The 51,418-nt window shown below is 41.9% G+C and carries 57 protein-coding genes and 1 tRNA gene (1 of these 58 running past the window's edge); 23 read left to right on the plus strand and 35 right to left on the minus strand.

All coding sequences use genetic code 11. The annotated features are described in order from the left end of the window. The 3 genes in view from AAC052_RS22920 to AAC052_RS22930 are tightly spaced (at most 8 nt apart) and all read left to right on the plus strand, a layout consistent with a single transcriptional unit that may run on beyond the window. A protein-coding gene (locus AAC052_RS22920) for a PASTA domain-containing protein (RefSeq protein ID WP_317489981.1) crosses the window boundary here: on the plus strand, positions 1–331 show its 3' end. The gene continues 500 nt to the left of window position 1, outside the view; 331 of the gene's 831 nt are visible here — the last part of the coding sequence; its start codon lies beyond the left edge, outside the window; the stop codon is at positions 329–331. Further along, positions 331–2,235 (plus strand): T9SS type A sorting domain-containing protein, encoded by a 1,905-nt coding sequence (locus tag AAC052_RS22925; protein WP_339815633.1) that lies wholly within the window; start codon positions 331–333, stop codon positions 2,233–2,235. The genes AAC052_RS22920 and AAC052_RS22925 overlap by 1 nt, the downstream gene beginning before the upstream one ends. Before the next feature lie 8 nt (positions 2,236–2,243). After that, entirely contained in the window at positions 2,244–2,558 is a 315-nt protein-coding gene (locus AAC052_RS22930; protein WP_317489979.1) for a rhodanese-like domain-containing protein, read from the plus strand. Here the strand turns inward: AAC052_RS22930 and AAC052_RS22935 are convergent. Next, on the minus strand, positions 2,555–3,778 hold the full coding sequence (locus AAC052_RS22935) for a site-2 protease family protein (protein ID WP_339815634.1): 1,224 nt from the start codon (positions 3,776–3,778) through the stop codon (positions 2,555–2,557). The two genes, AAC052_RS22930 and AAC052_RS22935, sit on opposite strands and share 4 nt — an antisense overlap. Before the next feature lie 3 nt (positions 3,779–3,781). Continuing rightward, on the minus strand, positions 3,782–4,399 hold the full coding sequence (locus AAC052_RS22940; RefSeq protein WP_339815635.1) for an HAD family phosphatase: 618 nt from the start codon (positions 4,397–4,399) through the stop codon (positions 3,782–3,784). A gap of 146 nt (positions 4,400–4,545) precedes the next feature. On the opposite strand from AAC052_RS22940, the gene AAC052_RS22945 reads away from it, so the two are divergent. The 4 genes from AAC052_RS22945 (at position 4,546) to AAC052_RS22960 (ending at position 8,975) form a co-directional block, all read left to right on the plus strand. Further along, a tRNA-Ile gene (locus AAC052_RS22945) sits at positions 4,546–4,619 on the plus strand. Between the two features lie 1,052 nt (positions 4,620–5,671). Next, the gene (locus tag AAC052_RS22950) at positions 5,672–7,141 is read left to right on the plus strand and encodes a hypothetical protein (protein ID WP_339790855.1); all 1,470 of its coding nucleotides are present in this window, start codon (positions 5,672–5,674) and stop codon (positions 7,139–7,141) included. 2 nt (positions 7,142–7,143) lie between these two features. After that, complete coding sequence (locus AAC052_RS22955) at positions 7,144–7,752, plus strand: hypothetical protein (protein WP_339790857.1); 609 nt, start codon at positions 7,144–7,146, stop codon at positions 7,750–7,752. A 716-nt stretch (positions 7,753–8,468) separates the two neighbouring features. Continuing rightward, the gene (locus AAC052_RS22960) at positions 8,469–8,975 is read left to right on the plus strand and encodes a hypothetical protein (RefSeq protein ID WP_339790859.1); all 507 of its coding nucleotides are present in this window, start codon (positions 8,469–8,471) and stop codon (positions 8,973–8,975) included. 52 nt (positions 8,976–9,027) lie between these two features. On the opposite strand, the gene AAC052_RS22965 is transcribed toward AAC052_RS22960, so the two are convergent. Both AAC052_RS22965 and AAC052_RS22970 read right to left on the minus strand, forming a co-directional pair. Continuing rightward, the gene (locus tag AAC052_RS22965; RefSeq protein WP_339790861.1) at positions 9,028–9,720 is read right to left on the minus strand and encodes a hypothetical protein; all 693 of its coding nucleotides are present in this window, start codon (positions 9,718–9,720) and stop codon (positions 9,028–9,030) included. Between the two features lie 1,286 nt (positions 9,721–11,006). Further along, positions 11,007–11,222 (minus strand): helix-turn-helix transcriptional regulator, encoded by a 216-nt coding sequence (locus AAC052_RS22970; protein ID WP_339790863.1) that lies wholly within the window; start codon positions 11,220–11,222, stop codon positions 11,007–11,009. Between the two features lie 105 nt (positions 11,223–11,327). Here AAC052_RS22970 and AAC052_RS22975 point away from each other — a divergent pair, with 105 nt between their 5' ends. From AAC052_RS22975 to AAC052_RS22990, 4 genes are all read left to right on the plus strand, one after another. Continuing rightward, positions 11,328–11,600, plus strand: coding sequence for a hypothetical protein (locus tag AAC052_RS22975; RefSeq protein ID WP_339790865.1), 273 nt, complete (start codon positions 11,328–11,330; stop codon positions 11,598–11,600). Positions 11,601–11,639: 39 nt separating this feature from the next. Next, a complete protein-coding gene (locus AAC052_RS22980; protein ID WP_339790867.1) occupies positions 11,640–11,912 on the plus strand; it encodes a hypothetical protein in 273 nt (90 codons plus the stop codon). 168 nt (positions 11,913–12,080) lie between these two features. Then, the gene (locus AAC052_RS22985) at positions 12,081–12,839 is read left to right on the plus strand and encodes a metallophosphoesterase (RefSeq protein WP_339790869.1); all 759 of its coding nucleotides are present in this window, start codon (positions 12,081–12,083) and stop codon (positions 12,837–12,839) included. 90 nt (positions 12,840–12,929) lie between these two features. Then, positions 12,930–13,394, plus strand: coding sequence for a hypothetical protein (locus AAC052_RS22990; RefSeq protein ID WP_339790871.1), 465 nt, complete (start codon positions 12,930–12,932; stop codon positions 13,392–13,394). A gap of 442 nt (positions 13,395–13,836) precedes the next feature. Here the strand turns inward: AAC052_RS22990 and AAC052_RS22995 are convergent, their stop codons facing one another. Then, a complete protein-coding gene (locus tag AAC052_RS22995) occupies positions 13,837–14,343 on the minus strand; it encodes a hypothetical protein (RefSeq protein WP_339790873.1) in 507 nt (168 codons plus the stop codon). Positions 14,344–14,457: 114 nt separating this feature from the next. On the opposite strand from AAC052_RS22995, the gene AAC052_RS23000 reads away from it, so the two are divergent. Then, positions 14,458–14,769 carry a helix-turn-helix transcriptional regulator gene (locus AAC052_RS23000; RefSeq protein WP_339790875.1) on the plus strand — a complete coding sequence of 104 codons (312 nt, stop codon included), beginning with the start codon at positions 14,458–14,460 and terminating at the stop codon, positions 14,767–14,769. After that, positions 14,753–16,069 (plus strand): type II toxin-antitoxin system HipA family toxin, encoded by a 1,317-nt coding sequence (locus AAC052_RS23005; protein WP_339790877.1) that lies wholly within the window; start codon positions 14,753–14,755, stop codon positions 16,067–16,069. The genes AAC052_RS23000 and AAC052_RS23005 overlap by 17 nt, the downstream gene beginning before the upstream one ends. A 46-nt stretch (positions 16,070–16,115) precedes the next feature. Here AAC052_RS23005 and AAC052_RS23010 read toward each other — a convergent pair whose 3' ends face one another. Together AAC052_RS23010 and AAC052_RS23015 are read right to left on the minus strand one after the other, a co-directional pair. Beyond that, positions 16,116–16,673: a hypothetical protein gene (locus tag AAC052_RS23010; protein WP_339790879.1), complete on the minus strand. Its 558-nt coding sequence runs from the start codon at positions 16,671–16,673 to the stop codon at positions 16,116–16,118. A 10-nt stretch (positions 16,674–16,683) separates the two neighbouring features. Further along, positions 16,684–18,510: a M12 family metallo-peptidase gene (locus AAC052_RS23015; protein ID WP_339790881.1), complete on the minus strand. Its 1,827-nt coding sequence runs from the start codon at positions 18,508–18,510 to the stop codon at positions 16,684–16,686. A 653-nt stretch (positions 18,511–19,163) separates the two neighbouring features. On the opposite strand from AAC052_RS23015, the gene AAC052_RS23020 reads away from it, so the two are divergent. From AAC052_RS23020 to AAC052_RS23040, 5 genes are all read left to right on the plus strand, one after another. Beyond that, positions 19,164–19,634, plus strand: a complete 471-nt coding sequence (locus AAC052_RS23020; RefSeq protein WP_339790883.1) for a hypothetical protein — start codon at positions 19,164–19,166, stop codon at positions 19,632–19,634. Positions 19,635–19,732: 98 nt separating this feature from the next. Continuing rightward, positions 19,733–20,320 (plus strand): hypothetical protein, encoded by a 588-nt coding sequence (locus AAC052_RS23025; RefSeq protein WP_339790885.1) that lies wholly within the window; start codon positions 19,733–19,735, stop codon positions 20,318–20,320. Between the two features lie 534 nt (positions 20,321–20,854). After that, positions 20,855–21,421: a hypothetical protein gene (locus tag AAC052_RS23030; protein ID WP_339790887.1), complete on the plus strand. Its 567-nt coding sequence runs from the start codon at positions 20,855–20,857 to the stop codon at positions 21,419–21,421. Positions 21,422–21,438: 17 nt separating this feature from the next. After that, complete coding sequence (locus AAC052_RS23035) at positions 21,439–23,586, plus strand: T9SS type A sorting domain-containing protein (protein ID WP_339790889.1); 2,148 nt, start codon at positions 21,439–21,441, stop codon at positions 23,584–23,586. A 274-nt stretch (positions 23,587–23,860) separates the two neighbouring features. Then, entirely contained in the window at positions 23,861–24,736 is an 876-nt protein-coding gene (locus AAC052_RS23040; RefSeq protein WP_339790891.1) for an NmrA family NAD(P)-binding protein, read from the plus strand. Here AAC052_RS23040 and AAC052_RS23045 read toward each other — a convergent pair. Both AAC052_RS23045 and AAC052_RS23050 read right to left on the minus strand, forming a co-directional pair. Then, positions 24,733–25,638 (minus strand): polysaccharide deacetylase family protein, encoded by a 906-nt coding sequence (locus tag AAC052_RS23045; protein ID WP_339790893.1) that lies wholly within the window; start codon positions 25,636–25,638, stop codon positions 24,733–24,735. The genes AAC052_RS23040 and AAC052_RS23045 overlap by 4 nt on opposite strands. A 25-nt stretch (positions 25,639–25,663) precedes the next feature. Continuing rightward, entirely contained in the window at positions 25,664–26,374 is a 711-nt protein-coding gene (locus tag AAC052_RS23050; protein ID WP_339790895.1) for a DUF1080 domain-containing protein, read from the minus strand. A gap of 599 nt (positions 26,375–26,973) precedes the next feature. On the opposite strand from AAC052_RS23050, the gene AAC052_RS23055 reads away from it, so the two are divergent. The 4 genes from AAC052_RS23055 to AAC052_RS23070 all read left to right on the plus strand — a co-directional run bounded on the left by AAC052_RS23055 (position 26,974) and on the right by AAC052_RS23070 (position 29,603). Then, positions 26,974–27,732: a metallophosphoesterase gene (locus AAC052_RS23055; RefSeq protein WP_339790897.1), complete on the plus strand. Its 759-nt coding sequence runs from the start codon at positions 26,974–26,976 to the stop codon at positions 27,730–27,732. A gap of 151 nt (positions 27,733–27,883) precedes the next feature. Further along, positions 27,884–28,558, plus strand: coding sequence for a PAS domain-containing protein (locus AAC052_RS23060; RefSeq protein WP_339790899.1), 675 nt, complete (start codon positions 27,884–27,886; stop codon positions 28,556–28,558). A 72-nt stretch (positions 28,559–28,630) separates the two neighbouring features. Then, the gene (locus tag AAC052_RS23065; RefSeq protein ID WP_339790901.1) at positions 28,631–28,969 is read left to right on the plus strand and encodes a sensor histidine kinase; all 339 of its coding nucleotides are present in this window, start codon (positions 28,631–28,633) and stop codon (positions 28,967–28,969) included. A gap of 349 nt (positions 28,970–29,318) precedes the next feature. Then, positions 29,319–29,603 (plus strand): helix-turn-helix transcriptional regulator, encoded by a 285-nt coding sequence (locus AAC052_RS23070; protein ID WP_339790968.1) that lies wholly within the window; start codon positions 29,319–29,321, stop codon positions 29,601–29,603. 314 nt (positions 29,604–29,917) lie between these two features. Here the strand turns inward: AAC052_RS23070 and AAC052_RS23075 are convergent, their stop codons facing one another. From AAC052_RS23075 to AAC052_RS23085, 3 genes are all read right to left on the minus strand, one after another. Then, positions 29,918–30,664 carry a nucleotidyl transferase AbiEii/AbiGii toxin family protein gene (locus AAC052_RS23075; protein WP_339790903.1) on the minus strand — a complete coding sequence of 249 codons (747 nt, stop codon included), beginning with the start codon at positions 30,662–30,664 and terminating at the stop codon, positions 29,918–29,920. Next, the gene (locus AAC052_RS23080; protein WP_339815636.1) at positions 30,642–31,010 is read right to left on the minus strand and encodes a hypothetical protein; all 369 of its coding nucleotides are present in this window, start codon (positions 31,008–31,010) and stop codon (positions 30,642–30,644) included. The genes AAC052_RS23075 and AAC052_RS23080 overlap by 23 nt, the downstream gene beginning before the upstream one ends. 557 nt (positions 31,011–31,567) lie before the next feature. After that, positions 31,568–31,933: a hypothetical protein gene (locus AAC052_RS23085; protein WP_339790907.1), complete on the minus strand. Its 366-nt coding sequence runs from the start codon at positions 31,931–31,933 to the stop codon at positions 31,568–31,570. Positions 31,934–32,427: 494 nt separating this feature from the next. Here AAC052_RS23085 and AAC052_RS23090 point away from each other — a divergent pair, with 494 nt between their 5' ends. Next, positions 32,428–32,919, plus strand: coding sequence for a hypothetical protein (locus AAC052_RS23090; RefSeq protein WP_339790910.1), 492 nt, complete (start codon positions 32,428–32,430; stop codon positions 32,917–32,919). Between the two features lie 169 nt (positions 32,920–33,088). On the opposite strand, the gene AAC052_RS23095 is transcribed toward AAC052_RS23090, so the two are convergent. From AAC052_RS23095 to AAC052_RS23205, 23 genes are all read right to left on the minus strand, one after another. Beyond that, complete coding sequence (locus AAC052_RS23095) at positions 33,089–34,138, minus strand: DUF5677 domain-containing protein (RefSeq protein ID WP_339790912.1); 1,050 nt, start codon at positions 34,136–34,138, stop codon at positions 33,089–33,091. A gap of 266 nt (positions 34,139–34,404) precedes the next feature. After that, positions 34,405–34,641: a hypothetical protein gene (locus AAC052_RS23100; protein WP_339790914.1), complete on the minus strand. Its 237-nt coding sequence runs from the start codon at positions 34,639–34,641 to the stop codon at positions 34,405–34,407. Further along, positions 34,638–34,913 carry a hypothetical protein gene (locus tag AAC052_RS23105; RefSeq protein WP_339790916.1) on the minus strand — a complete coding sequence of 92 codons (276 nt, stop codon included), beginning with the start codon at positions 34,911–34,913 and terminating at the stop codon, positions 34,638–34,640. The genes AAC052_RS23100 and AAC052_RS23105 overlap by 4 nt, the downstream gene beginning before the upstream one ends. 188 nt (positions 34,914–35,101) lie before the next feature. Continuing rightward, positions 35,102–36,082 (minus strand): nucleotidyl transferase AbiEii/AbiGii toxin family protein, encoded by a 981-nt coding sequence (locus tag AAC052_RS23110; RefSeq protein ID WP_339790918.1) that lies wholly within the window; start codon positions 36,080–36,082, stop codon positions 35,102–35,104. Continuing rightward, entirely contained in the window at positions 36,079–36,807 is a 729-nt protein-coding gene (locus AAC052_RS23115) for a DUF6088 family protein (RefSeq protein ID WP_339790920.1), read from the minus strand. The genes AAC052_RS23110 and AAC052_RS23115 overlap by 4 nt, the downstream gene beginning before the upstream one ends. Positions 36,808–37,254: 447 nt before the next feature. After that, a complete protein-coding gene (locus tag AAC052_RS23120) occupies positions 37,255–37,593 on the minus strand; it encodes a hypothetical protein (RefSeq protein WP_339790922.1) in 339 nt (112 codons plus the stop codon). Further along, positions 37,590–38,408, minus strand: coding sequence for a ParA family protein (locus AAC052_RS23125; protein ID WP_339790924.1), 819 nt, complete (start codon positions 38,406–38,408; stop codon positions 37,590–37,592). Before AAC052_RS23125 ends, AAC052_RS23120 begins: the two co-directional genes overlap by 4 nt. Before the next feature lie 158 nt (positions 38,409–38,566). Continuing rightward, positions 38,567–39,394: a DUF5712 family protein gene (locus tag AAC052_RS23130; protein WP_339790927.1), complete on the minus strand. Its 828-nt coding sequence runs from the start codon at positions 39,392–39,394 to the stop codon at positions 38,567–38,569. Continuing rightward, the gene (locus tag AAC052_RS23135; protein WP_339790929.1) at positions 39,391–39,957 is read right to left on the minus strand and encodes a BfmA/BtgA family mobilization protein; all 567 of its coding nucleotides are present in this window, start codon (positions 39,955–39,957) and stop codon (positions 39,391–39,393) included. Before AAC052_RS23135 ends, AAC052_RS23130 begins: the two co-directional genes overlap by 4 nt. Positions 39,958–40,183: 226 nt before the next feature. Then, positions 40,184–40,375 (minus strand): hypothetical protein, encoded by a 192-nt coding sequence (locus AAC052_RS23140; protein ID WP_339790931.1) that lies wholly within the window; start codon positions 40,373–40,375, stop codon positions 40,184–40,186. A gap of 2 nt (positions 40,376–40,377) precedes the next feature. After that, the gene (locus tag AAC052_RS23145) at positions 40,378–40,650 is read right to left on the minus strand and encodes a helix-turn-helix domain-containing protein (protein ID WP_339790933.1); all 273 of its coding nucleotides are present in this window, start codon (positions 40,648–40,650) and stop codon (positions 40,378–40,380) included. A gap of 1,849 nt (positions 40,651–42,499) precedes the next feature. Continuing rightward, positions 42,500–42,985, minus strand: a complete 486-nt coding sequence (locus tag AAC052_RS23150) for a heavy metal-associated domain-containing protein (protein WP_339790935.1) — start codon at positions 42,983–42,985, stop codon at positions 42,500–42,502. Positions 42,986–43,003: 18 nt separating this feature from the next. After that, positions 43,004–43,840 (minus strand): hypothetical protein, encoded by an 837-nt coding sequence (locus tag AAC052_RS23155; protein WP_339790937.1) that lies wholly within the window; start codon positions 43,838–43,840, stop codon positions 43,004–43,006. A gap of 10 nt (positions 43,841–43,850) precedes the next feature. After that, positions 43,851–44,255, minus strand: a complete 405-nt coding sequence (locus AAC052_RS23160) for a hypothetical protein (RefSeq protein ID WP_339790939.1) — start codon at positions 44,253–44,255, stop codon at positions 43,851–43,853. Positions 44,256–44,266: 11 nt separating this feature from the next. After that, a complete protein-coding gene (locus AAC052_RS23165; protein WP_339790941.1) occupies positions 44,267–44,620 on the minus strand; it encodes a heavy metal-associated domain-containing protein in 354 nt (117 codons plus the stop codon). Between the two features lie 460 nt (positions 44,621–45,080). Then, positions 45,081–45,263 carry a hypothetical protein gene (locus AAC052_RS23170; protein ID WP_339790943.1) on the minus strand — a complete coding sequence of 61 codons (183 nt, stop codon included), beginning with the start codon at positions 45,261–45,263 and terminating at the stop codon, positions 45,081–45,083. 80 nt (positions 45,264–45,343) lie between these two features. After that, positions 45,344–45,616, minus strand: a complete 273-nt coding sequence (locus tag AAC052_RS23175) for a thioredoxin family protein (RefSeq protein WP_339815637.1) — start codon at positions 45,614–45,616, stop codon at positions 45,344–45,346. Positions 45,617–45,682: 66 nt separating this feature from the next. Further along, positions 45,683–46,063 (minus strand): metal-sensitive transcriptional regulator, encoded by a 381-nt coding sequence (locus AAC052_RS23180; protein ID WP_339790947.1) that lies wholly within the window; start codon positions 46,061–46,063, stop codon positions 45,683–45,685. Positions 46,064–46,355: 292 nt separating this feature from the next. Next, positions 46,356–48,026, minus strand: a complete 1,671-nt coding sequence (gene merA, locus AAC052_RS23185; RefSeq protein WP_339815638.1) for a mercury(II) reductase — start codon at positions 48,024–48,026, stop codon at positions 46,356–46,358. Between the two features lie 3 nt (positions 48,027–48,029). Continuing rightward, positions 48,030–48,236 carry a cation transporter gene (locus AAC052_RS23190; RefSeq protein ID WP_339790951.1) on the minus strand — a complete coding sequence of 69 codons (207 nt, stop codon included), beginning with the start codon at positions 48,234–48,236 and terminating at the stop codon, positions 48,030–48,032. Positions 48,237–48,369: 133 nt separating this feature from the next. Beyond that, entirely contained in the window at positions 48,370–49,008 is a 639-nt protein-coding gene (merTP, locus tag AAC052_RS23195; protein WP_339790953.1) for a mercuric transport protein MerTP, read from the minus strand. Positions 49,009–49,085: 77 nt separating this feature from the next. Further along, complete coding sequence (locus AAC052_RS23200; RefSeq protein ID WP_339790955.1) at positions 49,086–49,460, minus strand: metalloregulator ArsR/SmtB family transcription factor; 375 nt, start codon at positions 49,458–49,460, stop codon at positions 49,086–49,088. 406 nt (positions 49,461–49,866) lie between these two features. Continuing rightward, positions 49,867–51,418: heavy metal translocating P-type ATPase (locus AAC052_RS23205; protein ID WP_339815640.1), on the minus strand; the 1,552-nt coding region annotated here is incomplete at its 5' end.

Here is a 51,418-nt window from a genome sequence, read left to right on the forward strand (position 1 = left end):
CTCAGTGCCAAAAGGAGCCAAAATTGACCTAATTGTAGGCGACGGGCTCGGCAACCAGGTGTTTAATGCCCCAACTTTAATTGGCCTTACATATGAAGATGCTGAATTTTCCGTTATTGGACAGGGCCTGAAGGTAGGCGACGTTCACTACGAAGAAGATGGCAAAGCGACGATAGAAGTAAAAAGTGCTGACGGCACAGTCACCTACCAGGAACAGTCAATGCCGCTGGGCACCGTTTTTAAACAATCTCCTTCGGCTGACAAAAAGATCAAAATAGGCGACTACATAGACCTCTGGATAGTAGGCACGGAGCCAGAACGATTCAATTAATGACAAAAAAAGGGCGATGGCTACAAGGCATTCTCTTCCTGGCAGCATTTGTAGCTGGAAGCCACGGCGCTATTGCCCAGCTCATCCAAAAACCAATTGCCTTCCCCACCGGTAGCAAGTACTCAGCTTCAGGAAGAACGCTTGACGCCAACGACACCATTCAGCTCCCCTTTTGGGATGATTTTTCGAACTATAGCGGCCAGCCCAGCAGCGAGTGGTGGGTGAGCAGCAACGACGTATGGGTAAATGCCACGCTGGGGCTACACCCTCCTACCCTTGGCGTAGCCACATTTGACGGGCTCAACAGCAATGGCATCCCCCACAACCCAACTTCTAATTTTGTCGGGCCTGCAGATAGCCTCACCTCCAAAGCCATTGACCTCTCGGTTATTCCTGCCAATTTACGTAGTACAGTTTACCTGAGCTTCTTCTGGCAAATAAAGGGCCTGGGCGAAATCCCTAACACTGAAGACTCACTGCGCCTCCAGTTTTTAAGCCGAGATAGCGTTTGGGTAACAAAATGGGTACTCAAAGGTGGCGAGGAAAACCTGAGGGAAGACTTTACGCAGCAATTTATTCCCATTCTACAGCCGGAATTCTACCATGAAGGCTTCAGGTTCAGGTTTGAAAGCTTTAATAAGCAAACAGGCCCTTTTGATCATTGGCACCTCGACTACATTTACCTCAACCAGAACCGAAACCCTTCCAATAACACCTACTTCGACAGGGCCCTCTCTGCTGCCCCATTATCACCATTGAAGGGCATTTACGCCTTACCTCCAAGCCAATTTCAGTCAGCTGCCGACCTGTTATCAGGCACAAGCTCATTTGAGTTTTTCAACCTCGATGCTTTGCTGCAACCTGTGGAGTACAATATTCAGATTGTGGAAGCCAGCACCGGGCAATTGATTTCTTCAGTTGATAAAAACCAGGTAGTAGATCCAATACCCCAGGGCCTTGAAAGGCGAACAATAACAAGTTCGCCCATCGACACCGATGCAATCAAAGCATTTTTGCAGGACAACGATTCGGTCGTTCTAAACATGGATTTATTTCTCAAAACAGGAGACAAATACCTTATAAGCAGGGTTGATCCCCTGACAGCGGACACCACCTACTTTGAAAACATCAACTATAGAAACAACGACACCACAAGTATTAGTCTTTCATTTTCAGACTATACCGCCTGGGACGATGGCACTGCGGAATATGCCGCTGGCATTAACCAAAGCCGGGGGCAATTGGCGTACAAAGTGGTGGCTCTGTCCCAAGACACGCTCACAGCGATTGACATCCACTTCCCCAGGATAGCACCGTTTGCCGATGGCCAGCCGCTGGACATCATTGCCTGGAAAACGCTCACCAATATCAACCCCACCCTGCTGGCACTTCAGCGGGTGAGTGTGGAGTTCAAAGAGGAGCTTGATCAGTTTGTGCGTTACAAGTTTGAAATACCTGTGGTGGTGAGTGACACCTTCTACATTGGCTACCGGCAGTACACCGACAACTTTGTGGGCATTGGGCTGGATAAGAACAACAACACTGGCAACAGAATTTACTTCAACGTAGGCAACGGCTGGGTGCAAAACGACCGAACGGATGGAAGCCTGATGATCAGGCCGGTATTCGAAAATGTGCCTTTCAGGTCGGTGACAGGCCTTGATGAAAAGCCCATCGAAGAGCTAGCCATTTATCCCAACCCAAGTGAGGGCATAGTATACTTCTCAGAAAAGCCAGAAGCTGTTTTCATAGCGGATGTTTCAGGAAAAGCTTTTCCAGTGCAATTATCCGATACCCAGCGTCCGTGGTCAATCGATTTGACTCACTTACCAAAAGGTCTTTATTTTGTGCAGTACATTTTTCAAAACAGAAAAAGTACATTTAAACTGATACTGACCAACTGACCCAACCAATGACAATCCTCCCCCAGGAGTTGAAGACCTTAATTGACTCCAAAGCAGACTTCCTGCTTTTGGACGTAAGAGAAGAATGGGAGTACGAAGAATACCACATAGGCGGCCTCAATATCCCATTGAACAGTCTCCCTTTCAGGCTACAGGAAATTGCCTCGTGGAAAAGCAAAATGATTGTGATCCACTGCAAAGCAGGCACCAGAGGCCGAACGGGTACAAAGTATCTACTGAAGCATGGGTTTTTGGCTGTGAAGAACCTTGAGGGTGGGGTTCAGGCGTTTATTGAAACCTTTCCACAAGCTATCCTCAACTAGGTTGTAAACGGGTTAGGGCTCCAGCAAATCACAAAAATAATCAGGGCAATCCACCCCAGCACCTTGCGGTTGAAATCAAGCGGCTCGTCTTGCGCTACTGGCGGGTGATAGATGCCAATAAACCGGCCCAGGATGATCCCGTAAAGCAGCCAGCCACTGTAGCCTTCCACTGTTGGGAAAATGAATGAAACCACAAACTGAGCCGTAAAGATGCCTACGGCCACCATCCAGCGATTCATATCGTTGTCGGTCAGGCTTTGCATGACCCACTTCAAAAAATAGATATACACCGGAATGGCGAAGAGGTTAGGAACCGGCATCATGAAAAAAGTGGTTGTTGCAGTCCAGTCCATAAAAGGCGTAACTATGCCCAACCCTGCATAGAAGATAAAAACAATGTAGAGGCCGGCTGATACCAGTCTTGAATTTTTGAGCCCAAGCAGGCCGTAAACAATGTGCCCTCCGTCGAGTTGGCCAATGGGCAGCAGGTTAAGCGCTGTAAAAAACAGCGCCAGGTAGCCGGCGAGTATCCATGGATAGTGAATGATCTCGTTAGGATGAGGCAGCAGCTCTGGTTGTGTGGTCACATGCTCCTTAAAGAAATCGAACAAGATGGTGTTGCCCAGGCCAATAGATGCAGTAGAATCGCTATAGACATGGTTAGGATAGTCGAGGCCATATTGGGCGTACTCAGGGTGAATCTGGAAAATATCCTCTTGAGGTGGCAGGTGAGTGAACCCATACCAAAGCACAAAAAGTGCTACAACGAAACCTGCCAGTGGCCCTGCAATACCAATATCAAAGTATTGCTGCCTGGTTTTAATTTTACCTTTGATGTTGATGAAGGCGCCCATAGTGCCTATGCTGGGCGACCCCAGAAACCCCAGCCAAAGCGGCAGGTAGTAAGGCAGGGTAACTTTGATTTTATAGTACTTGGCGGTGAGATAATGCCCGAATTCGTGAAAGGTGAGGATGGTCAGAAACGGTATGGAAAACTCCATGCCAGCCACAAAATCAGCCCAGGTATATCCTTCGCTGAAAAGCAGGAACTTGTTTCTACTCCACTCAGCGCCGGCCAGGGTGGTACAAATAAACGTGGCAATAAAAAGACCAATATGAATAAAAAGCCGCTTCTGCTCCTTCTTTTTCTCCGCTATTTCCAGCTCTTTAATTTGCTCCTGAAGTGACCGCTCCGGGCTGCTTCCCTCTATTTCTTCCATGCACTAAAACAGTTCTAACCAGCTATCGGGCGAAGGTACTAGAAACGTTTGTATTTTAAGCTTCTCAGCCCCTCTAAGGTTCTCTGGCTTGTCATCCAGAAAGAGCACCTCCCTGGGGTTTAAATTATTTTCTTCTAACACTGTCTGGTAGATTTCCGTTTCCGGCTTTCGCATTTTCATCACGTGTGAGAAGTACACTTTGTGGAAAAAATGGTCGAGGGTTGGATTGCCTGATGAATCGAGCAGAATTTGGTTAAAGGCCCGTTCGTGAATGCCATTGGTATTGCTTAGCACAAAGGTCCGGTATGTCTTACCAAGTTCAATGACCTTATTGATTCTGTGCATGGGTATGGCGCCGAGCATAGCATTCCATGCCTTATCGAGCACCTCGTCAGTCAATTCCACCCCACAAAGATCCCGTAGCCCGTCACGGAATTCCGCATCGCCAACTAGGCCTTGTTCATAATCAAGAAAGAGCTGGCTTTCATGCACTCCTTTTACCCACTCGACCATGGGTGTCCCGGAAATTTTTTCAAAAGCTTTGAAAGTTGCCTGTGTGTCGAGGTCGATGATGACGCCACCAAGATCAAATACGAGATGCTTAATTCCTGAAAGATTCACTGGATTCCTGTTTGTGTTATTAAAAGCAAATATCTAATATTGCAGTCCTTTTCGGAGAAGGAAGGTGAGAAGTTAGTGGTTATTCGTTAATTATTATCGAAATATTTCAACTACCCTTTCACCGACAACGAACAACCTCCGTCAGAGGGCCTATAGCTCAGTTGGTTAGAGCACCTGACTCATAATCAGGTGGTCCCTGGTTCGAGCCCAGGTGGGCCCACAACTGATAATCAAGCACTTACGACATTATGTTGTAAGTGCTTTTTTTTGTCGCCAACATTTCGCCAACAAATTGGTTTGTTTCGAGGCCTTTGCTCTCAAAACAAGATTGACCGTCTAGTTCTTTGCTATATTGAGAGGAACAAATAGATCACTGGAAGAGCGTTAGATGAATCAGGGTGGAGGCTTACTAAGACTAGTTAACCTGAGTTCTATATAAGAATGTAACAAAACATTACCGGGGGCGTCATTGTGGAAATTTTCTTCAGATATTTTTCCCATCTGAAGAAAATTTCCACAATCTCCGCTGCAAGACATATGAGATTCCGGATTAATATTGGCCCATTTTGATTTTAGGCCAATATTTTCCAGAATGACGACATTCTTATGTCGAACTCACGTTAGTTAAGATATTGCTATTCTAATGCACCCAAGTGAAGAGATCTGCTTGTGCGACCTTGAATCTTTAGCCTCCAATGCGAGTGTGCATCCTCCAAGGTGTAGGTGTTGTCCGTAGGGGGCTATGTTATCGATTGATTATCAATCCTTTAATAATTTTTAAGAAAACATATAGTAAATTTTTTTGCCCCTTTTTAACCTCAGCTTCAGGCTTTTGTATTCAAAGAAAACGGGAGAGGTTGAATGGAGTCACCTAGAATTTTCTGAATTTTTTGCAAGCTCATGAGTTTAAAATATCCTTTGTCAGCTGCAAAAAACCTAAGTAATTGAGATTTTCACCATAGTGGTTGAGACTAAATTTTCTTATGTACGCCAATCTGACTCCCATCGTTGGAACTGCCCTTTTCGCCCACAAAGGCCGCTACTGGTTGGCCTATCTGAAATTAACCAGAAGGATTTTCTGCTACTTCCCGAACACTTTCAATTCCCAATATAGGCATCCTTAACTACCCCCCTATTAAGCCGTTTCCTTTTTGGGGCCTTCATTCATTACACAGGAACTTCGCAGAATAAAAAAACTAAAATCTCACGTTGCTAATATGAATAAAAAAATTTACCTTTTCTTTAAATATTAAATTATTAAATATTACAGCTATGAAAAAATTGCTTATCAATTTCTCTATTTTAATTATTTTAATGTCCTGTTCTGATATATCGAATGAAATTAATATCTCAGACATTAAAACAACTGTAGATGAGTCTTACACCTTTCGAAAGGTAAATTATCACGGAGTAACTCATAATCTTGGCTATAAATTTGCCTCTGATTCTACCTTACTCTTTGTCGACCTAGAATCAGAAAAAGCTTATAAACTAATTTCGAAAGCGGTGGATCAACACGATGAATTTGTTTTTTCGTATTCGATGCAGGATACGACTACTTATCTATTTGACGATAAGGAATCCAATGAAGTCTTTTTGAGAGAGAGATTTGGATTCGGAAAGAACAAGCCTAAACAATCAAAAGTGCTAACTAAAGACAGCACTGGTAGAATCAATGAAGCCATTTCTGGTATTTATAAGAAAGATTCTGCTGGGTTTGTGGGCCAAGTCCAAAGCTTTCAAGACTCCTTAATCATTTTTGATGAATCATATTTTCTAGGGATTAATCCTGGTGCATCCAGCGATAATTCTTACAGTAGCGCTCGACGTGTAAGCGGGGTTGTTAGGGTACCAGGTTCGGAACTTATTTTTTATGAACATCCTAATTACGGTGGGAGTAGCTATTCCATACTAAATTCTAGTCAAACCTACCAAGAATCTTTGGGTTATACCGTTAATCTTACGTCTTTCAATGACAAAGCGAGTTCCATGAGGATGACCAACGAATCGACAAGATACATGCTTGTGAGTGTCTATCAAGATTATAATAGAGGTGGGAAGACGCACCAATTTATAATTAACCCAAGAAATGGGAGTAACTATTATGGGTTTATCCCACATAATCTCGGAGACTGGAAGTTGTGTGGAGATATTTTTTGCACGAATATGGACGACAAAATTAGCTCAGTAAATTTCTACTGGACAACATACAATGACGCAAGTCCCGCCATAACCGTCAACAATCTGGTAAATACACAATTTTCTACTACAACTGAGGGCCAGGGTCAGCCCCTAACTTCCTTGCAAAAGACAATTGGAACATATAACTGGGATTCAGGCGCCTCATCCTACACCTACATTCACGGTGCTGATAATTTATTTTCTGGAACTGGTTTCTATGAGTTTGAGATTACTAGCAAGACCACAAATATTATGGTTGGCGCATCAAGCGGCCCTCCAAATAATAATGCTAGCTGGGATACTATTGAATATAATTTATACGTATCACACTATAATGGAGATGTGTTGCAACTTTATAACAACGGAAGCCTGGTCATGACATATCCAGGAACTTATGATGTCGGCGACATTATCACTATTTATCGCCAGGGTTCCTATGTCAATTTTTACAAGAATGCAAGCTACATTGGCAGAATACCAAGTGATCCAACAACTGATTTATACTTTGACTGTTCTATTTGGAGCCCGTATGCATATATTTCGAAAGTAACCGACTATTAAAAATGAGGGTTACTTCTCAGATAATATTTTCAGTATGTTTTTTTTGTGTAGTGACGTTTACTTATGAGGTCAGGCCACAAGGAATTTCTATAGTTCCATCCTTTGGAATTAACACAGAAAATGATACGCTGGCACCAATCAATTCGTCGCAATTTGTTGTGAAACGCGAGATCTTAGGTGTTTCTACATTTGGTCTTGATTTGGAGGCTCCAGTCGGAAAACCACTCAAAATTGGTATATCATACATGTATATGAAGGCTTTATTGCTTCCGATCACCGCAACTGGTATTACGACAATCAATAGAATATACTTTAATACCTTTGGGCTATACGGGAAATATATTTTTTGCAGTGACTGCAAACTCCAGCCTTTTATTTATGTATCAACCGGCTTTAAAGTTGGTTACCCGGAAAGGGCAGACTTAAATTCCTACGTTAAGTCAACAAGTCAATATTTAGATCTTAATGTTGGGGCAAACTATAAAATTAAGGAAAGATTTCTGTTATTACTTCAGGGGGGTATTGGTAGGACTCAGGCTAGAGTTGGGATATGTTACTTGTTAATAAAAGCTAGGGATGGCAAAAGTGAGAATAGTCTGCCGAATGATTAGACGGCAGTCAGAATGGCGATGACCATAGTGTCAAATTACATTTGCGACCTTGGTTCTGAACTCTGAACCAAGGTTGCATTTGAAAAAAACAGATGCGTTCTTTTTCGAGCAAAAACTTGGTCTAGTCTAGATTGACTCACTAGGTTTGCCGCCGAGGGGGTCTAACCAGGCTAGCGAACAATCGAGAGCTTCGGCTGCTTCCGTGAATGGTCACACTATCGTCACAACGTTTTTGAAATTTCAACAATAAAATACGCTGGATTCACTGCAAGAATTTCGGCAAGTCTGAATATCGTGGTAAGCGTGGGCTGCTTTTGGCCATTTTCAAGTCTGGAGATGTGAGTAGGATGGGATCCAACTTCAAAAGCCAGTTTCTCCTGGGAAAGACCTCTCTACTCTCGGAGTCGTTTTTAAGACCGGCCAAGGTGATTTTTTGTTCGTTGATTATCAACGCTTTCTAAAAACTAACAAAGAAATCTATAATTATATCCTATGTTTTGTTATCAATTTATTGCCTGGAGCCCGACAGATCACCCCGGCTCCGGAGGATCAGCATTAATAAATGGCTGACCTTGTAGAAGTTCTCGTGACGTTTCAAAAAGTCTAAAATCGGACTATATCGTTTAAAATATAACCCGGAGTAGTGATGAATTCAGCGACTAAGAGAATTTTTTTATATTGTTAGGCTTTCTTGAATTGTATACAACTTTAAAAGTATGAAAACCCAACTTTTTGTCTATCTAACTTTAGTTTTATTATCCTATTTATCCTCGTGTAACACTATACCGGAATGTGGTGATGCAGAAATTAAGATCGCAGCTCAAGAAATCTTGATTAGAGAAATTACTGTTGGTGATGCCGCTCTTAAACTTCTACAAGACCTTCGATATGATTCAAAAGCTAATTATGACGCCGAAAGAATTGGTGCCAATAACTATTATGAAAACGTGAAAGTAGAATTCAGAAAAAAATATGCCGATTTGAATTCATTAGATTCCACCCTGAGCGAGAATAAGCATATTCTGGATTCTTACAAAGTCTTTAAGGGGCTTAAGGAGGCTAAGTTGGCAAATGCTAGAACCACCGCCGTCTACGAAGAACTGTCCAAATGTGAATGCCTGGCAGAGGTTGTTGCCAAATCTGGAAAGAAAATAGATATCACATTTGCAGCGCAAATGAATGAAGACGGAGAAATTTATGTAGAGGTGGCTTTCGCAAACTAAGCATGTAAAAGCTGGCTAGGAAAGCGGCAAACTATGATGATTAGGCTGCCAGCTATTCATCTAGAAGGTTAAAGAATTTAAGAAAGTAATAGGACGGCGTTGGTTTTCCGTCAAGCCCTACTACCCTGTTTACCCAAAATACTTTTATTTCGCTCAAGGCTTTGTAATTGTTTGATTCAAGCTCAAAATCAACACCATTAACCTTCATATGAACTATATTATTAAAGCTTGTCTGGATGAACCCGTACCGGTTCATAGAATTATTCGAATAGAACTGGATCCAATCTCCTTTTTTATCAATTAATCGAACCACGTTTCGGAAGCCGATTATCTCATTATCAAGGGCGTAACCGTCCTTAGCAGCACTTATTTTTATTTGGGCAAGAACCGAAAATAGGTCTTCAATTAGTAAAACACTGACTCCTCCATCACCATAAACTTGGGTGCTCCTTTGGTGTTGTTTATACTTACTCTGTAACAATGCTGAGTCAGCATCGAAGTCCACAATGAATCTTATAAAGTTAATTTGCGAGTCTTGGTAGATGACTTGCAATTTCACGGATTTGGTAGCGGAAGTAATCCCAAGTTTATTTAGGGCATCAGGTATTTGTTCTGATGCACTTCTAAATTTCTGTTCGTATTCCTCACTAAGCCCCTCTACATAAATTTCAATGTCATCAGAGGTGATCTGGCCGAAAGCGGCATTTAAACCAAAAAACAAGACAGCAGAAATAATTACTTTCATTTGTTTGGGAACTGCTATTAGAAAATGAATTTATGTGTTGGTTCCGGCTTATGCAATACCGTCCCAACCTCGATCCCAGATTCTCAACGTGCTGTCACGGAGATTCGTCAGATTCGAATGTTTTGTTATCAATTTTTTTCCTGCAGCCAGGCAGATCACCCCGACTCTGGAGGATCAGCACTCCTTTTTTGATAACCATGGCCGGGTATTTCCTGTTTTTGTTGCCAATCTCATGTTTTCGGACACAATCGCTTGTTATCTGGTAATTGCCCATATGCTTGGACGTATTTTTTTGCCAAGCTTACTGTTAGTGCTAGCTAAGCTTACAATTACTGTCAGCTTGAAAAAAGCTGTCCTAACGATACCGAAAAAAATAAATCACTCATGACGACATAGTGAAAACTTCCACTCATGGAATTACCTATACTTCTACAGCAAGGTGAAGAAAATTGTGTCCTCTGAAAATTTGAAGAGAATTATTACCCTTGAAGATAAAAGATTCCTGTACCTATGCTTTTGTGAAAAATGAAACTATTTATCAAAAACGGAAAGGAGGTGATATGATCCCAAAAACAGAAAATGGGAGCCAAAGAGATGGCCCCCATCAACCAAATGTCAAGGTAACCTTAGAGGTTGATACCAAGACAATCATTAGCGTAATTTTCATTGTGGGAGTACTATTAAAGGTTCTTTTCCTTTAATAGCCTATAGACCCTCCTGGTGGAACAGGAGGGTTTTCTTTTGCAATCTTACGAATTTCCCCAAGTTATACCATCGTATCAATAATACCTTTCATCACAGATACCAACCAACGCTGCTATGTTTTAGGAAGGAACACAAAAATTAACCTTGCTGCCGGATTCTCCACCTTTAGTCTCCGTGAGTCCGATTCGCCTGGACTCCTTCGGGCCTTCCAGATATCGAGACCACAGATAAGTTTCTCTATTTCTTTCTGGGTAATGCGCACATTGACTATGGTTTCCTTGGTGGAATGTGCCCCAGCATTTGACTGACTGTAATTCCTCTCTGCGCCTTATCCTTTGTATAGAGCCAGATTTGGCCGTTCAGTGGGTCGATCTTGCTGAAATTGATTTCCAGATTTTGATCACCATGCCATTGAAATTGATCTTTTGTTTAGTTCATATTTGAATAGGAACACATCGGTTTCATACCTTTCGAATAGCGAATACCGAATGGTCTAAAAAGATTTTGCCTTTTTTTCATTCGTTACAGGACTGCTCTTCCCAAACATTTCGACAAAGCCTGTGGAAAGGATTCAATCATGGTTAGCCATCAATCAAATCACTCACCTTCACCTCCAATGCCCTGGCAATCTTTTCAAGGGTAAGCATGGTTACATTCTCCTCGCCTCTTTCAATAGATCCAATGTAGGCACGATGAATACCTGACCGGAAGGCTAGTTCTTCCTGACTGTACTTTTTCAACGCCCGTTGCTCCCGGATTTTACCGCCAAGCCTTTCTAGAATTGTTGGTGTCGGCATAGGCCGCAAAATCCTAGGCTTTTAAGCGCCTAACAACTAGTTATATCTAGCAATTTTGCAGTGGAATAACTAGATTTGTTTAAGTCCAAAAGTCAAATTCTTCTTATGTCAAAAATTGAAATAGTCACCAGTAAAGAGCTTGCGCCCTTTTTCATCGATGTAGTCACAAAAAATGTTGCCATATGGCTAGCCAAATCTCATAAGATTTCAAAGGAAAAGATTGAGGAATACGATGCGGAACTAGAGGAAAGCCGAGAAAGGCTGATGGCAGCGATCTCTGCTTTGTATTTAGATGATCAAAAATCAGTAGACCTGTTAAATTTTGGAGTGAACCTCTTCCACCTTCAAATACAGCTTACGGGGCAGTCAAAAAACTAGTGCAATAGCCAGTAATGACAATAATTAAAGAAACAATGTATGGACGAAGCCGAATTCTTTAAGGTCGTCAATGACGAAAAATATGCGCACCTGTTCCTTGACCTGGCCATGACAAGGATGGCCTTGCGGTTAGCCAAGGAAAGGAAATTAAAACGAATCGGCTTCTTTGAGTGGGAGCATATCAGAAGTCAGGGAAGGTTAATCGAACAGCTTGAAAAGTTAGACCTATCGGACGAAGCTCATTTATTTATTCGCACCTACGGGCCTGATGCCTATCTTTTGTCACCGATTGAACCAGCCAATGGAGAGTGAAATCAGGCTCAAAAAAGCACCTATTTCCTGCCAAACTCAGAATGCCGAAAATTGCATTTTGGTTAATTCGTGTTAGAGATATAATATTATTTTAACCAAAATAGCAGCATTATTCTTAGGCCCCCGTTTACTATTTCAATTACTATCTACCACACCAAAACGCTATCATTGAAAATCCAATTCGCCTCAGATCTTCACCTGGAAATGGCTCCCAACTCTATATGGATGGAGGAAAATTCGCTCATACCGTCAGCCGACATTCTGATCCTGGCGGGTGACATTACCCACTTGCATGAAGACTGGTTTAGAGAGCCATATTTTGATACGCTTTCAAGCCAATTTAAGAAGGTGTACATGATAGCTGGCAACCACGAATTCTACAGATACTCCTTTGACATTGAGGGCTTGTTTCCATCAATGAAGATTCAGGTAAGGAAGAATATCGTCTATCTAAATAACCAGGTAATAAAACAAGGCAACGTACGGTTGCTTTTCACCACGTTGTTCACCCACATTACTAATCACAAGTTCATCGATCCCAGGATGAATGACTTCAGGGTCAGTAAATACAAGGACGAAAGGTTCAGTACGCATGAGTACAATGAATGCCATGCACTGTGTCTGGCATTTTTGAAAACGGCGTTGGCCAAGCCATTTGAGGGAAAAACGGTCGTAGTCAGTCACCATGCCCCCTACCCTCCATACTATTGTGACTACCCTGACTCAATGTCTCTGAACGAGGCCTTCCATACAGACTTGCTGTGGCTGACCGAGAAGAACAAAATTGATCACTGGATCCACGGTCACACTCACCATAACCAGGTGCCTTTAACGATAGGGAAGACAACATTTCACACTAACCAGCTTGGTTATACAGTGGCCAATGAGCATGGTGCCTTTCGAAGAGATATGGTTTTGGAGATTTGAGGTGAGTAAAACAAACCACATTACCATGGAGAAATGAACATCCTGTCAATCAAGCCTTTAATTATTTGGTTGGATTAAATAAATTGAAGCGTGAAAACTCAGATTATCATCAAAAACACCTCAGCATGGGCGGTGCGGATTATTACCAACTACCAGCGGTCGCAAGGCTTTAATTCGCCTTTAACACAGAGGGCTGAAACATTAAAAATGAAACGGTTGGTTGCTGCGGAAATTAGTCAAAGCAGGGCGGATGAGAATGACTCAACGGTTGAACCCCCGGCAATAAGACTAAAACAACTCCGTTCCTGGAAGCTTTATTTGAAAACTAAAAAAGCGATAGATATTGATCACACCACTAAAGACTCGCTTGACGACTACACTAATGAAGAAAAAGCGCTCCTGGATGAGATGCAAATTGTATTAACCGAGTTCAACAATCTCATTCCAGAAGAATACGAAGGTGAAATCGAATTGCCAAAATACACTAAAGCGCAAATATGCGCCCATAGTCATTATTGCCAGTTACGGATTGCAGAACGGATAAGAGGTATCTAAATTAAATTGACCAAGTGCTTTCACTAAAGGCTTTGCTTTGGGCACTTCATCGATCTATCGGGAGACTTTTTTGATACGGTACATTTTCCCCCATCGCTAAAAGAATATCCGTTTAAGGGACGAGGGGTGTATCTGATGGAAGGCAAAGTCGTTGAAGAATTTGGTGTCTATGCGCTCGATGTGCAGCGCATGGCCAAGGTGCCGTTTATTGCCGATCTGAGGTATTAGAAGTCATAACCCGAATTTATTTCTTCCTTTTAGTGGCTCTCAACTCCTTCAATTTAGCATGGTCAGCCAATACCAATTGGGTAACGTGTTGGGTAATCCTGGTAAAGGTTTCACCAGATACCTCAGCTGCAGTGTGGTAACCTTGTTTCTTAAAAATCTCGGATTGCTCTTTCGTTCCTATAAGATAAATATAGCCAATTCGCCTTACAAACAGCTATTTTTGTTCGGGTGGTGTTCCCAAGAATTCTAGAAGTGTTGCCCAATCGTTCAAATAAGGCATAACCTGTTCGGAGTATATCATATTACTTTGTACCTTTTTCAATCTAGAAAACACCAATTTGTAGACCAACTTTTTGTTGTTGTTAGTCTTCGTTAATTCCGATGTTGGCACGATAAAAAAATCATTGTAGTCAATCCAGTAACCGATTAGAAAATTTGAATGATTCCACTCGTTCTCTGTTAATGTAAAGTGACAAGTATTCTTACTCTTTTCAGCGGTGGTCGTAACCAAATGTTGTCTTGTTTTGACTTCAATTTTGACTTTTTTGTTTAAATGAGTATTTCTTATGCCAATGTCATACCCAGGCTCTGAATAGTTCTTAAATATTTCCAAACCGCTGTTATCGTGAATGATCGAGTAAAGCTTGAATAAGACCATTCTTTCACCGATTTCACTGACTAATGCGTTTATATTTTGAGGGGTTTTATTTGAATCTTCCATACTTGTAGGTTAACTACGATATTGGCTGGTTGCTCCCGAAGGGGAAAGTCGATTTGTATTAAATATCAAACATAATAGCCTAAATTTACGTATAATGTATTAAAAGTGATACACATGGATTATCTTTTTGCCTCAGATACCGATATCCTTCAGGAATTAGGCCAGCGCCTGAAGGTGGCTCGTATTCAAGCTGGCTTCACCCAGGAAGAGTTGGCCCAGCATTCCGGAGTCAGCAGGCCTACTGTGGCCAGGCTTGAAGGGGGTAAGAATATCTCCCTTGTCAACTTCATCACCCTACTTCGCTATGTCGACGAGCTTACCACTTTTTCACAAGTGCTCAAGCGGGATCTTCGCCTCGATCCCAAGCTAATTTACGAAATGGAACAGAAACAACCACAACGGGTAAAGCATGGCACTAAAGGTTAAAATATGGGGCCAGGATGTGGGCTTCCTGGTTTGGGATCAAACCACAAATTCAGCCAGGTTTAGGTACGAAGATAATTTCAGGATGATGGGGGTTGAAATATCCCCAATTCACCTGAAATCCAGTCCTGCGGTTTTTTCGTTTCCCGGCCTACCCTTTGCTTCCTTCAAGGGCCTTCCCGGTGTTTTTGCAGATTCCCTGCCCGACCGGTTCGGTGAAGGACTCATGAATTCTTATTTCAAAAATAAGGACGTCAGCTTTTCTGACCTCACCCCCCTTGACCGACTTGCCTACATTGGTAGTCGTGGCATGGGCGCTATTGAGTATCACCCGGCAAGGGAAGTACAGGAAAAGCGTTCCCGAATTTCCATCGATGAATTGGAGCAGCTTGCAGCCTTTGGAGTCAAGCAAGCGGGAAAGCTGACTACTCACCTGGAGCCAGACAGGGCAGAAGGCTTTCAAGACATCCTGAGCATAGGCACCTCAGCAGGCGGTGCCAGGGCAAAAGCGGTGATCGCCTGGAATGAGGCTTCCGGAGAAATACGGTCTGGCCAGCTGGACCATGGCCCAGAATTTAAACAATGGCTCATAAAGCTCGATGTTGGCGCCGGCACCAATCACCTGGGCGATTCGGCCGGCTTTGGCCGCATCGAGTACGCTTATTCTCAAATGGCTAAAGATGCCGGTGTTAAGATGCAGGACTGCCGGTTGATGGAAGAAAACGGCCGGGGCCACTTTATGACGGCCCGCTTTGATCGGCAACATGGCAGCAAGCAGCACATTCACACCTTGTGTGGAATTCGTCATTTTGACTACGAAGATGTAAGCAGCCACACCTACGCTCATTTGTTTGAAACCGCCAGGTACCTAAAGCTACCCTACCCTGACAGGGAACAGCTCTACCGCCAAATGGTTTTCAACGTGCTCGGCGTTAACTGCGACGACCACACCAAAAACTTTAGCTTTCTTCTTGATCATAACAAAGACTGGAGAGCAGCACCCGCCTATGACGTTTGCTACAGCTATGATCCGGGCAATCCCTGGGTAAACAGCAATATGGCAGTGAATGGAAAGAAAACCGCCATTACCAGAAAGGATCTGACTTCTGAAGGAAAGAAGAATTCAATCATGCGTCCGGAAAGGATCATCGACCAGGTAGCTGAAGTCGTTTCCCGCTGGCCAGACTATGCCAGGGCAAGCCAGGTTAACCAGGACTTTGTCGGGCTGATCCAATCCAGAATTGAAGAAAGGCTAAAGACGATGGCCACAGGCCAGTCAAAAGGCCGAGAGCTGGGCATCTAGCCGTTCTTTCCCCCATTGATTTCTCAACCATTTTCATAAATGAAAATCAATCAAGAGTCAAATTAAAACTACCATTCGTGATTCGGATAGTATCCGGAATAGCATTCTCTTCGTGCCCCCAATTCATAATGAAGCTCAAACTAAACCGTCCTGAAACCGTTTTAGTGTCCTCATCGATTTCATCGATGGCAATCCAATTATTCTCCAGTTCTTCTTGACTAATATCATAAGTTGCAGCTAGAAGATCGTCAGAAAACTTTGAAAAAAAAGATACTCCTGGGTTTAGAGATTTATTGCAACCGACTATTCCAAGTACTCTTTTACCAGGCTCAAGGGTCAATTTATCAAAGTAGAAACTTTCATATGTAGGAATATTATCGTTGACTTTACGCTCATAATTATCTATTCGAAAAAGGTAACTATCAAAGTCGCAGAATTTGGAGTCTGGGGAGCTGTTCAACTCGAAATAGACATTAGCGGTTTTCTGATTTACACCGTTTAGATTATACTCAACTTCTCCAGAAGAATTCGGTGAAATTGCGTCGTCGCTCTGTCCACATGCCACCAAGATCAAAGCAAATAAAGAAATAGAAATATTTTTCATAGCTGTAATTTTATTTTGAAACAATCAATTTCCTTGTGAGTCGTGATTCTCCGTTATTGAATATCAACAAATATATGCCGTTATTTAATTCCCTTGTGCTAACCCTCACTTTATGATTTCCGGACAGATAAGAACCATCTCCGACTTTTTTGATTGTCTTGCCGCTTAAGTCTGACAATACTATTTCAACAACCGCCTCCTTACTAAGGCTAAATACTAAATCGCTAAAGTCGCCAGCGGGATTTGGGAATAATTCAATATCTCTAGTACCGGAGCTTTCACTTGATGTTCTATAGTATCCACCAATATTAGCATATACTGTTTGTATACTAATAGATTCTGTGCCATCGCTTGAGCCTACCCTAAGGCGTAAATAGAAATTTTCCGAATAATTCACGGGCCTTGTGTAGATGGCAGAAGTACTCAATACGGCGCCAAAAGTAGTCCCGTTAGTGCTATATCGCCACTCGTAGGTATAGGGGGATTGCCCGCAACTCACCACGGCCTCCCATGAGTAGTTGCCAGGACTGTAAATGTTTGTAGGGCCATCAACATAGCATGCGACGTCCTGACCAAGCCGAAAAGACGCGACGGTTAAAGCCTGTTCATCAATTTGTCTTGCATTGTCTTCATGAGCTGAAGTTCCAGTGGCATTTCCATTCCATTGAATATCTGGATTTGAATATCTTCCAATTCTTGTATACCCTTCATAATATTCATGCATTACAGTCCGTCTTTTGTAGGTGTTAAACAGTCCATATTGAAAGTTGTATCCATGCCGATAGCCGCTGATAGTGTTGACACAATTAGTTGTATTGGCTATGTCGCACCTCTGATGCCTTGCCCCGAAGAGATGTCCCATCTCGTGAGTAAATACATAATCAGTAGTTGCTTCAGGGATTTCCACTACAGCATAAGCTTGTGCAGCATCAGGACCTTCGTAAGAAATTCCTGTAACTCCTGTATAGTTACCATTGACAAATAGTACAACAATATCCGCATTTCGTTGATTCCGTAGTGTTGCAATTGCAGCATCATTTCTAAGGTTTATCAAATTGTTGTCTATTTGAGGTGTTTCTACAACATTATATTGAACGATATTGCTCGCTTTGAGGGTGGGAATGGCAAGTGAGGACATTCCGCTTGAATAGACCACATTAGAATATTGGCTCATAGCGGAAATAATGGTTTGTACGATTGACGGATCGGCGGCAAGAGCAGCGGGGGTATACAATGCTAACAATTGTATTCGTAAATTACAGGATACAATCCTTCCGTCTTCTGAACCACCGCCCGGTAACTCGGGTTTATCATTGCTGGGCGAACCTTCCCCAGCTTCTAGTGTGCTACAAAATTTTCCTTCAAGAGTAGACTGGTCAAATTCTGCAATAGCCTGGATATTCTCATCCAATGTGTAAATCTCAAATACTCGGCTATCGGTGAAGATTTGCCCCCGATAAACACCATCATATAAAATCAAGTTGATTTCGCTAAATCCTACCTCGCTGTGGCCGTGCCAGATAATTTCGCCACTTTCCCCAAATTCTACCCTGTCAGGAGTGAACATAATAGCTTCATTCGTGCCTGGAAGCCTAAACTCCATTTTTTCCGTCCTTTTGGACATATCAATGTGACGGATCTTAACTAGGTCATAGCTATTGAAGCCGAGTCTAGTTTTGATTTTCGCAAGGGCGTTTTGCTGTTTGGTATTTAGATTTGTGTTTTTAGAGAGGGCGTCGTAGAGTTTTCTCGTCGATTCCTGAGATTTGGCATCTAAAACGATAGAAAATAAGAAGCCAAATGCAATAATTTTCAAGGTAATGTCTTTGTTCCACATAGCTGAAATTTTTTTTGTAATCTATACTAAATATAGCTTATCTTATGATAAAAGCAAATACTTCAGCCCATCAATTGACCTCATTTAGTACCATGAAAGGTCTTTCAAATGGTTTAGAGAGAGAAAAAATGCCCGGAAATTCGCTGCCAGCTGTGTTATATTCAATTAAAGCACCCATGTTGCTCTCATCCAATCCAGAATTGAAGAGAGGCGGAGGACGCTTGCCACAGGCAAGTCAAAAGATAAAGCCATGAGCTTCTAACCTTTCTTTTCCCATTACTTTTACTAACTTAAATTCAAAGCTTCACCGATCATGGAACCTCACACGCCCAAGAAAAAGATTACAACTACCTGCCTTCTACCCAACGGCATGAAATCTACTTTGTCCTGGGATCATTTTAAGAAAAAAGGTAAAAAACGATAGGTGAGTTGCTCCAAGCCACCAGCATTCTTGTAATTTGAAAGCGTCATTGGATCGGGAATACCAAAACAACCTACCGGTTTTGATCTTAGTTTTACAAAACGAAAATCAACTTAGGATGGCAAAACGCACTGCTGTTTCTTCCATCTAATCAAGGATATCGTTGAAATCACTTCAAAAATGACTAAAAAAAGCACCAGTATATCACTTTAAAGGCTCGAAATACGTCGTCTTGGATGAGGTTGATAACCCCATGGGTTTTTCTAGGTGGCTTGACAGGCAAGCCTTAGAAAAGTGTGGACAGTCTCCCTACTACGACGAGTGGAGAGCAAGTTCTGATGGCGTCAATTTCGGTTCTGTGCTTAGCACTTCTTCAACTTACAATCGAGCCATTACAAGTTCAGGCACGATCTATCTGAGGCTTAAAGTAACCTCTAGCGAGACATCGCCAGCTCTCCCCACCCAAAGTGTATACACCCATCAAGTGACTGCAAATATTAGTGGCGGATATTATCGGACAATAGAAACTGTAAATAACGATATAGAATTGGTGGTCTTTCCAAATCCTTCCAATATGTCAACTACTGTAAAGTTTAAACTGGATAAAAACTCAATTGTGAGCTTAATCTTAACCGATCTGTCAGGAAAAATTATATGGTCGGACGAAGATCAACATTACATCAAAGGATCTCATGCATTTTAGCTCATAAATAACGAAATTGATGAGGGCATGTACCTTTTAGGCCTTCAAATCGGGAAGAAGCGGTACACACAAAAACTTGTAATTAAACATTAACAGCTATGAGAACGATTTTTACCACCCTAATACTCTGCTCGCTCTTCTCATGTGGAAGTGAAGAGGATCAAACGCCTGGTGCAAGTTTTGGATCAGTCACAGCAGTATTCAATGACTCCGGAAACTGGGTATCAGACGAAGTTTACACCGCTACACCCAGGCCAGCATTTGGAGAAGAACCTTGTTCCCCGAATCTGATTGATGTGGGTATTCGCAAATGGAATGAGAAAAGCCCGGAGTATGTGAACATCAGTAATCCGGAGTATGTCAACATCCATGAAAAATTGGTCATCTCTTCGATTCAGCTCGAGCCAGGCACTCAGGACTTGAATAAAACCATTGGTTGTAATGGTCGAACAAGGTTCTACACCAATGTCGGTGGTGATATGCTTGCTGATATTTACGAAATTGATACCTTGGAGGCCAACTGGATAAGAATTGAGGATATCGACGAAGTAAACGGGGAGGTCACCGGTAGGTTTGAACTGCACTTTCAAATCAGCTCCATGAGGAATCGGCAGCTCCCTGAGTGGCCTGATAAAGTAACTTTGAGCAGTGGCGTATTCTCCTTTAAATTGCCCTCGAATATGTGAAGCTTCGGGTTTCTCAATAACCACCCTGTAAGCTGACGTGATGGCTTCAAGGTGGGCTGTCTGGCACTCGGTGGGGGGGTAGCTAAAACTTTACCCCTCCCTTTTTTTCGGCTTGCCTCCCTTCGAACAGACCCCGCGCTCAAACGACAGCAATTCTGTCACTAGGCTGGATCCAGAAACCCTCAGTATTTGTTGGTTTCATTGGCCGTGGGTGCTATGGTTGGGATTCTTCCAACTCAAACTTTCCTCTTAGGCTTGAGGTTGATTAAATAACGGTTAATAAAAATAATATCCGGCTTGTCCGATTTTTGATCCGGTTGATATTACGATTTTTCAACTTCGATTGTCAAGAGCCATAGACAAGAATGAATCGAAACCAGACTATCTTCCTCAGCATGCTGGGTGGAATATAGTTGTAGTATATTTGGACTACTCAGCTCTGAGATAATAAATAAACAAAGTATCTTTTGTATTATAGACTATTTTATTGTATATATTTGAATTAATATTATTGTTATACTACCAGCTAATATCATGAAAAATAGAATTATTCAATTTATATGGGTAGTGATTCCGGCGATCTGTTTATTTGCTTGTGGACACGATGAAAACCCCGAAATTCCAGTAACGATTGATTACCAACTCCTTAATTCTGAAGGAAGTCCTTCCACTTCTTTTCATGAAGGCGAGAATTTTGTGTTCAGTCTGCAGATAACAAATAATTCAGATCACAACATACTTTTTGTGACTGACGATATGGATACAGAAACCTTTCTAGAAGTATTTTCATTGGATAAAAAAGACGAAAACGGAAATGAGATTTCTTTCGGGAAGCCCTACGATTCTATTTTTTTGATAAAAGTTTACGGAATGACAATTTATCCCAAAGAGACATTACGCATAGAGATTCCATGGAACGCATATCCCTGGATCATGGGTGTGCCTCGTTATACCGGTGCCTTTGTTGTGAATCAAGAGAGAGAACCACTACCTGGTGGAAACTACACGACGGAGTTTTCTACACCCTTTAGTTTTGCTGTTGAAGGTGAAGAATTCACGTCTGATGTTAAACACTTCCGAGCTTCCTTCTCAATTGAGTAGCCCTTTTTCTCAACATTATGAAAACAATCTACTTTCTGGCTGTCTGCCTACTACTAGGCAACAGTTTTGTTTTTTCACAGCCCTTGTCACGAGCGACTGAGCCTGGAGAGGTTTCTCAAACCGGTATATTTAAAAGTAAGGGCGGTGCTGTCAAGTCAAAAAATATGCCGAGCATTGATTTAAAGAAACTGCTGCAAGAAGACAGCATAAGCGATCTCAATGGAGATCTCTTTCGATTCGGAGCAAAAATACCAGTATCAATAGGACTTTCAGAAGGGAGCTGGGAGAAAGTAGAAGGTGGAAGAGTATGGAAGATTGGAATCAGGAGCAAGAAGGCATATTCAATAAATCTACTTCTTGATCAATTTTTTCTTCCGCACGGTGATGTGTTATATATCTATAATGAAGATCGTTCATTTATCTACGGCCCAATCACTGATAACGAAAATAGCGTAAGTAAGAGTTTTGCCACAGATGTAATTCCTGGCGAGGGATTAATACTTGAATTATTTGAACCAGAAGAAGTTAGTGGACTTACTGAAATAAACATTAGTACTGTTGTTCATGGGTATAAAAATATTGTCCAAAAGTCTTTTGGTGACTCAGAAAGCTGCCTTGATGATAATAATACAATCTGTGCCGCATACAGCGCATGGGCTGCACAGTCCGATGCTGTTGCGATGATTATATCAGGTTTAAATCGCATTTGTACTGGCACATTGATGAATAATGCATGTCAGGACTATACTCCATATATACTGACTGCCTGGCATTGTATGGATTCTGACCTAAACGGCAGTCTAAGTCAAAGTGAGCTTGACGCTGTCCCAAACTGGGTATTCCGCTTCCGATACAAAAGCCCAACGTGTTCTCCAAGTAGTGAAGCAACATCTTGGACGACAGTTTCTGGATCAAGTATCAAGGCACAGTCCAGCGTAACAGACTTTCTTTTGGTTCAGATGAACGGCGCTCCGTCAGTTTCCTCTGGCGTGAAATATGCAGGCTGGTCAAACAGTTCGACAGCCCCAACTTCTTCCGCTACGATCCATCATCCGAAAGGGGACGTAATGAAAGTTTCACTTGATAACAATGCAGCTACCACACCTACCTCAGGAACACCGGGATCGGCCTACTGGGAAGTTGGTTGGGATGATGGTTTAACACAACTTGGATCTTCAGGTGCAGCCTTATTTGACCAGAATAAAAGAGTAGTAGGTCAATTGTATGGAGGTACTTCAACTTGTACTGGTTCCGGCACTGATTTTTATGGTAAAGTCTCTATTTCATGGAATGGGGCAATGACAGATGAGACAAGATTGAGTACTTGGTTGGGCAAAGGTTCTAGCTGGACAACGACCAACACAATTGGCATCCCATATTTAGCCCTTGAATTTTACCCTGTTTGTTATAGTCCGGGTAAGATTATGACGCTCTATAATGCTCCTAGTTCTGGCTCAACTATTGTTTGGTCAACCTCAAGCAACATTACGATTACAGGAGGCCAGGGAACAGCTAGTCTATCGTTTAGAGCGGCAAATTCTACGGTTAGTGGATGGGGCACAGTAACTGCAACTCTAACTGGGCAAGGCACAGGTGGCTGCACCCCCAAAATGTTCTCACAAAGTATCTGGGTGGGAAAGCCTAATAATGCGAGTGCCATAAGTGGAAGTAGCTCTGTTTACAGTGGCTCATCATACTCCTATAGTGTTTCTTCAGCGGGAGGTGGCGCAGCCGCACAATATCTTTGGACCTGGCCATCTGGCTGGTCTGGGCCTTCAAGCACGACAGCCACATCAGCCTATGCAACAGCCGGCAGCAGCAGCGGGTACGTTACTGTAACTCCCTCAAACCTTTGCGGTAATGCATTAAGTTCATCAAAATATGTTACAGCAAACGCTTGCGGTGGGTGTAGACAAATAACGATCTCACCAAATCCATCAGAAAAGGAGGCTTTTATTAATGTTCTTTCAGAGAATGAAACGCAAGAAGAAGTATGCGACTACAAGGTTTTCGACCTAAATGGAAAACTAGTAGCTATGTTTGAAAGCGTTGTAAGTTCCGACCCTAGAATCATTAACACTTCTAATCTTCCCAATGGGATCTATATAGTGCATGTTGTGGTAAATGATAAAATCATACCACATCGCCTGTTGGTTAGACGATAAGACATAGTAATTGTAAAATATAAAGCACTTTGATGGCCCCAAATTGAATTCAACAACATTTTTAGAGCAAGTTTTCTGCGAATATTTGGCCCTGATAGAATATTCCTAAACGGAACCATACTTTTTCAGAGATATTTCCTTTGATACAACCCTACCAACACCAAGATAATGATGGCCGCCATTCAATTAAACGTTTGTAGTGAGAGTTCTCTGACTTAGTTGCATGATTTCGCTATAATTGCTCCGATTTTTTGTGATTGGACAATTTTAAAGGATGAGAAAAATACTCATAACGGGAGCAACTGGAAACATAGGCCGAGAGGTGATACACTCTCTCAGTGAATTGAATATGGATGCTCAAATTGTTGCCGCCGTTCGAAATGTTGAACGTGCCGAAATAGAGTTTTCCGAGTACCCTAACCTATCCTTTCAACAGTTTGATTTCGAAGACTCAAAATCTTTTGAATCTGCATTTGAGCAGATCGATACACTATTTCTTCTTAGGCCGCCGCATATTTCACAAGTTGAAAAATACTTTCAACCTCTTTTGTTGTCAGCTAAGGAAAATGGCATTGAAGAGATCGTTTTTTTATCGGTTCAAGGCGTGGAAAAGAGTAGCATTATTCCTCACAACAAAATAGAAGCTCTTATACGGAGAAATGGTTTCAAGTATATTTTTGTCCGCCCCGGCTATTTTATGCAAAACCTAACAACGACCCTTTTATCCGAAATCCGGGAGAGCCGCACAATCACTCTTCCATCAGGACATGCCAAATTCAATTGGATTGATGTAAGAAACATCGGTGAAGCAACGGCGCTCCTAATAAAGTCATTCACGAAGTACCAGAATGCTGGCTACGATATTACCGGCACTGAAAACAAAGATTTCTACCAGGTCACTCATCTGATCAGCAAAGTGATCGGTACAGAAATTCACTTTAACAGCGTCGATCCGATAAATTTTTACTTTAAAAAGAGAAATGAAGGCGTCCCAAAAGGTTTTGCTTTAGTGATGGCAATGCTTCACTTTTTACCCAGGTTTCAAAAAGAGCCCGAAATCTCTGATAATTTTGAAAAGTTAACTGGCAAATGCCCCACCAGGTTAGTTGACTTTATCGAACGAGAAAAAAAGAATATGACCCTGCCTTAAGTCGGTGAGCGTTCGGTGCTGTTAATCAAATTTTTGATATCATTCCACGAGATCAATTTAATGTCATTTTCCAAAAGTGCAGTTCTGCATCGTTGACTGGAAAAATATTCATAATCGATCTGTCTCCATTCTGACCCGAAGTTAGGGTGGTTGATGGCAATGCCCTGCATCTCATGATTATCGATGGCTGGGTGGATCAAAATGACGTTCAAACCAACTGGTAGTTCTCTCAGTACTTGTTCATAAAAGTCGGCAAGACGGCCTTTTTCGAAATCTGAAAAAGTGCCGAGGAAAACTCGATCTACAACCAGATCGTCTTTGCGAATATGCAAGCTGGCATCTAATCCAACCTCTTCCATCATTTGGCTATTGATCAACGTCGGAAGGCAGTAAAAACGCCCTAAACCTCTGTAGATGTCCAGAAATTCAGCACGTGCGCCAACACTGTACATGTGTGAGTCCAAATGAGAGGGTGTCAAACCAAAATCGAAGGCTCTTTCAACCTGAGCCTTCAGTTCTTTTTGTACCTCGTCGTTTACGGCATGCTGGGCAAGTAACTTTCTGTTTGGGTGAAAATATCCGTGCTCGTCGACCAGGCTCGGGACTTCATGAGCAGGAAGAACCGGGCCAAACTTATAGTCCTGCCATTCACAGGTTAGTGTTAGATGGATACCGTAGTCAATGCTTGGCTGACGTTTTGCATATTGTGCCATCTCTGTAAACCAAGGGCACGGTACCATCATACTGTAGGAGCTGACCATTCCAGTTTCCACTGCCTGTATTGTAGCTACATTTTCAGCATGACAAAGACCAGCATCGTCGGCATGAATAATGAGCAGCTTACTATTCTCCGAATAGCCTAGAGCTTTTACAAGTTTTAAAAAAAGAGAACCGGTTTTCAACACAGGGGTAGCTTGGACTTTTCTACTATAATTCTCTGATTTTGAGGTTCCTGTAAACTACCTTCCCTGCATTCTGCAGTCCGATATGGCCTGATTTCGCTTTGCCGTAATTGGGAACATCGGCCCATTTTCCGGATGCTTTTCTATTTTCCCAATCTTCGCTACCAAAGTCATACTCAACCACTTTTACTCCATTAAGCCAGTGCTCAACATGGGGATAGTTGACAGTGATTCTAGTAGTATTCCATTCTCCCGCAGGCTTCACTTCAGCGCCTACAGGTGCATGCATTGCATAATTAGCAGCGGTATATTGATTGGGCATCATTTGCTGCGGCCATCCTTTATCATCCATCACCTGGTATTCCGGGGCCGACTCGTAAATTGGCTGATCGCTATTATTCTGAACATAAAAAAATATGCCTGAACTATTTTCAGGAGCAACCTTCCATTCTAACGATAAGTCAAAATTGGCGAAAGTCTCTTTAGTGATAATGTCCTCACCTGCGTCCCAACCAGCGCCCGAAGCGTGTAGCTCTCCATCAATCAGGCTCCAGCCTTTTATGCTATCCTGGCTATACATTTGCCATTGATCCAGCGTACTCCCTGCCAAAAGCAGCATCCAAGTTTCCGGCTGGTCATTTGTAGGTGTTGTTTCACTTTCGTTGCGTTTTCCACTGGTACAGGAAAATAGGGAGAACGCCGTAAAAACTAGGGTAACGGGTATAATCTTTGTCATATTCCAAATTCATATTGTGGAACCGCAAATATAGTAGATAATCTAGTTTTGCACGGATTAGACTTAGGTTCTCATTGGTTTAAACTCCGGACTACCACAAGGAAAAGTAATTCTCTTTTTTCAGTGGGCAGGCAGATTTTTTGGTTGTAGCGGCGACATGTAGGCTCGACGGAAGTGTCGCTAAAATATTGGACTTCAAAGCATTGGAAGGAAAGTTATTTTGCTTTGGCGTGAGCGAGGAAAAAATGCGGTTAAATTTAGCCAGAAGAATTGCGTTACTCTGCTGCATTTATTAGGAGAAGACACGTATTTTTAGGAAATTAGCTTACCATCTCAGCTAACTATTTCGCCAAAAGATTTATTAGCACAGTTTTAGGCGTTGCCAGGCAACTGGCAGCCCTTAAAAAGCCTAGTTAAACCCCCAAGTCGGCAAAGAATGCGTTGGAGAATAGCTCAGGCTCAATTCGATTTCCCCCCATCTCAGTAAATTATCCTCATGGCGTGGAAATAATAACCTCATACCATCAAAATTTGACTCATTGCATAGGTCATTGGAACAAAGATAACTATCTTAAGAAACCACTAAGTGTACGTTTCTTTTGAAAATCCAATACGCCTCCGATCTTCATCTGGAAATGTTGGCCAATGCTGCATGGATTTATAGGAATCCATTTATTCCGTGTTCAGAAATTTTGATTCTGGCAGGCGATATTACCTACCTGACCGAGTTACATGTCAACTCACCTTTTTTTGATACTTTGTCGAATCAGTTCGAGGCAGTTTACATCGTCCCAGGCAATCATGAATTTTATAGTTGGTCGTACGATATTGAGAGAACATTTCCATCATTTAGGCTACCAATCCGAGACAATATCTTTTACCTCAACAACCAGGTGATTGAGTTCCCGGGTATGCGAATTTTATTCACTACACTTTTTTCCAAGATATCTAATCATTCTTACGTTAAATCGAAGATCAATGACTTCAGTAACTGCATTTACAAAGGAGAAAACTTTACAACTCTAGACTACAACGATTGTCATGCAAACTGTATCGACTTTTTGGAGAAGGCTCTCGCCATACCTTTTCTCGGAAATACGATTATCGTAAGTCACCATGCCCCCTACCCCCCAGAATACTGCGGCTATCCCAAACCTACCGCCCTGAACGAGGTATACCACGTAGACCTGCTTTGGCTGACCGAGAAATACAAGATTGATCACTGGATTCATGGCCACAACCACAACAACCAGGAGTCGTTAAAAATAGGGAAGGCAACCTTTCATACCAACCAACTGGGGTACGTGGCTCGCGATCAACATAAGACGTTTCGAACGGATGTGGTTTTAGAAATATGAGTTGCCCGGACCTGATCGTTTCTTAGTTAAGCCTTAAAGGATTGACCTGCCTTGAATTCTAATATTTATTGCGTATATTATTTTAGTATGCAATTCTTTTTGAATTCAAAATTGAAATGCAGTGGTATCACCGTGAGCTTTATATCGACCAATGGAGAGGCACATTACTTTAGAAAAGATTGAGGCAATTGCGGGCCTTGGGAGCTATGAAACAGACCTCACGAATGGAACATGGAGAGGCTCCCGAAACTTCATTAGAATCTTCGGGCTCCCGCCTAAGGATAGGTACACTGTTGAAGAATTTCAAGCGCTAATCCACCCGGACGATTTTAGTAAAGTCATGGCCTATTTTTCAGAATGTTTGAAGAATAAAAAAAATTTCGACTATGAGTATAGATGTGTCAACTCTTTAAAAGAAACAATTTACGTAAGCAGCAGAAGTGAGATTATATACGCACCTGACGGCACACCATTAAAGGTTTATGGAACTAAGCAGGACATTACCGAGCGGAAACTTGCCGAGCTCAAGCTCTCTGAGTCATATGAAATTAATGAACGGAAGAATGCTGTCCTTAAGCTTGTTGCTCATGATCTTAGAACTCCCATTACTCAAATTCAAATGCTTAACGAGTTGATGATGGGTAATGCAGATGGCGTAAGTCGGGAATATCTGAACTTGAAAAACGACATATGTAGTCATTCAGAAACGATAATTGCTGAATTAATAGAAATGGCAGAACTGGACAGTGACAAGCAGAGGTTGGCATTGGAACCATTTGATATCAACGAGATAATCCGAAACAGCTTGCAAATTTTCAGTATATAGGCCAGCGAGAAGGCTATTTATCTTAAAACTGATCTGTGTGACGACGCCAGCATTCCATGCAATAAAGAAAAGTTGAGACGAGTTGTTGATAATCTTTTATCCAACGCCATAAAGTTCACGCCAGACGGCAAGTGTATTGTAATTGAAACCAGGGCGCATAGTGACAAAGTGCTTTTTCAGGTAAACGACGAAGGGATCGGCATCCCAGAACAGGCCCTGCACTCTCTTTTTAAGGAGTTTTCCAAAAACATCCGACGCCCAGGGATCAGAGGAGAGAAATCAACGGGCCTTGGCCTAAGTATTGTAAAGCAAATCGTCGAAATGCACAAAGGAAAAATCTTGGTTGAAAGCCAAGAGAACCACGGAACAAAGTTTACCATTGAATTTTCAAAGAATGGCATTTCCTCCTAACTTACCTTTAGGGGGGTATCAGTCTAACGAGCATTGTATGGGTCAATATTACTGTAGTGTTCCATGCGCTGCATCTCTACTTCCAAGTGGTATCTGTTTTGGGCATTCAGCCAAAACTCGACCGACGTATTAAAAAATTTTGATAGTCGAATACAGGTGTCGGCCATCGAAATTCTTTAGATTAACAATTTTTTGACGGAAGATTAACAATTTTTTGACGGAGTATGAAAACGGACCGTACAGATTCTAAAAAGCCTTTCCTGCTGAAAGTCCAAAACAAATCGCACCGGCCTCGTCCTGAATCATAAATATGAGGGGTTAAAGCTGCGCTCCAGAAAAATTCACTAGAATACAGGCCAATTATTCACAACAGGAATTATCAGTGTACACTGGCATTAGCAGGCCTACCATTGCCAGGTTCGAAGCGGGTGAAAACATCTCCCTGCAGAACTTTATTTCCCTGCTACGATATGTCGACGAGCTTACCGTTTTTTCGCAGGTACTCAAACGTGATCTTCGTCTCGATCCTAAGGTGATTTACGAAATGAAACAAAACAAGCTGAACAAGAGAAGGGGAAAACATGGGAAGAAAGGCTTGCCAAACATCGCCTTTCTTTCCCCTTGTTTTTGCTAACTTTAAATTAAAAGCTTCATCGAACATGGAACCTCTCCCGACCAAGAAAAAGATTACATCTACGGGCGTTCTACCTAACGGTATGAAATCCACTTTGTCGTGGGATCCGAATATTGATCCTGAAACAGAAGATAGGATAGCGTTTTTGAAATTGTCCTACTCAAGGCGCTGGAATGATTTAAAGGCTCTTATTGAATCCCATAACCTGGCTACAAACCCACCAACAATAAAAAACGCATAGAGTGGAAATAAAGATTCTTAAGTTCCAAAGTAAATTAAAGGGAAAAGGCTTGAGCTTATAGCCTTAACAAGGTCTAGATTGATTGGCCTTTCTTTTGACTCCTTTGACGTTTTTTCAACAGCTCATCAAAGTTCAGCTCAAGGTTAAAGTTTTCAAATGCATTGAAAATGTCAATGGCGGAAATAATATACTTCGGCTTCAGCTCCTTGAAACTTTTCTCGTCATAGTTTTTCTCAAGCCATACTTGGTTTTTCAACTTATTGTGGACTGTAGACTTAAATAGTTTGATTTTTTGAGACTTTGATCCGCAATACTTCGAGCTAATTATAGAGGTAAAGCCGTCGAAAAAGTCTATTTCATTAAATTCCTGTCGAAGGCTATACAAATCATACAAATCCCTGGATGCCGTACGTAACGTGACGGCTATGAGCTTCATGCCTGCGAGAGATTTTTTGTCCGGCAGCCGGATCGAGCCTAAGTCGGTGTAGTTCTTACTTCTGTGAAAATTGTTTTCAGAGAAAAAATCAACTTTTACTCCGTCTACCCGAAGCTGCACAAACGTATCCCCTTCCCGGAACATGTACTCAACATCCGAAAAATCCCCCTTGATTTTTTCCAGGATGGCATTGATCCTGGGCAGTGGCAGCTTTTCACCGGGGTACTGGTTGTAATAGAAAAGGTCTATGTCCTCGCTGAGTCGGTGGTTGGTCAGCAGAGCCAGTGCTGTGCCTCCAACCAGATAATACTGGTCGAGTTCTTTATAGGTTTGAAGTTTCGAAAGTACTCTTTCGGTGTTTTCAGGGACTGCTCGCAATAACATTGGCTAAATGTTGCTTTCTGGCCTCTATTAAAAATTGTTCCGGATTTTTGATATCGAAAAAGAACCTGGCCATCTCAATTTGCTTCTGGTGATATCTCTCTGACGGCACAATGTTTTCTATCCAGTGACTATAGAGCACTTCTTTTTCATAGACCTTTTTGAGCTTTTCCCAATCCTCAACACTGCCCAGGAGAAGGTACTTTTCAATAAGAAGCCTATCTGGCACGTTGGCTCTGTCAGCCTTTTCCAGGTCATAAGACCACAGCCACACACTATTCTCATTGAAGAGCTTTTCAACAAGCTCTTCTTTCAACTGTACATTTCTTATTGACTCAAATACCCTCATATCAAGGCGCTTAATCAAATTTAAACAAATTTTAGCAGGAAAATGTTGCTTCAATGATGATTAGCTACTGACTACCGGGGTTTACCACCATTTTCAAATTACCGCCCTTTCACTATCATAACGGTCCACCAGGACAGCGGACTGAAGTCGCTTTCACACATAGCCAAGGCAGGTGCGTTTTGATTGAGAGTGAGAGCGGCTTGGCTTGTGTAGCCCTCCATATTTGTACAACCTGCCTCTTTTTTTTGGAATGGGCCACCTTTTGGTTTAACTTTTAAAATATGGACTTACAGCCATTTAAAGAGCATAGAATGAAGATCGAGGCCAGGATGGCACTCATGGGTTCGAGAATTAAGTCTGTACAGGAGGGGATCAAAAATTTAGCCGACGCTCACAAAGGCTTTCAAGATGACATGAATGATTTTATGGCATTCATTGGCCATAGGCTTGCTGATCACGAGCAAAGGATTTCAAAACTGGAACGTAAACGTAGAATGAGGTAAGGCCTTCGGTAAACAACAGAAGATTAGCCGGGCCTTCATACCCACTTACGGTCGTCAATTGAGGTGCTTCTTGAAACTACCAACTATTTGCGTTTCCGGCTTTTCTGGAAAGATCGATTGCGTTTTTGTCGAATGATAAACGGAGCGATCTAAAATAATGTTTTTGGCATACTCAGGATAGCATAGCAGCAGATCGAAAGGACTATAAGCACGGATAGATTTCACAGTGCCTATCGGCTCATTTTCCTCGCTCGCATTCTTCACGAGTGCAACAAAGAAGGAACCGATTTGGTAAAAGTCCATGACATCGGAATTGCTGTCGCAAAAACGGCATTTGTATACACCTTCCTTGATTGCCAATTCTACTTGCCCAACCTGGTTCAATGCGCAAAAAGTATTGATGTGTACTTTGGTGTCCATGTCTCTGAATTCAAAGCAAACAAACTAGCAGATTCGGAATTAGTGCCAATAGTTGGTAAACTTATTTTAGTGGTAAAAGTAAACTCTATTTCAATTCCGAAAAATTAATATTAAGTCAAACCCAAAGAATGGTAAACCAAAGTGAAAATTGCTTACCGGCATGGGCGCATCGGCTGTAAAAGAATCAGCCTACATAAGGCTTAATTACCTCAAGTAGAAGCTTAAAAAGGTCTACTAGAGTCTGTATTTTATCTGCTTTTTCATAAATAATTCGAGTGTGTCTTGATATAGTTAATAATAAAACGACTCCCTGGTAAACTTCATTATTTGAATTACTCCACCGACCATCCCTCACTGCACTATCAGAATTCAGCTAAAGTTCTCATTTTAGCTAATACCTTGAAAAATTTACCACATGTGAATCGTGAAGAATTTAGCAGGCGAGATGGATTTGTTTTAGTAATTTGAGGCTTTTCTAACACCCTACTAGCTATATGTTTCCGCTCGAAAAATTTATCTGTTCTTATGAAGTCGCTTTGAGGCTGAAGGAGTTACATATTCCACAAGAAAGCTTGTTTTATCGCAATTCTGAAATAAAAGTCTCACGAGACCAAATCCCTACTTTTACGGGCGAAGTAGGCTCGCTTTGTTCGTCATTTACAAGCGAAGAGTTGCTCCAATTTTTGCCTTTGAGTATTCCTATTGATAAAGGGATTTTTGTTCCGAACGGTAAAACTTATGAACTGATTTCTGATGAAGACTTGGAAGAGTTTCGATCTGAGGGTGCTCTATTAATTTCGTTACGAACTGTCGACGATTCAGAACCTTTTTTAACCAAGTACGCATTGGGTGGTAGAATGGTAATCGCTATGAAACTGCAAAAGGGAATGTTTCACAATCTTTTGACTTGGGGCGAAACTGAGGCTGATTCCAGGGGCAGAATGGTGATTCAGCTTATTGACGATGGAATACTCAACTTTTCATGAATTCATGCATAATCTGCTGCTTCTCTTCTTGCCTAAAACGGTGAAACTATACGACAGTCGCAAGACGTGCAATTCGACACTGTGGTTTTTACTATATCTAGCCGAATGAAGCCAACCTCTTAACGGATTGGAACTACCAAGATTTACGTTGACACTCGACAGCTGTTTATCAACTATCTTTGTCCTCTTGCTTAGAAAATTCTTGGACAACCTCTTCTCCAAAAAATCTTAAAAGTTCTTCAAAAATCTTGTTGAACGTGGATTTTTCCATTGCTAAAAGAGTGTAACTCATTTCTGACAAAGAATTAACAGTGAATTGTATGGGATCAAGGAATCCGTGGTCGTTGGGGCCTGTCAAAAAATTGTATTGTTCACTATCTCTTAGGCTCAATTTTTCAGTTATTCCGGCCACTCCTGCATGCACATTATCGCCTGCCCATGCATAAATTGAGCGAAAATGATCCATGCCAACATATTTCTCAATTTCTCTGATATTCCTTCGTCCTTCGGGCAATATATCCATGGCCCATCCGTAACTCTTGGAAAAAGCCTTCCCTCGGCACTGAACGATCCGCTTCTGTTCACTTTCCAACTCTTCCAATTCATCATTCGGTATTGGATCCCAACCCAGCCTTTTATAGCTATTCTGATATTCGACGGCTTTCCGCCATTGTTCGATAACAAGGTAATCCTTGTACATACTTACTAGCTCATAGTCTCCATCATACAAAAAAAGAAAAGTAATACACACCTCGTGAAGTGTTCTCCATCTGGCATGAGCTCCATCAGCAAAGCCCCCAAAAACTAATATCCTTATTTCTGATGCAATTTGACAGGCCCTAACGTGTAACGCAATGAGTGTATCCAGCTTTTGGTGATCCTCCAAAGTGGTGAAAAGCTTGTAGTATTTATTGTAAGTTATAGAGCTAATTTGAGTGTTTAGTTCGATATAGCTTGTGAACAACTCTAAACCGAGGCTATATCTATTTTTTATCTTCTTTCCAATCTGCTTCTCACGTCTACGAAAATCGCTTTTGGGGCTAATACAGTAATCCGTAATCGATTTGGCAATACCTTTCGAAATTGTGAATACTAGTTTCGAGAATTCTTTGTCAGTTTTTTTATCGAACTCCTCGTCTGTCCCTTTAAAAGAGGCCTTGCGTTCATCTAGCCATTTCTTAATTTTTCTTTCCAAGAAGAACTCTTCCTCCGATATCATATACTAATTATGTAAGACAAGTCTGATGGTTACCTACATTCTCCTGCCCCTCCAACCTTGTGGAACATTCAATCTATCCTCCACGGGCGACTAGATGGATATTGTGTCTAATGACTAGGCAACCTTGGAAGAGCGTTTCGTGCCTTGAGATCGCATTTAAGGCTCCTCTCAATCGATTTAATTCTTCCAGTCACTGTATGAAAGCAGCATTGCAGCCAATTTATTGGCACCCCGTCCAGCGGAGACTCGTGTTGAGGACTGAAGCCCTATTCAGTCAATTTACCCAATAAGTATCCCAATAGAACAATGCCCCCAATCACAACCGCTGCATTGACAATATCGTCGACATTTCTGTTAGATTTGTAGTCACTATACTGCTTTGCCGTAATGGACTTATTCTGCAACAATAAGCTCATATACTCATCTGTTTGGTCTTTAGTTGCTTTCCCGGACTGCACTTTCTGGCTCAAAGAAAGAAGTTTTTGAAGGTTAATATTGTTCATTTCTTCCCCTTTTTATCTTTTAAAATTTCAAATAAGTCAGGTAGATGATCGAGAATTTGCTTCTGAAACTGATCAATTATCTGTTGCTGGTTTTCATCTTTCCCTTTTAATCGTTCAATCTCTAATTCTAGAGACTTGATATTCTCTTTTAGCGTTTCCTTTGCATGCTGAATTTTATCGCTCAGATTGTGCTTCGTAGTAAGGAAAGTCACAACACCTGTAAGCAGAATTACCCCAATGTAGGTTATATCCCTTAATGTCATTGGCTCCATATAAAAGGTTTAAATTATATCGATAGTTCAATTAGCATTCAAAAGCTAAACAATTTTGAATATAATCATTTCAATAAGACGACCTAACTTGAAAGAACAAAGATGTTGGCAACTAGTTATCTCAAAGCAGCTCAAAAGGTCAAACTGGCTTTTTGTTGACAGACCTAGTAATACCAGATCGACCAAGGCTATGAATCAACTGATTGGAAACTATACCCCTCCATAAAAGCTGATATTTCTTTCAGCATGGCAACTATCTGGTCGGTTGTCGGCAAGGCCTCAGTAGACCAAACCAGGCGAGAAAGCTCCCTTTGATAAGTCTCTTCCAAAGTACTCCAAATCTCGTTTATATTACCAAGAAGAGGCGACTCGGCCATGGGCTTTTCAATCCAGTCCCCTGCAAAGGTGCTGTTCACATAGTCATCGTTTAGCACCTGCGTGATCAACTCATGATTCTCTGCAATCAACAATTGCCCTCTTAGGTCATCAAGCTGTAGCAGCTCATGGAGGTCGTAAAAATGTCGAATTTTCTCTCTCAACTTTTCAGGGCCTTCATAGGAAAGTCGAACCAAAGACATCAGCTTCTCAAAGAAGGTTCTCTCCCTCCTGAGCACGTTCATAGAAAATCCATCAAGCTGAAACTCCTTAATGAGTTGATCTTCTCCCCTGAGCGCTAAAAATTGTGACAGATAGCTATTTAACTGTTTCTCCTCAAAAGGTACTGGATTGGTGAAACAGTTGATTTCGAGCTGGATATCGCTTTTTACCGGACTGGTTCCATCATCGTCAAAAATGACTTTTTGATAGCTGTAAAAAGTCCTCCGGTTCCTTCCTCTTTTCTCCTCATTAGGATGCTCGAAGTAGCTCAAGTCTCCAGTAATTTTTCCTTCAACCTCCTTAATTAACTTCTTCAATCGATTATCAGACAACCCTTCTGTGTTTAAGATGGCCAAATCGATGTCCTCAGAAAACCGGTCAATACAATTAAAGGCTTTCGAAAGTGAGGTACCTCCTTTAAAAATAACCTTGTCCCGAAATTCCGATTGCGACAAAGCTTTCAAAACGAAAGTGACCCAATAGTCTTTTTCTATAAAGATGTCTCTTTGCTTGAAATGGGCTGCGGCCGCACGAACAGCCGGCTCAAATTCTGGTGACAGGTGAAACGTCATATGATGCTCCAGCTGGCTTTCTTGGGCAGAAGCAGTACATCAATTCCGATGTTGTACTTTGTTAGTCCGTTCAAGGAAGAGCTTATGCTTTTCAACGAAACGTCCGATCCTATTTGCACCAAAATTGCGCCAACCAAAGCCCTGGTAGCTGGATTGTAATAAGACGCTAATGATACCAGCCTACCCTGTTCTTTCCTTGACAAGTCCCTCACTCTCTTCATAACCACTTTTAAAACATCATTGGGAGATGCATCAGGTATACGCTTGATATCCTTTACAGCATCGAGCAGCTGTAGCAAAGGAATGTCCATCTCTTTGATGGGCAGGTTCCTTATCTGATATTTGATTTTGTATCCTTCAATGTCCCTTGAAGGAAGTTGCTTGCTGGTGGCAATTTCCAGGACATTGGATACCTGAGAGGTAAGTCCAAGCCGGTTGTACACCGACAGGCCGGTTAAATAGCCAAACTTCTTGCCATTGCGAGTGGTCATTGCCTCAACAACGGCCGATTCCCTGGGCCTCAGCCTCCCAAATCTTGATTCCTCAGGCTTGTAATACTTCCCCTTCGCCAAACGAACAATCGCTCCTTCGCTGCTTAGCCGACTTAAAGTCATGGCCAAAGCATTTTGGTCAATGTTCTTCGAACTAAACTCCGTGTAGCCAAAAACTGACCCAGGATCTAGCTTATCTATTTGCTTTCTTACTAAAGATGCTGCTGTTGGCATAGGTAAAGTACTTGATACAGGAATTGCTCTAACAGAAGGTTTCGATACTTCTATAGAAGTATTTACTACAACACAAATATATAAACGTAAGATATATAATATAAGTTTTTAATATTATAAACTTAACAAATAGGGTATCCTTTCTTGAAAGGGCAAGAAGGCATTATCTGAAAATTGAATACTCAGCTGAGCAGTAGTGAACAATCCGTTGATGACCGAAACCTTTTACCACTCTGAGAGTAAAAGAGGGGTTTTACCCTCTCCGTCGAACAATAATAGCGACAATGAATAGAGCAAGTGAAACAATTGCCAACACCTCGCTGATCTGCACAGAAGTTAATTTTGTAGTTCCCATGGGGTTTTAATTTAGTTAAGCCCAAAGGTGCCACGAAGATTAAAGCAAAAGAGCAATCCGTTACCAACTATTTAAAATTTGTCTCACAAACGCTAAAGGTCAAAATCCTTATTCCCTTTCTTTCTCCTGCCGGTAAGTTTTTTTTCTCGCTTCTTCAAGTCTTCTGGTCGTTCTGCAATCTCACCAACACTTTCAAAAAACCTTTCCAGCGCCTCGTCAATTACTTCCCCCTGGGATATGTAAGGAAACCCTGCAAGTTTTTGTTGATGGACGTAATTCTTGAGCTTTTCAATATTAGATTGTTTGATCCGAAACGTATGTACTTTAGCGTCATCAGCGTCTGCCTTTCCGTCGTTCTTAAGTTCGCTTATCTTTTCATCAAACAAGCCTCCTCCCCGAGCTGAAAGTGCCTTGAATTTATCCTTGCTCATATCGCCAATTCTTTTTGCCCTAGCCTATCCAGCAACTCGTCAGTCAATTGAGTAAAATCTTCAAACCCACTGAATTTATTTGGGAACTTGCCATCCGCCAGTTCTTTGGCGTATGTGACTATCTCCTGCCCCAAATGAGTGTTCTCGGCCAACTTAGTATTCACTCTAATCTTTGTATTGAACATCAGGTTGGGGAAGCTTTCCAGGCACAGCTCGTAAACGCCACGGTGAATGTTTAATCTTTGATCAAAGCTATTCATCAAGACGCCCACTGGCGCTAATTCAGGATTGATATCCGACTCGCGGAACTTCTTAATGAAATCAACAATCGACCATGCCCCATTGACGGCAAACGAATGGGCGACAATGGGGATAAGAACATGGGTACTCATAGCCAGCGCATTTTGAACAACCAGGTCGAGGTTGGGTGGGCAATCAATTAAAACGAAATGTATATCCTCTCGAACAAGCAGGGATTTAAAGACGCTCTTCAAAACGGTGATTGGGTGCATCAAAGAATACTCGTCCTGGATTTTTGTCTTGAACTTAGTGGCAGCCATTTTACTTGACCCAGGTATGAGTACCAGGTTAGGATTGACATTGACGCCAGTTACTTTTTTAGTCTCAAACAGAATGTCATAAATATTGGTGGCCTCGTCTGCTTTTTTGCATGCTAGTGTCAAATCCGCCTGCGGATCCAAATCCAGCATGACCACTTTAAATCCTCTGCTGGCCAGGATGCTACCAAGTGAAGAAGTGGTGGTAGTCTTGCCAACCCCACCTTTTTCGTTGAGAATACTGATTATTTTGGTCATGGTAATATATTGTAGTATGGAGTAATATGATATTTGTGAGTATTAGTGAATATTTCAATCATCAGTCTCCTCTGTGTCGCACCCCTCTATCGCAGTCATGTAATATTTAGTAATATGGTGTAATACTATATTTCAGAATATTAAGAGCTATTACACTCCTACATTTGAAACCCCAGATCCTCCTCTTCACCTCGCTCCCTGCGCCTTCTCCGTTTTGCCTCCTCACGATCCGCCTCGTCGCTCACCTGAGCCAAGGCTGCTGATATCTTACCCAATAGAATAGCCCCACTTCTACTGGACACTGGGTTGTGAACAGTTGTAATTGTCCTAATTCGATCCTTTTCCCTCGTAGAGCCGTTTTTAAGAGTGTTTTGATACAGAAATGAGTCCTTCCAGGCCCTCTCATATTGGAATAGGTTATCAAAAACCTCCTCGCTTCGCTCCCTAAGCACGTTTCTGTCAAAACCGCCCTTCACTGCCCCCATTGTTGTGTTTCTGTGGTTGCTTTGAGGGGAAAGCTTATACATTTGCTGTTTATCCCTCCTTGAGACTATCACATGCACATGCCAATGCAGCCCAGGCTTCTGTATTTTCGTCTTCTTATCAACTCTGTGCTCCTCTATTTTGCCAAACCAAACCAAGTCCTCTCCTTTTAAGCCCTTATTGAAGTTGGCTGCGTAAGCGTTCATCACTTCCCTTGTGTAGTCCCTCAGCGCCTTTTCATTGCATTTAATATGTCTTAATTCATGCTCTGAGGGCGATAAAGTGAGCATAAAGAATTTTGAATCGGTCTTGGAAAGCTTGCGGTGGTTGGAATCAATGGTCGTTTGGACTTCATATCTGGTCACCATGTCTTCGGTGTGCGAAAAGAAGTGACGGTAGGTATCGAAGTCCTTGTTTTCATTCTCCTTGTTTAAATAATCAACCAATTGCTGGCTGGAGCCCTTGTTATTGCCTTTTTCGGATGACGAAACCTTAATGTTCATCTAGCGAATTCGGTCATCGTTTTTATTGTCTGCTCTTCCAATTCTTTAATTTTCTTTGAATCGAGCATACTATTCAGTTTCTCCCGTTCGAACAGATAATTCTTAAATACCCGAATAAGGTTATTGGCCAGGTCAATTCTAGTACTCCTTACCCAGTTAAACCCCTTCTGAAGCGTTTCCAAGTGCTTGTTTTGACTTTCACCAATATCTCTCAAAAAAGCTACCTGCTCCTTTATTAAATGCACATCTCTTTTCGAAGGGAGGTCTCCCATTACACTTGAAACCTTCTGCGAGGCAATAGATAGTTTATCCAACATAGGATCAAGCTTCGTCTTCTCCTGAGTCCTTATAAATGCCACCAAATCGTTTCTCAGGGCTTTGATGGCCTCAGTTGGATTACCATCGGTAGGGTTTGACGGGTCGATTTTGAGTTTTTCAACATAGATGATACACAACTCAAGAAACCGTCCCAATGGTACTTCGTAACGTTGACTGAGCTTGACCAGTTTGGCATGGCTGACTTCCGAAATTGCAACGGTTTTTATCCTTTCTGGGCTCCCCATTATAACCTGTTTTATAGTTTTATGACTTGATTATCAGTCACTTGATTAGTATTTTATATTTCTACTTATAATTTGGGGGGAGTGAATCGGCCTAAAAACCCGTTTTAGGGGGTTTTCAAGTTGCGAACGGTGGCTCTGCCCCGTTCCCACTTGCTTACTCCCCCCTCCTTTCCTCAGTACCATGCTAAACGCTCGCTGGCACTTCATCCCACAAATGGGTATACCGTTAAAAACTCATCCCTTTATTTTTGCCTCTATCCTTCCCGTGGGCAACCTCCATCCCCTTCACAAGCCCAACTCTATAGGGGCTTTTTACGTCTCGAATCGAATCCAACAACTCTTTCAAAAAGTTTGGATTCTCTGTAGCTAGCATGTAGCCGTGGTTAAACCCTTTGAGGGTTAATTGGTATTCATCCATTTCTAGAATCGGTTTAGTGCTTGGTCGTCCAGAAACTGCAGGATTGAATTGGAGTCATAGAGGATGTGCTTAAGCGAGAGCCTGGCGGCCCGAATCTTACCTGTGTCTTTATACTTCAGAAGCGTGGTGACTGAGCTAATCCTTAGCAGCCGCATGGCTTCTTCCGGAGATACCCACAGGTCTTTTGGTTTTCCCTTATAAGTTGGGCAAGTTTGGTCTATAACCTGTTCGGTAAGTTTCACCAGGAACAAGTCTTGAATACAAATTAATGGCATACCCCCTATTTAAATATTTGAAGAATGAGTTAATTTCTACATCAAATGGAGGACAATAAATCAGACTTGTCAATATTGATTTTTTAGTTAATTATGCTATATTCTATTGTAATATATTTTACTATACATTTTACAAATATTTTAACAAATGTTATTACTAGACTTTATATTTATATAGAACAGTATTGTTTAGCTAAATTTTGCTTTCAACATTCTTGAAGGGGCTGCTTCTCTTAACACCCCCGTGAAAAGGCTTCTATTTCGAAAACATGCAAATTTGCTCGTAAATGATGAAAAATTACTCCGATGCACTTGACCTAAGGGACAGATCAAAGCTTCACTAACCGACTTCTTTCAAACCCCACTGCATCTTCCAAAGTGTAATTTGTACTCAAAGTGGTATTAATTTATTTAAGCTAAATTTGACCGATCTGACAAACCGGTTTGAGCACCCTCTGGAAAAGTGCTATTTTCGGCATGCTTTTTTCTTTGTAAAAAATTTTAAAAGTCTTCCAAAAGTCTTTCAGTAGCGCTTCGTTTCGAGGTGCGCCAAAAATCTTTTAGTGATTTTCCGCCCTTAACTACAACACGTTTTTAAGCCAATTTACCTGCTTGTGCATTGACCATTGTTTACTCACCCATTTACTCTTCCAATAAAATCAAGTGAGCAAGAGGCCTTGATATGTAGGCCATTTTGTAGGCTTCAAACCATGATCTTCAGTATTCTAAATGGTAGGCACTCTCATCGGCCATCGCAAGAAACAAGCTACCGATGAGGGTCTCATATCCAATAAAAGATAAAATGAAGATCACAGGAACTAAGTCGACTATTTCTCCCGCAATGAAACAGCAAACCATATCACCACAAATCTCAATAGTCCTGAAATAGAAGAGTGTCATGACAATTGGGTGCGGAGTGGGCCAAGGGAGCAGATGAATGTAATTTCTTTTGTTAAGCCCAGTGGAAGGGTAGCTGTCACCAGCCGCCATTTAGGTCTTAACAAGTTCATTATCAATTAATTAAAAGCATTGTAAATTGGCTTTAAAACATAAATCAGGACAAAACCGCAATAGATTGAAATTCAGCAACTTGGCCTTAAGGAAAAATTGGGGCGAAATCGCAAAACGCTTAATAGGCCCGGTGTTAGGTTTCTTGAAATGTCCGCCCCGAAGGAAAAGTGAATAGTTAGGATAAACCTTTTCGATTGCTAACTATAATATCTTGGGCCTGGCTCTATGACCGTTATGTTTCAGAGAATTCTAAACCGCCGTGGCTGTGGCCTTTTCCTTCGGTACTTCAAATAGAGGTCATAGTCCCAAGCATAAGCTGCTTCTACGTCCGGAATGCCAGGGATCGCCTGTGCATCAAGCCACCTGGGAAAATCCGCAGAGTTGCCAACTTGATCGACAATTACGTATTTCAAGCCCTTGAACTTGTAAATTGGGGAACTTTTGGTCGTTGGAGCGATTAGTAATCATATATTTGGGACTCAAAAGCCACTAATTTCATAAAAATAATTGCGAAGAACTAGAAGATTTGCGTTTGTCAACCTTAACTTATCCACGCATTACCTAATCAAATATTTAGCACAGTGAAGCGCTATCAGGAAACTGGTAGCGCTTTCTTAATTTAAAGTAGCGGAAAGAAAACAATAATATTGATCGATACCATAAATTGGGTCAAATAGGAAGATTAATGTGGGCGACCGCAAAAATCCCATTGGAACGCGTGGTAGCCAAAAAAGGCTAAATGATGACTACTCAAGCAGAACGTAAACGGAGTCAGGGATTTCTACAGAGGTTAGACCTAGACTTAACAAAGCATTTTTCTTTATAGGGTTCTTTCTAATTATAAGACTTCAGTTATTCTAATTTTCCATTTATTACTTAACCCACCATCCACCTCGTCTTTTACCCACCCCATCAGCTTAAGTTTACCGGGCTTAAGCTTTGTAAGTATGTCATCAGAAGTATCTGAGGTGACTTTGAATGTTTCTCCGTTTACGCTTACATTCCACTCATTTCCATCGTTCACCAGTTCTCCATTTAACGTGACTTCTGCATTTCTGGCTGAAAACCCGTTATTCTTTACTTCCATTTGGATTTCTTGTAAGGACAAATCATTATCTACAGCTAGCTTAAGATATGCCTTCCCATCGTTGAGGCTTACTTTGACACTTTGCAAGCCATCCATTTTTTTTAGTCCACGCTCCAGCCCATAGGCACAAGGGGCGCAGTCCATTCCAAATACCTCCTGATCTACTTTTATCAACTGACCTATTGCACTAGAGAAGCTGAATATGCTCAATACTACTATTATTCCTATCTGTTTCATATTTCTGTTTGTTTAATGTTACAACCAATAACTAATATTTATTGAGAGTCTATATTTTTCATTTGATCCCTGGTTCACTTCCTGATAAGCAGGGAATAACGCTCCAAAAGATATACCCCAAGCTCCGTAGAGACCTAAAAATGAAGGGCCAATCATTACTTTTTTCCCTCTTTTGTCCATCGGAGACAGTTGGCCTTCAAAGGTGTCGCTTCCTGGAAACTCAGCCAGAGATTCCACAAAAATCCGCCAATCGGGTTTTGGATAGTCTCCCATGAAGATGTTGGGACGATAGCCTATAACCAAACTTGCGTATGGCAAATCGCCCACCTGATCATTTGCTTCTTCAAAATAATACTGATAGCCGCCACCTACCCAGGCGTACCAGGTTCGGGAAGCATACCCGGTAGAGATCGCTCCATGAATTGAATTACTAACTTTAGTCTGTCCTCTGGTTTTCTCAGTTGGGGTTGAAACACTCAAAATGGCCGTAGATTCAAATCTTTTCCCCACGCCAAATGCATTGGAAAAAAAACGATACCATACCGAAGCTTCAATATCCCCATTGGCTGGCATATTGCTATTTCCCCTAGTCCTAGGCGGATCTGAAAGCCGATTGATCACTGTCGGGGTAGTGATATTTAGCTGTAGGTCTTCTGTAACACCATAAGACCAGATATACCTGAGCATGAAAGACTGACCATATTCTGTACCAAGACTCATAGCCGCAGCATTAAAATCTACTCCTCCCTTGGCCAAAGTAGGGGTTTGTAGTCCGAAGAGCGGGCCGTGTCCCTGAGCGTAGGTTTTTGAAAGTGCCAGCATGGCAACTATTACAATTAATACTGTTTGCTTCATCTTTTACTTTTTAAATCCCTAAAAATTCTTGCAGCGGAAGCAGCAAATACGCTGAAAACAAACCAAGCGTATAAAGCCCAAAGGATATCCAGAGGATGATCTTACTCCACCGGGCAGCTGTATCGCAGGCAGTTTCATTTCCATATTCATCTATTTCGCAAACCTGATTTTTCTTTCTGCCATAAAAGACCCAGAAATTGAAACCAATCAATAATCCAGCCCCGAGAAAAGTCCATTCCTTGTATTTACTTAGTGCGATCAGAGCAGGGAATTCAGATACTATTCCGGCCACCACTGCACCCATACCTATTGCTACCAGCAGTGATGGTAAAGCACAGCACAACAGGGTAGATATCGAAGTGAAAAGGGAAGCTATGCTGATGAAATCGTCTTTAAGTTTTATAAGCTTTTGCATACTGGGAACAATTATAGGTTCTCTCCATGTGGGGCTTGTTTAGCTTTGACCTTATAGCCTCGGTCTTTAATCATCTCTATCAATTCTTCTTGTGTGATAAGTTTTTGATTGTACCAAATGACTGATGACTCTGTTGCATATGTGGTTTTGCTTTTCTCAACGCCGCTTTGTTGTTTCAGCATGTTATCAATCCCATTGGCACATCCGGCCTGGCAACTCATGCCTTTTACCTGAAGCGTCAGCTTAGTGGGTGTAACTAATTCTTTTCCCGCAATTGAATCTACATTTTCGTTTGTCTGAGCAAGAACATCCACACTCATGGAGAGTCCACTAAGCATCATTGCTATGATAATTATCTGTTTCATAATGGAACTGTTTACTGTTGTTTTTCACAATCTAGATGGGGAGTAGGGGTGGTCACCTAAACTTTTACAAAGTTTTTTTTCTATCCTTCCTTGGGCCAAATAGTGGGACTATATGCCAGTATGATAATATTCTTCATTGCATATTGACCTTGGATGGTCAGTGCAAAAGGAAAATTCTCAAACATTAAACTAGAAAAAATGATGAATGTAATGAACGCACCAAACATGTGGATAAATAATAACTATCAAAACTGGCTTTAACAACTTACTGGAGATTAGTAATAAGCCGGAAAGACTTTCAAAAAGGCAAGTAAATTGGTACAAACCAGATGAGAGAGACATAGGGTCAACCCCACTAACTCAGTGACCAGTTAAAAGCCTGAGAACAATTAATTACGAAGAGGCCCGGGCTAAAGCTGTCAATAGGATAAAAGCGATAATGATACCTTAATGATTTTTCCTATTCCACCCGGCCTGAAATCCTTCTATAAAAAAGTATAGAAATACCGGATACAATCATAAAAGCTGGTACGCCAAGACCAATCTGCGGCTCAGGTCCAAATACCTCCGATAGTCTCGGGATAAGCGGATCCATCATATACGCCTGAAAAAAATCAGGGAAGCTGCTAAGAACTGAAGACATACTATTTTCTTCTTATCTGTACGAGTCATGATTAAAAAACACTCAGGTCTGCTGCTGGAGTTTGACTAAATGGCACACATTTATCTGCCTTGACCAATTCCAGCTTTGATTAGCTGTTCTCTGGAAATACCTTGATTTTGACAGCAAGACAGAAGTACTCCATCTACTGCAACTGCTGGCACTTTCTTGATAACATAAGCTGCAACTTTATTCAGGCATGTTTGATCATCGCATTGCTTTACTAAATCATAGATGGAAATCTCGTACTGATCATAAGCAAGCTCTTCTACCATTTTGACTACCGGATCACAAACTGGACAACCCGCAGTAAAAATTTCAACTGTTCGTTTCATGATTTTTTTATTGAATATTGATGAAACAAACCTAAGACTTCGGGTGGGGTGGGCTCCCAGTAAAAGTTAAAAAAATTGTATTTTATCCGGTTGAATGAATTGATCGAGGTGTTTTTTAAGCTGGACTATTTCCTTCATTTTTACAGTGAGGTCGTCCGCTTCTATAGCAGGAAACTGTTGGCGCAGAATTTCAATTTTCTCCTCATTTCCACAATTCCCAGGACAAGCTTCCGAAGTTTCAGAAATCTTAATTGCCAGGGATTTTCTAAAGGTTTCGTTCAATAATAAGTAATGAGCCGCATCTAAGCCGCTCTTTGCTGCTTTGAACTGTACAAGAATCTTTTCAGGATCTTTTCCTTCATCCAGCATTTTGATCAAACCTTCTATCTGACCTTTGATACTTTGAAGGCGATTTTTTACGTCTTTCGTTAAGTCTTTGGGAAGCATTGTTGATTTAATAGGTTATCGTAAATAGATTGGAATATCTCAATATGTTTTTCCATTTCTCTAGATTATATGAATGATAGACTGAGAAGATACATGTTACAAATGTCTGACTTCTACCACAGTTCTTGGGTAACCAACCTGTGTATCGCATGTTGGCAGTTGTCATCCTTGTATATTAATTGTTAAATTGCAATAGAAGTTTCCTTGGCGCAAAATAAGTTATAAAAACGCCTAACAAGCTACCATTATTCCAATTCTGTCACACTTGTTGATAGCTCTTGAAAATGTTCATCTAGCTCGCACAACAGCTCAACTCTGACACGTCTTTATCGAAGGTGATGGCGGCTAATTTCACCCCTTCAGAAAGTGTCAGGTAGGGATGAAACATATCGGCCAAGTCATGCACGGTCATGCCCGCCTTAATTGCCAGGCTAATTTGCATGGCCAACTCGCCACCCTCCGGCGCTATGATCCGACCGCCGATCAGTTTATCTGTTTCACTGTTTCTAATCAATTTGATAAACCCACGTGTGTCCAGTGCTGCTTGTGCTCTCGGTATCTCGCTCAACGGCATCACACTGGTTTCGTAGGGAATACCAGCTACTTCAGCTTCGGCCTCATCCATGCCTGCTCCGGCAATCTGAGGGTCTGTAAATACCACCCAGGGTAGGCCGGTATAATCCACCTTGTCACCAGCACTTTTGAAGGCATTGTTCACTGCGACTTTGCCTTCTTTGGCTGCTGTGTACACGAAAGCCGGGGTGTTGGTACAATCACCAGCGCCGAAGATGTGCCTCACATTGGTCTCTTGCCGGTCATTCACCCGAATATGGCCGCTTGTCTCTGTTTCTACTCCAGCTTTTTCTATATCCATGCTGAAGGTGTTGGCTTTCGTTCCTGTGGCCACCACCACATGAGTAGCTTCTACAATTCCTGTATTGGTGTGCGCCAGCACTTTATCTCCTTCTTTGATAAATTCTGAGATTGATACATTCGTACGAATATCTATTCCTTCGTTTCTGAAATGGCTGGTCAAGTCGTCAGTAATGTCCTCAGTTTGCTTCCGAAGAATTCGTTCTGAGCGGTGAAGAATCGTGACTTTAGTACCAAACCGATGGTACGCCTGGGCTATTTCCAAGGCGATATATCCTGCGCCCAACACGATGAGGTGCTTAGGTTGTTCCTCCATTTCAAACAGACTAACATTGGTGAGGTAGTCAATTTCCTTTAACCCTTTAATATCGGGCACGTTGGTCGTCGCCCCGGTAGCCAACAAAAACTTCATGCCTTTGTATTGCTTGCCATTCACTTCGATGGTGTGAGGGTCTACGAATTTTGCCCAACCTTCCAGAATAGTGATGTTTTCCAATCCATCTACCACGTCCAGATATTTCTTTTTTTGTAAAGCAGACACCAATTCTTTTTTCTGCTGGATGGTCGCCTTAAAATCAAACTTCGGATTGGCACCCGCCACGCCATTGAATGGAGAATGCTGCGCACGATGAATCTGCTCAGCAGCCCTGATTAGATGTTTGGAAGGCACGCAACCTACATTTACACAAGTACCTCCAAAGTCCAATCCGGCATTCACCATGAGCACGGTAAGTCCCAAATCATTGGCCGTAGTGGCTGCAGAAAATGCCGCAGAACCACCGCCTATGATGATGAGATCATACTGATTGGATTCGGAAGAGCCACTGGAACCGTTTGTTCCCAAAACAACTTTATAGTGTCCTCCTCGATTAATTGTATCTATAATACTATCCTTGCTGATACGATCAGGGTTATAGCTAAACGTACCTTTTCCCGCTTTATAGCTTACCTCTTTAGATAGAATACCTATTTCCTTCTCGAAACGTTTTTCGATAGACGTGGCACAATGGTCACAGGTCATGCCTGTGATTTCAACTATCATTTCTTCAGCTTCAACAGGTGGCTTACGCTTCATTAGATTTTTGAACATAACTTATGATTTTTGCTTTTCTGCTTTGTATCCTAATTTTTCAATTACATCAATGATGGTCTTCTCATCAGTCTTTTTTGCATTGTAAGTGATCGTGAAGGTGTCTCCGGGATAAACCACATCGTCTTCTATCACACCGTCTGTTTTGGAAAGGGCTTTATGTACCCCACTGCTGCATCCGGCGCAGGTCATACCAGTGATTTTCAGCACAACTTTCTTTTTTACAATCTCCTGCTTTTGAGCTTTGGAAACTTCTTGAGCTTGTAACTAAACGGAAAACAATATTCCGACAATGGCCAAAATGATAAGACTAAACTTTTTCATATTAGTTATTTGATGGGATTCATTTACTTGATTCTTTAATGGATTGAGTACCAACTACTGTGTAGCCAGTGGCATTAATTGATTCGGTCAGCGTGTCGAGGCTGAGCACTGAGGCATCGTACTCTACGGTAGCTTCTCCCTTCTCCCAAGAAGCATCGACTCGCACAATTCCGGCATTCTCGCTCACAGCATGTTTGATGTGCTCAGAGCAACCCTGACAAGTCATTCCTTTAATATCGAAATGTACTTTCTGGATATTGGAAACTTCAGTGATTACAGCAGTGCTTTCTGTTTCAGGGTAGAAAATGTGTGCGTAGTTAGGAAAGGAAAGCATCGCTACAGCAAAAATCGTGATGATGCTCAGGAAGGTTTTTGTTTGCATAAATGGCTTCTTACCAGGCGTTAATTCGCACCCACAATCATCAGCCGCTTTTACCGGCTTCAACTTCTGATACCAGGCAAAACCCAACACCAGCACCGTAACCCCAATAAGGTAGGGGCGAAAAGGTTCCATCCATGAGAAGGTAGCTGCAGCTCCGGTAGAACCAGCCACTAAAGCAAGTACCGGGGTGATGCAGCAAAGCGAGGCACCTATGGCTGCCAAAATACCTGTGGTAACAATTCCTTTTGATTTCTTTGAACTTTCTAAATTTTCCATGACTTCTTTTTACTTTTTTATGACCGAAACAGTGCTGTCAGTATAATTTTTGACGCATAACTTTGTTTTGACGGGCGTCACACCAATGGGCTTGCCACTTTAGCAGATTCGAGCTGATTGAAAAATGGCTTTAGTATTTCTAAATTTTCTTCTATCAGCGAATAGAAGACCGTTTGACCAACCTTCTTGTCCACTACAAGGCCTCCGTCTTTGAGCTTTCGCAAGTGCTGCGAAACTCCGCCGACTGAGATTTCTAAAATGTCACTCAAATCACAAGGGCACATCTCGCCTTCCCGCTTTAGTAAATAAAGAATTTTGAGACGAGCAGCGTTGCCGGATAAATTAAAAAGCCTGGTCAAATTTTTAAGGGTACCTTCCAGTTCATTTAGTTCATCCTTGCATTCTTGAATTTGGACATGATCCGCTAATACCCTGATACACGTGTTGCTCATACATTTTAGTGTTTTAGTATATACTTAAACACTAAGATAGAAATAAGGTTTAATTATTTTAGTAAAAACTAAAATAAATAAGCCTCAAAATTGCTCCATATCAATTCAAAGCATAAAACTGTTACCCTCTCGAATCTCCCTGCTGCCACTGAGCTATTCGAAAAAGATAAAGTTGGTCTTCAGACAGCCCCCCGGAAAGACGGCTGTTAACATCTCCATCGAGCATATCACTAGGTGATATTGAGTAGCTGCAATACCAGGGAAGTTTGATGGGCCAAAGGAAGGACAGCTAGACTGGGTGGCCACACAAATCGCATTGAAACTCACGATAGCTTAAAACGGCCAGATGATCACTCCTCAAGCATAACGAAAACACTGAGTATAGGGCTTTCTTGTTAATGACAAACTATCTTTTATGAGCCAACAAACGCAAAGCGTTAAAGACCACAACCAATGTAGATCCCTCATGGATCAAAACTGCTGGTCCTATAGTAGCAATACCGGAAATTGTAAGTGGAATCAGGACAGCCACTACTCCCAGACTCACCCAAAGGTTTTGCTTGATAATGCCTTTGGCTTTTCTGCTTAAACCGATAGCAAAAGGTAAGGTTTCCAGCTTATCGGCCATCAGAGCAATGTCCGCAGTTTCCAGAGCCACATCACTTCCTGCCGCTCCCATGGCTATGCCCACCGTACTGTTGGCCATGGCCGGAGCATCGTTCACGCCATCGCCTACCATGGCTACTTTAGATTCCTTTTCCTTAAGTTTTTTAATGGCTTCTACTTTTTCTTCCGGCAGCAGGCTGCCCCAGGCATCTGTAAGGCCAATTTCTTTAGCTACCGCATCGGCCACTTTCTGATTGTCACCGGTGAGCATGATCATGCGTTTGATACCAATCTTTTTCAATTGCGCTAAGGTATTTTTCGCTTCTTCTCTTGGCGTATCCATCAGGGCGATGATGCCTATGTAATCGTCATTCTGTCGGATGAGCATGGTGGTATTGCCATCAGACTCTAAGGACTTTACTTTTTCTTCTATTTCCTTTGATGGCTTCTTATCATCCAGCGACTCAAACAGGTCCAGGTTGCCAATGTAGACTTTGTCACTTCCCAATGTGGCTTTGATCCCTTTCCCAAGCACTGCCTCCAGGTCTTTCGCCTCAGGTATGTCAGCACCCTTCAGTCGCTCCTTCCCGTCACGCACTACGGCCTTTGCCAGTGGGTGATCACTAAGACCCTCTACCGCAACTGCTATTCTCAGTAGTTCTTCTTCTTTCACATCCTCCAAGGCTACCACCTCCGTTAACTTAGGCTTACCTTCTGTTAGTGTTCCGGTCTTATCAAAAGCCAGGGCAGTAAGTACGCCTAAATCTTCCAATGGGCGGCCACCTTTGATAAGTACCCCACTTTTGGCTGCCCGGGCTACTCCACTGAGCACCGCACTCGGGGTGGCGATAGCCAAAGCACAAGGGCTCGCAGCTACCAGTACGGCCATGGCGCGGTAGAAGCTTTCGCTAAAGGTCTCGTCAATGACCAGAAAAGCAAAATGGAGCAATACTACCAGTACCAATACAGCAGGCACAAAGTATTTCTCAAATTTGTCTGTAAGTTGCTGGGTAGGCGATTTCTGGGTCTGGGCTTCATTCACCAGTTTCACCAGGCGGGAGAGCGTAGAGTCCTTCGCTACTTTTATCACTTTAATTTCCAGTGTATTATTGCCATTGATCGTACCGGAAAAGGCACGGTTCTCGTCCTTAATGTCTTTTTCCTGTGACCAGTCTTTATCGGGATCATCTACAGGTTCTTTATCTACGGGCACACTTTCCCCGGTAATAGGTGCTTGATTTACGCTACTCCGACCATCTACTACCACACCATCGGCTGAAATTTTGCTATTAGGCTTCACTACGATGATGTCTCCAATGCTCAGTTCTTCTATACCTACTTCTTCTGTTTTT

It is taken from the genome of uncultured Imperialibacter sp., from assembly GCF_963974565.1.
GTDB lineage: Bacteria > Bacteroidota > Bacteroidia > Cytophagales > Cyclobacteriaceae > Imperialibacter > Imperialibacter roseus.

Coding starts and splice junctions, on each gene's coding strand:
- AAC052_RS22925 (WP_339815633.1), top strand. CDS start 331: ATGACAAAAAAAGGGCGATGGCTACAAGGCATTCTCTTCCTGGCAGCA.
- AAC052_RS23155 (WP_339790937.1), bottom strand. CDS start 43,840: ATGAAGCAAACAGTATTAATTGTAATAGTTGCCATGCTGGCACTTTCA.
- AAC052_RS23160 (WP_339790939.1), bottom strand. CDS start 44,255: ATGCAAAAGCTTATAAAACTTAAAGACGATTTCATCAGCATAGCTTCC.
- merA (WP_339815638.1), bottom strand. CDS start 48,026: ATGTTCAAAAATCTAATGAAGCGTAAGCCACCTGTTGAAGCTGAAGAA.
- AAC052_RS22970 (WP_339790863.1), bottom strand. CDS start 11,222: ATGCCGACACCAACAATTCTAGAAAGGCTTGGCGGTAAAATCCGGGAG.
- AAC052_RS23125 (WP_339790924.1), bottom strand. CDS start 38,408: ATGACCAAAATAATCAGTATTCTCAACGAAAAAGGTGGGGTTGGCAAG.
- AAC052_RS23115 (WP_339790920.1), bottom strand. CDS start 36,807: ATGCCAACAGCAGCATCTTTAGTAAGAAAGCAAATAGATAAGCTAGAT.
- AAC052_RS23140 (WP_339790931.1), bottom strand. CDS start 40,375: ATGGATGAATACCAATTAACCCTCAAAGGGTTTAACCACGGCTACATG.
- merTP (WP_339790953.1), bottom strand. CDS start 49,008: ATGGAAAATTTAGAAAGTTCAAAGAAATCAAAAGGAATTGTTACCACA.
- AAC052_RS23105 (WP_339790916.1), bottom strand. CDS start 34,913: ATGGAGCCAATGACATTAAGGGATATAACCTACATTGGGGTAATTCTG.
- AAC052_RS23180 (WP_339790947.1), bottom strand. CDS start 46,063: ATGCTTCCCAAAGACTTAACGAAAGACGTAAAAAATCGCCTTCAAAGT.
- AAC052_RS23110 (WP_339790918.1), bottom strand. CDS start 36,082: ATGACGTTTCACCTGTCACCAGAATTTGAGCCGGCTGTTCGTGCGGCC.
- AAC052_RS22930 (WP_317489979.1), top strand. CDS start 2,244: ATGACAATCCTCCCCCAGGAGTTGAAGACCTTAATTGACTCCAAAGCA.
- AAC052_RS23015 (WP_339790881.1), bottom strand. CDS start 18,510: ATGTGGAACAAAGACATTACCTTGAAAATTATTGCATTTGGCTTCTTA.
- AAC052_RS22975 (WP_339790865.1), top strand. CDS start 11,328: ATGTCAAAAATTGAAATAGTCACCAGTAAAGAGCTTGCGCCCTTTTTC.
- AAC052_RS23000 (WP_339790875.1), top strand. CDS start 14,458: ATGGATTATCTTTTTGCCTCAGATACCGATATCCTTCAGGAATTAGGC.
- AAC052_RS23050 (WP_339790895.1), bottom strand. CDS start 26,374: ATGACAAAGATTATACCCGTTACCCTAGTTTTTACGGCGTTCTCCCTA.
- AAC052_RS23145 (WP_339790933.1), bottom strand. CDS start 40,650: ATGCCATTAATTTGTATTCAAGACTTGTTCCTGGTGAAACTTACCGAA.
- AAC052_RS22955 (WP_339790857.1), top strand. CDS start 7,144: ATGAGGGTTACTTCTCAGATAATATTTTCAGTATGTTTTTTTTGTGTA.
- AAC052_RS23150 (WP_339790935.1), bottom strand. CDS start 42,985: ATGAAACAGATAGGAATAATAGTAGTATTGAGCATATTCAGCTTCTCT.
- AAC052_RS23010 (WP_339790879.1), bottom strand. CDS start 16,673: ATGAAAAATATTTCTATTTCTTTATTTGCTTTGATCTTGGTGGCATGT.
- AAC052_RS23175 (WP_339815637.1), bottom strand. CDS start 45,616: ATGAAACGAACAGTTGAAATTTTTACTGCGGGTTGTCCAGTTTGTGAT.
- AAC052_RS23025 (WP_339790885.1), top strand. CDS start 19,733: ATGAGAACGATTTTTACCACCCTAATACTCTGCTCGCTCTTCTCATGT.
- AAC052_RS23075 (WP_339790903.1), bottom strand. CDS start 30,664: ATGTTATTGCGAGCAGTCCCTGAAAACACCGAAAGAGTACTTTCGAAA.
- AAC052_RS23005 (WP_339790877.1), top strand. CDS start 14,753: ATGGCACTAAAGGTTAAAATATGGGGCCAGGATGTGGGCTTCCTGGTT.
- AAC052_RS23170 (WP_339790943.1), bottom strand. CDS start 45,263: ATGTCTTCAGTTCTTAGCAGCTTCCCTGATTTTTTTCAGGCGTATATG.
- AAC052_RS23030 (WP_339790887.1), top strand. CDS start 20,855: ATGAAAAATAGAATTATTCAATTTATATGGGTAGTGATTCCGGCGATC.
- AAC052_RS22960 (WP_339790859.1), top strand. CDS start 8,469: ATGAAAACCCAACTTTTTGTCTATCTAACTTTAGTTTTATTATCCTAT.
- AAC052_RS23095 (WP_339790912.1), bottom strand. CDS start 34,138: ATGATATCGGAGGAAGAGTTCTTCTTGGAAAGAAAAATTAAGAAATGG.
- AAC052_RS23135 (WP_339790929.1), bottom strand. CDS start 39,957: ATGGGGAGCCCAGAAAGGATAAAAACCGTTGCAATTTCGGAAGTCAGC.
- AAC052_RS22950 (WP_339790855.1), top strand. CDS start 5,672: ATGAAAAAATTGCTTATCAATTTCTCTATTTTAATTATTTTAATGTCC.
- AAC052_RS23165 (WP_339790941.1), bottom strand. CDS start 44,620: ATGAAACAGATAATTATCATAGCAATGATGCTTAGTGGACTCTCCATG.
- AAC052_RS23035 (WP_339790889.1), top strand. CDS start 21,439: ATGAAAACAATCTACTTTCTGGCTGTCTGCCTACTACTAGGCAACAGT.
- AAC052_RS23200 (WP_339790955.1), bottom strand. CDS start 49,460: ATGAGCAACACGTGTATCAGGGTATTAGCGGATCATGTCCAAATTCAA.
- AAC052_RS23130 (WP_339790927.1), bottom strand. CDS start 39,394: ATGAACATTAAGGTTTCGTCATCCGAAAAAGGCAATAACAAGGGCTCC.
- AAC052_RS23090 (WP_339790910.1), top strand. CDS start 32,428: ATGTTTCCGCTCGAAAAATTTATCTGTTCTTATGAAGTCGCTTTGAGG.
- AAC052_RS22980 (WP_339790867.1), top strand. CDS start 11,640: ATGGACGAAGCCGAATTCTTTAAGGTCGTCAATGACGAAAAATATGCG.
- AAC052_RS23100 (WP_339790914.1), bottom strand. CDS start 34,641: ATGAACAATATTAACCTTCAAAAACTTCTTTCTTTGAGCCAGAAAGTG.
- AAC052_RS23080 (WP_339815636.1), bottom strand. CDS start 31,010: ATGAGGGTATTTGAGTCAATAAGAAATGTACAGTTGAAAGAAGAGCTT.
- AAC052_RS23120 (WP_339790922.1), bottom strand. CDS start 37,593: ATGAGCAAGGATAAATTCAAGGCACTTTCAGCTCGGGGAGGAGGCTTG.
- AAC052_RS22995 (WP_339790873.1), bottom strand. CDS start 14,343: ATGGAAGATTCAAATAAAACCCCTCAAAATATAAACGCATTAGTCAGT.
- AAC052_RS22935 (WP_339815634.1), bottom strand. CDS start 3,778: ATGGAAGAAATAGAGGGAAGCAGCCCGGAGCGGTCACTTCAGGAGCAA.
- AAC052_RS23040 (WP_339790891.1), top strand. CDS start 23,861: ATGAGAAAAATACTCATAACGGGAGCAACTGGAAACATAGGCCGAGAG.
- AAC052_RS22965 (WP_339790861.1), bottom strand. CDS start 9,720: ATGAAAGTAATTATTTCTGCTGTCTTGTTTTTTGGTTTAAATGCCGCT.
- AAC052_RS23085 (WP_339790907.1), bottom strand. CDS start 31,933: ATGGACACCAAAGTACACATCAATACTTTTTGCGCATTGAACCAGGTT.
- AAC052_RS23060 (WP_339790899.1), top strand. CDS start 27,884: ATGGAGAGGCACATTACTTTAGAAAAGATTGAGGCAATTGCGGGCCTT.